At 44.0% G+C, this 57,488-nt stretch carries 54 protein-coding genes (1 of these 54 only partly in view); 20 read left to right on the top strand and 34 right to left on the bottom strand.

The features are described from left to right. From ACYFDN_RS07885 to prfB, 6 genes are all read right to left on the bottom strand, one after another. A protein-coding gene (locus ACYFDN_RS07885; RefSeq protein WP_483510670.1) for an alpha-amylase family glycosyl hydrolase crosses the window boundary here: on the bottom strand, positions 1 to 2,423 show its 5' portion. The gene continues 232 nt to the left of window position 1, outside the view; 2,423 of the gene's 2,655 nt are visible here — the first part of the coding sequence; it begins with the start codon at positions 2,421 to 2,423; the stop codon falls past the left edge of the window. 150 nt (positions 2,424 to 2,573) lie between these two features. Next, complete coding sequence (locus ACYFDN_RS07880) at positions 2,574 to 3,998, bottom strand: helix-turn-helix domain-containing protein (protein ID WP_483510669.1); 1,425 nt, start codon at positions 3,996 to 3,998, stop codon at positions 2,574 to 2,576. A 78-nt stretch (positions 3,999 to 4,076) separates the two neighbouring features. Further along, positions 4,077 to 5,066, bottom strand: a complete 990-nt coding sequence (locus ACYFDN_RS07875; RefSeq protein ID WP_215426334.1) for a substrate-binding domain-containing protein — start codon at positions 5,064 to 5,066, stop codon at positions 4,077 to 4,079. 105 nt (positions 5,067 to 5,171) lie between these two features. After that, positions 5,172 to 5,618, bottom strand: a complete 447-nt coding sequence (locus ACYFDN_RS07870) for a DUF1499 domain-containing protein (protein WP_051147561.1) — start codon at positions 5,616 to 5,618, stop codon at positions 5,172 to 5,174. A 160-nt stretch (positions 5,619 to 5,778) separates the two neighbouring features. Further along, the gene (lysS, locus tag ACYFDN_RS07865) at positions 5,779 to 7,302 is read right to left on the bottom strand and encodes a lysine--tRNA ligase (RefSeq protein ID WP_483510668.1); all 1,524 of its coding nucleotides are present in this window, start codon (positions 7,300 to 7,302) and stop codon (positions 5,779 to 5,781) included. Between the two features lie 16 nt (positions 7,303 to 7,318). Beyond that, a protein-coding gene (gene prfB / locus ACYFDN_RS07860; RefSeq protein ID WP_215426335.1) for a peptide chain release factor 2 occupies positions 7,319 to 8,417 on the bottom strand; the annotation gives its coding sequence in 2 pieces (ribosomal slippage) (positions 7,319 to 8,341 and positions 8,343 to 8,417; 1,098 coding nt in all). Between the two features lie 349 nt (positions 8,418 to 8,766). Here prfB and ACYFDN_RS07855 point away from each other — a divergent pair. After that, positions 8,767 to 9,195, top strand: coding sequence for a hypothetical protein (locus ACYFDN_RS07855; RefSeq protein ID WP_215426336.1), 429 nt, complete (start codon positions 8,767 to 8,769; stop codon positions 9,193 to 9,195). Between the two features lie 66 nt (positions 9,196 to 9,261). Here ACYFDN_RS07855 and tyrA read toward each other — a convergent pair whose 3' ends face one another. Together tyrA and ACYFDN_RS07845 are read right to left on the bottom strand one after the other, a co-directional pair. Beyond that, on the bottom strand, positions 9,262 to 10,386 hold the full coding sequence (gene tyrA, locus ACYFDN_RS07850) for a bifunctional chorismate mutase/prephenate dehydrogenase (protein WP_221076250.1): 1,125 nt from the start codon (positions 10,384 to 10,386) through the stop codon (positions 9,262 to 9,264). Between the two features lie 13 nt (positions 10,387 to 10,399). After that, complete coding sequence (locus ACYFDN_RS07845; RefSeq protein ID WP_040306856.1) at positions 10,400 to 11,473, bottom strand: 3-deoxy-7-phosphoheptulonate synthase; 1,074 nt, start codon at positions 11,471 to 11,473, stop codon at positions 10,400 to 10,402. A 250-nt stretch (positions 11,474 to 11,723) separates the two neighbouring features. On the opposite strand from ACYFDN_RS07845, the gene ACYFDN_RS07840 reads away from it, so the two are divergent. From ACYFDN_RS07840 to ACYFDN_RS07830, 3 genes are all read left to right on the top strand, one after another. After that, complete coding sequence (locus tag ACYFDN_RS07840) at positions 11,724 to 13,424, top strand: LytS/YhcK type 5TM receptor domain-containing protein (protein WP_338622059.1); 1,701 nt, start codon at positions 11,724 to 11,726, stop codon at positions 13,422 to 13,424. Continuing rightward, entirely contained in the window at positions 13,421 to 14,164 is a 744-nt protein-coding gene (gene btsR / locus ACYFDN_RS07835; protein ID WP_483510667.1) for a two-component system response regulator BtsR, read from the top strand. Before ACYFDN_RS07840 ends, btsR begins: the two co-directional genes overlap by 4 nt. A 142-nt stretch (positions 14,165 to 14,306) precedes the next feature. Continuing rightward, positions 14,307 to 15,800 (top strand): carbon starvation CstA family protein, encoded by a 1,494-nt coding sequence (locus tag ACYFDN_RS07830; protein WP_016400348.1) that lies wholly within the window; start codon positions 14,307 to 14,309, stop codon positions 15,798 to 15,800. A gap of 335 nt (positions 15,801 to 16,135) precedes the next feature. Here the strand turns inward: ACYFDN_RS07830 and ACYFDN_RS07825 are convergent, their stop codons facing one another. From ACYFDN_RS07825 to ACYFDN_RS07815, 3 genes are all read right to left on the bottom strand, one after another. Further along, on the bottom strand, positions 16,136 to 16,822 hold the full coding sequence (locus ACYFDN_RS07825) for a TIGR01621 family pseudouridine synthase (protein ID WP_152780067.1): 687 nt from the start codon (positions 16,820 to 16,822) through the stop codon (positions 16,136 to 16,138). 65 nt (positions 16,823 to 16,887) lie between these two features. Beyond that, positions 16,888 to 20,745: a DUF748 domain-containing protein gene (locus ACYFDN_RS07820; protein ID WP_483510666.1), complete on the bottom strand. Its 3,858-nt coding sequence runs from the start codon at positions 20,743 to 20,745 to the stop codon at positions 16,888 to 16,890. 28 nt (positions 20,746 to 20,773) lie between these two features. Beyond that, positions 20,774 to 21,400, bottom strand: a complete 627-nt coding sequence (locus tag ACYFDN_RS07815) for a LysE family transporter (RefSeq protein WP_016400353.1) — start codon at positions 21,398 to 21,400, stop codon at positions 20,774 to 20,776. A gap of 248 nt (positions 21,401 to 21,648) precedes the next feature. Between ACYFDN_RS07815 and ACYFDN_RS07810 the strand changes: the two genes are divergently transcribed. Then, positions 21,649 to 22,893: a diguanylate cyclase gene (locus ACYFDN_RS07810; RefSeq protein ID WP_016400354.1), complete on the top strand. Its 1,245-nt coding sequence runs from the start codon at positions 21,649 to 21,651 to the stop codon at positions 22,891 to 22,893. A gap of 120 nt (positions 22,894 to 23,013) precedes the next feature. On the opposite strand, the gene ACYFDN_RS07805 is transcribed toward ACYFDN_RS07810, so the two are convergent. Next, positions 23,014 to 25,935 (bottom strand): HD domain-containing phosphohydrolase, encoded by a 2,922-nt coding sequence (locus tag ACYFDN_RS07805; protein WP_483510665.1) that lies wholly within the window; start codon positions 25,933 to 25,935, stop codon positions 23,014 to 23,016. Between the two features lie 278 nt (positions 25,936 to 26,213). Here ACYFDN_RS07805 and ACYFDN_RS07800 point away from each other — a divergent pair, with 278 nt between their 5' ends. Both ACYFDN_RS07800 and ACYFDN_RS07795 read left to right on the top strand, forming a co-directional pair. Beyond that, on the top strand, positions 26,214 to 27,557 hold the full coding sequence (locus ACYFDN_RS07800; protein WP_483510664.1) for a DEAD/DEAH box helicase: 1,344 nt from the start codon (positions 26,214 to 26,216) through the stop codon (positions 27,555 to 27,557). A gap of 125 nt (positions 27,558 to 27,682) precedes the next feature. Next, a complete protein-coding gene (locus ACYFDN_RS07795; protein WP_483510663.1) occupies positions 27,683 to 29,476 on the top strand; it encodes an ABC transporter ATP-binding protein in 1,794 nt (597 codons plus the stop codon). A gap of 143 nt (positions 29,477 to 29,619) precedes the next feature. Here ACYFDN_RS07795 and ACYFDN_RS07790 read toward each other — a convergent pair whose 3' ends face one another. From ACYFDN_RS07790 to ACYFDN_RS07780, 3 genes are all read right to left on the bottom strand, one after another. After that, positions 29,620 to 30,102 (bottom strand): DUF2390 domain-containing protein, encoded by a 483-nt coding sequence (locus ACYFDN_RS07790; RefSeq protein ID WP_483510662.1) that lies wholly within the window; start codon positions 30,100 to 30,102, stop codon positions 29,620 to 29,622. Positions 30,103 to 30,370: 268 nt separating this feature from the next. Beyond that, positions 30,371 to 30,583 (bottom strand): cold-shock protein, encoded by a 213-nt coding sequence (locus ACYFDN_RS07785; RefSeq protein ID WP_016400359.1) that lies wholly within the window; start codon positions 30,581 to 30,583, stop codon positions 30,371 to 30,373. Between the two features lie 275 nt (positions 30,584 to 30,858). Then, positions 30,859 to 31,116, bottom strand: a complete 258-nt coding sequence (locus ACYFDN_RS07780) for a DUF3820 family protein (RefSeq protein ID WP_016400361.1) — start codon at positions 31,114 to 31,116, stop codon at positions 30,859 to 30,861. 87 nt (positions 31,117 to 31,203) lie between these two features. Between ACYFDN_RS07780 and ppnP the strand changes: the two genes are divergently transcribed. Then, positions 31,204 to 31,485 carry a pyrimidine/purine nucleoside phosphorylase gene (gene ppnP / locus ACYFDN_RS07775; RefSeq protein ID WP_016400362.1) on the top strand — a complete coding sequence of 94 codons (282 nt, stop codon included), beginning with the start codon at positions 31,204 to 31,206 and terminating at the stop codon, positions 31,483 to 31,485. Positions 31,486 to 31,491: 6 nt separating this feature from the next. Next, positions 31,492 to 31,770 (top strand): hypothetical protein, encoded by a 279-nt coding sequence (locus tag ACYFDN_RS07770; RefSeq protein WP_016400363.1) that lies wholly within the window; start codon positions 31,492 to 31,494, stop codon positions 31,768 to 31,770. A 27-nt stretch (positions 31,771 to 31,797) separates the two neighbouring features. Here ACYFDN_RS07770 and ACYFDN_RS07765 read toward each other — a convergent pair whose 3' ends face one another. Both ACYFDN_RS07765 and ACYFDN_RS07760 read right to left on the bottom strand, forming a co-directional pair. Continuing rightward, positions 31,798 to 32,574, bottom strand: a complete 777-nt coding sequence (locus ACYFDN_RS07765; RefSeq protein ID WP_483510661.1) for a hypothetical protein — start codon at positions 32,572 to 32,574, stop codon at positions 31,798 to 31,800. A gap of 131 nt (positions 32,575 to 32,705) precedes the next feature. Then, positions 32,706 to 33,767: a linear amide C-N hydrolase gene (locus tag ACYFDN_RS07760; protein ID WP_483510660.1), complete on the bottom strand. Its 1,062-nt coding sequence runs from the start codon at positions 33,765 to 33,767 to the stop codon at positions 32,706 to 32,708. Between the two features lie 118 nt (positions 33,768 to 33,885). Here ACYFDN_RS07760 and ACYFDN_RS07755 point away from each other — a divergent pair, with 118 nt between their 5' ends. Then, positions 33,886 to 34,776: a LysR family transcriptional regulator gene (locus ACYFDN_RS07755; protein WP_483510659.1), complete on the top strand. Its 891-nt coding sequence runs from the start codon at positions 33,886 to 33,888 to the stop codon at positions 34,774 to 34,776. A 93-nt stretch (positions 34,777 to 34,869) separates the two neighbouring features. On the opposite strand, the gene ACYFDN_RS07750 is transcribed toward ACYFDN_RS07755, so the two are convergent. The 4 genes from ACYFDN_RS07750 to ACYFDN_RS07735 all read right to left on the bottom strand — a co-directional run bounded on the left by ACYFDN_RS07750 (position 34,870) and on the right by ACYFDN_RS07735 (position 39,564). Then, a complete protein-coding gene (locus ACYFDN_RS07750) occupies positions 34,870 to 35,259 on the bottom strand; it encodes a MerR family DNA-binding protein (protein ID WP_152780081.1) in 390 nt (129 codons plus the stop codon). Then, positions 35,259 to 37,652 (bottom strand): heavy metal translocating P-type ATPase, encoded by a 2,394-nt coding sequence (locus ACYFDN_RS07745; protein ID WP_483510658.1) that lies wholly within the window; start codon positions 37,650 to 37,652, stop codon positions 35,259 to 35,261. Before ACYFDN_RS07745 ends, ACYFDN_RS07750 begins: the two co-directional genes overlap by 1 nt. A gap of 60 nt (positions 37,653 to 37,712) precedes the next feature. Continuing rightward, positions 37,713 to 39,158, bottom strand: coding sequence for a deoxyribodipyrimidine photo-lyase (gene phrB, locus ACYFDN_RS07740; RefSeq protein WP_483510657.1), 1,446 nt, complete (start codon positions 39,156 to 39,158; stop codon positions 37,713 to 37,715). Positions 39,159 to 39,228: 70 nt separating this feature from the next. Beyond that, a complete protein-coding gene (locus ACYFDN_RS07735) occupies positions 39,229 to 39,564 on the bottom strand; it encodes a winged helix-turn-helix transcriptional regulator (protein WP_152780087.1) in 336 nt (111 codons plus the stop codon). Positions 39,565 to 39,671: 107 nt separating this feature from the next. Here ACYFDN_RS07735 and ACYFDN_RS07730 point away from each other — a divergent pair, with 107 nt between their 5' ends. Beyond that, entirely contained in the window at positions 39,672 to 40,436 is a 765-nt protein-coding gene (locus ACYFDN_RS07730; RefSeq protein ID WP_483510656.1) for an SDR family NAD(P)-dependent oxidoreductase, read from the top strand. A gap of 54 nt (positions 40,437 to 40,490) precedes the next feature. Here ACYFDN_RS07730 and gloA2 read toward each other — a convergent pair whose 3' ends face one another. The 5 genes from gloA2 to ACYFDN_RS07705 form a co-directional block, all read right to left on the bottom strand. Further along, positions 40,491 to 40,874: an SMU1112c/YaeR family gloxylase I-like metalloprotein gene (gene gloA2, locus ACYFDN_RS07725; protein ID WP_483510655.1), complete on the bottom strand. Its 384-nt coding sequence runs from the start codon at positions 40,872 to 40,874 to the stop codon at positions 40,491 to 40,493. A gap of 2 nt (positions 40,875 to 40,876) precedes the next feature. Continuing rightward, entirely contained in the window at positions 40,877 to 41,224 is a 348-nt protein-coding gene (locus ACYFDN_RS07720) for a hypothetical protein (protein WP_483510654.1), read from the bottom strand. A 15-nt stretch (positions 41,225 to 41,239) separates the two neighbouring features. After that, positions 41,240 to 41,602 (bottom strand): hypothetical protein, encoded by a 363-nt coding sequence (locus tag ACYFDN_RS07715; protein ID WP_338622077.1) that lies wholly within the window; start codon positions 41,600 to 41,602, stop codon positions 41,240 to 41,242. A gap of 132 nt (positions 41,603 to 41,734) precedes the next feature. Then, positions 41,735 to 41,962 (bottom strand): putative hemolysin, encoded by a 228-nt coding sequence (locus ACYFDN_RS07710; protein WP_016400375.1) that lies wholly within the window; start codon positions 41,960 to 41,962, stop codon positions 41,735 to 41,737. Positions 41,963 to 42,157: 195 nt separating this feature from the next. Next, entirely contained in the window at positions 42,158 to 42,454 is a 297-nt protein-coding gene (locus tag ACYFDN_RS07705; RefSeq protein ID WP_483510653.1) for a Dabb family protein, read from the bottom strand. A gap of 303 nt (positions 42,455 to 42,757) precedes the next feature. Here ACYFDN_RS07705 and ACYFDN_RS07700 point away from each other — a divergent pair, with 303 nt between their 5' ends. Continuing rightward, a complete protein-coding gene (locus ACYFDN_RS07700; RefSeq protein WP_483510652.1) occupies positions 42,758 to 44,011 on the top strand; it encodes an OmpP1/FadL family transporter in 1,254 nt (417 codons plus the stop codon). Between the two features lie 143 nt (positions 44,012 to 44,154). Next, a complete protein-coding gene (locus ACYFDN_RS07695; RefSeq protein WP_483510651.1) occupies positions 44,155 to 44,862 on the top strand; it encodes an SDR family NAD(P)-dependent oxidoreductase in 708 nt (235 codons plus the stop codon). Between the two features lie 24 nt (positions 44,863 to 44,886). On the opposite strand, the gene ACYFDN_RS07690 is transcribed toward ACYFDN_RS07695, so the two are convergent. Beyond that, positions 44,887 to 45,459, bottom strand: a complete 573-nt coding sequence (locus ACYFDN_RS07690) for a TetR/AcrR family transcriptional regulator (RefSeq protein ID WP_472590242.1) — start codon at positions 45,457 to 45,459, stop codon at positions 44,887 to 44,889. Positions 45,460 to 45,617: 158 nt separating this feature from the next. Between ACYFDN_RS07690 and ACYFDN_RS07685 the strand changes: the two genes are divergently transcribed. Continuing rightward, positions 45,618 to 46,268: a peroxiredoxin-like family protein gene (locus tag ACYFDN_RS07685; RefSeq protein ID WP_483510650.1), complete on the top strand. Its 651-nt coding sequence runs from the start codon at positions 45,618 to 45,620 to the stop codon at positions 46,266 to 46,268. A gap of 30 nt (positions 46,269 to 46,298) precedes the next feature. On the opposite strand, the gene ACYFDN_RS07680 is transcribed toward ACYFDN_RS07685, so the two are convergent. Then, positions 46,299 to 47,117: a helix-turn-helix domain-containing protein gene (locus tag ACYFDN_RS07680; RefSeq protein WP_472590241.1), complete on the bottom strand. Its 819-nt coding sequence runs from the start codon at positions 47,115 to 47,117 to the stop codon at positions 46,299 to 46,301. Between the two features lie 18 nt (positions 47,118 to 47,135). Beyond that, positions 47,136 to 47,732, bottom strand: coding sequence for a LysE family translocator (locus ACYFDN_RS07675; protein WP_483510649.1), 597 nt, complete (start codon positions 47,730 to 47,732; stop codon positions 47,136 to 47,138). A 206-nt stretch (positions 47,733 to 47,938) separates the two neighbouring features. On the opposite strand from ACYFDN_RS07675, the gene ACYFDN_RS07670 reads away from it, so the two are divergent. From ACYFDN_RS07670 to ACYFDN_RS07660, 3 genes are all read left to right on the top strand, one after another. Beyond that, complete coding sequence (locus tag ACYFDN_RS07670; RefSeq protein ID WP_016400383.1) at positions 47,939 to 48,193, top strand: TIGR02647 family protein; 255 nt, start codon at positions 47,939 to 47,941, stop codon at positions 48,191 to 48,193. A gap of 136 nt (positions 48,194 to 48,329) precedes the next feature. Continuing rightward, on the top strand, positions 48,330 to 49,220 hold the full coding sequence (locus ACYFDN_RS07665; protein WP_483510648.1) for a hypothetical protein: 891 nt from the start codon (positions 48,330 to 48,332) through the stop codon (positions 49,218 to 49,220). Between the two features lie 11 nt (positions 49,221 to 49,231). Continuing rightward, positions 49,232 to 49,771: a hypothetical protein gene (locus tag ACYFDN_RS07660; protein WP_483510647.1), complete on the top strand. Its 540-nt coding sequence runs from the start codon at positions 49,232 to 49,234 to the stop codon at positions 49,769 to 49,771. A 131-nt stretch (positions 49,772 to 49,902) separates the two neighbouring features. On the opposite strand, the gene ACYFDN_RS07655 is transcribed toward ACYFDN_RS07660, so the two are convergent. Further along, positions 49,903 to 50,703 carry a MarC family protein gene (locus ACYFDN_RS07655; RefSeq protein ID WP_483510646.1) on the bottom strand — a complete coding sequence of 267 codons (801 nt, stop codon included), beginning with the start codon at positions 50,701 to 50,703 and terminating at the stop codon, positions 49,903 to 49,905. Positions 50,704 to 50,875: 172 nt separating this feature from the next. Between ACYFDN_RS07655 and ACYFDN_RS07650 the strand changes: the two genes are divergently transcribed. Continuing rightward, positions 50,876 to 51,469 (top strand): LemA family protein, encoded by a 594-nt coding sequence (locus ACYFDN_RS07650; protein ID WP_016400385.1) that lies wholly within the window; start codon positions 50,876 to 50,878, stop codon positions 51,467 to 51,469. 15 nt (positions 51,470 to 51,484) lie between these two features. After that, positions 51,485 to 53,452: a M48 family metallopeptidase gene (locus tag ACYFDN_RS07645; protein ID WP_483510645.1), complete on the top strand. Its 1,968-nt coding sequence runs from the start codon at positions 51,485 to 51,487 to the stop codon at positions 53,450 to 53,452. A 39-nt stretch (positions 53,453 to 53,491) separates the two neighbouring features. On the opposite strand, the gene add is transcribed toward ACYFDN_RS07645, so the two are convergent. Further along, positions 53,492 to 54,490 carry an adenosine deaminase gene (add, locus tag ACYFDN_RS07640; protein ID WP_483510644.1) on the bottom strand — a complete coding sequence of 333 codons (999 nt, stop codon included), beginning with the start codon at positions 54,488 to 54,490 and terminating at the stop codon, positions 53,492 to 53,494. 273 nt (positions 54,491 to 54,763) lie between these two features. On the opposite strand from add, the gene ACYFDN_RS07635 reads away from it, so the two are divergent. Beyond that, positions 54,764 to 55,702, top strand: coding sequence for an aldo/keto reductase (locus tag ACYFDN_RS07635; protein WP_483510643.1), 939 nt, complete (start codon positions 54,764 to 54,766; stop codon positions 55,700 to 55,702). Here ACYFDN_RS07635 and ACYFDN_RS07630 read toward each other — a convergent pair. The 3 genes from ACYFDN_RS07630 to ACYFDN_RS07620 form a co-directional block, all read right to left on the bottom strand. After that, the gene (locus tag ACYFDN_RS07630) at positions 55,699 to 56,100 is read right to left on the bottom strand and encodes a MerR family transcriptional regulator (protein WP_483510642.1); all 402 of its coding nucleotides are present in this window, start codon (positions 56,098 to 56,100) and stop codon (positions 55,699 to 55,701) included. The two genes, ACYFDN_RS07635 and ACYFDN_RS07630, sit on opposite strands and share 4 nt — an antisense overlap. A gap of 49 nt (positions 56,101 to 56,149) precedes the next feature. Then, positions 56,150 to 56,713, bottom strand: coding sequence for a DUF4136 domain-containing protein (locus ACYFDN_RS07625; protein WP_483510641.1), 564 nt, complete (start codon positions 56,711 to 56,713; stop codon positions 56,150 to 56,152). An 82-nt stretch (positions 56,714 to 56,795) separates the two neighbouring features. Next, on the bottom strand, positions 56,796 to 57,413 hold the full coding sequence (locus tag ACYFDN_RS07620) for a hypothetical protein (protein ID WP_483510640.1): 618 nt from the start codon (positions 57,411 to 57,413) through the stop codon (positions 56,796 to 56,798). Positions 57,414 to 57,488: the final 75 nt, after the last annotated feature.

The raw sequence follows: 57,488 nt of genomic DNA, 5'->3' as shown, positions 1-57,488 counted from the left end.
ACTTTTGGTGCAGGTGTTACTGCTTCCCCCCAATTATCCGCATCGGCACCTTGAGCATTATAAATAGAACTTTGCCAGCCAAATATCACCGCATTTCGGCTCCAAGTACCACTAGGCATGTTGGCATTAATTTTTGGTAGAACGGTTGCGCTAGGCCCTTGGTCTTCGGGTAAATCAATAAACACGGTAAAACCTACGTGGTCGAAGCCATTTGGTGGCAACCAAGTATCGGTGAGTTTATCCATGGTTAGTTTAAGTCGAATATTGCTTCCTACGGAGTACACTTCAGCTTGGTTAATTGCTAACTGGCTGTTTACCTTGTCAAAGCTAGGGTCACCTGGCAACGAGTAACTACCATTAGGACCACCCGTTCCTTCTTGCACATCGTTGCTATCATCAATGCTTAAATCAGGTGTATCAGACCAAGCTAAATCTGAAGTGAAATGCACGTCGGCTAAACCGGCTTTTTCTTCGGCTGAATAAATAGCAAAACGATGCTGCTGCTCACCGATCGCGAAATGTCGAGTTGATAACATGGCCGACCATTGCCCTTGCGAATCAACTTGTATGTCTGTTGCTGTGGCTAAGTTTCCATTCACCACCAATTGCAATTGAGTATTTGCTTGAGCGCGGCCAGTTATCTGGGTATCTGCGCTAATCACTCGGTTTGTCCAATCTTCATCTAGGCTGATGCCCAAATTAGCAGTATCTACTTCCGCAATAGTATTCGTTTTAAAATACAACACCGCGGCTTTTGCTGGCAGTTCAACACTTACTTCACCGTTTGCATCCACTACTAAACCCGCTGGTGCTTGTATCCAATTGGCTTGAATTTGCTGTTCAAATACCGTGCCTTCTGCTTGGTCTAGAGCCAACCTGTTTAACAGCATGGGTTGATTAGCGGTATTCATTATTACCAGCACTTCTTGCTCCGCTAACTGACGAGTAAATGCAAATACACCGGCACCCGACTTGTCGCTAGCCAACACCTCAATATCTCCACGCGTCATCACAGGATTATTATTACGTAGCGTCGCTAATTGTTGTATAAACAAATACATCTCGCTGCCGCTGTCGAAGGAGTCGAGCGACTCACCATCTTCGCGATAGCCTCCCTCAAACATCGCGTCTCGACTCGCACTCATTGCTTGCTCTGTGCCTTGATAAATCACCGGAATGCCCGGAATGCTTAAAATGGTCATTAGCGCTTGTTTTAAATCTGCTTGGCTAGCTTGTGACAAAAAGCGCGGCATATCGTGGTTGTCGATAAAGTTGGGCAAAATGTATGGGTTAGGAAACAGCTCCATCATTTTTTCTATACGAAACCGTAGATAATTGGTAGGTTGCCCGGCAGCAAATACTCGCGTCATGGTGGTTTGCAAGGGGAAGTTAAGTAAGGATGCCAGTTGTTTGTTATCTGCATCCCCTAGGTAACTCAGCATTTTTTGCTCGCCTTCGGTGTTATAAGCACTTGAGCTCTCGAATACTTCACCAAAGGTAAGAAAATTGCTCCGCCCTGTTTGTTCTGCTTGTGCCATTACTCCATCGTTGGCATGTAAAAAGTCGGTCCAAAACTCGTGTTCTACAAACTTGACGGTATCGATACGAAAAGCATCCACCCCCACCTCACGTATCCATTTTCTATAACTTTCTTTCAAATAGGCACGCACTTCCGGGTGAGCGGTATTTAAATCATCTAAATCAGACAGCTGCCAGTTTTTCTCCTGAATAGAATCGTTATGGTCGCTAATGCTTGGCGTCCAGTGGTAGATCCCAGAACCATCTTCATTACAGTTATTTTGGTTTAAGGGATAAGGTAGTTCTTGCCCTTCAACTAAGGGGCTATCTATTAAGCGGAACCCTTGGCATGGCAAGCTTGAGTCGTATTCCCAAGGTTGATCATAAGTGAAATAGTTTCCTACATGGTTAGTCACAATATCTTGAATGAGGTACATATTGCGGCCGTGGATTTCTCGCGCTAAATCTTGGTAGCTGGTCAAATCACCAAAGTGCTCATCAACTTTCTGAAAATCTCTCGCCCAGTAGCCATGGTAACCACCATAGTTTTGCTCATTATCCCACCACTGATTAGCAACCGGTGGCGTTAGCCAAACCGATGTGACACCAAGCTGTTGAATGTAATCTAGCTTGTCGGCTATGCCCACTAAGTCACCACCACTAAATTTTTTGTCTGAACTTGGGTCAAACTCGCCCTGCCCTTGATCGCTCAAACTAGGATCGCCATTGTTAAAACGATCAATCATTAAAAAGTAGATAATTTGATCTTGCCATTCCGGTGATGCCACATGACTTCCGGTAGTTTCACTCTGCTGTTCATCGGAATTACAGCCACTTAGCGCCACCGCAACTGATAATGCCACCATATTCAATGGTTTTAGTATGTTATTTCTTCCCCGCAACATATTTCATTCCTTTATGATTTATCTTGCGGAGAACAATAATCCAGACACTCATGGCGCGTAGTGTCATTTGGTGCCAAATAATATGCAGCAGCATGCCAGCTAAAGCATTCTGTGAACTTAGTAGCTATTTCTGGAGAGTAAGCTTATGGCTTATAACAATGGAGGAACAAATTGATAGCGCTGCGGGTAGTGCTGCTCAGCTAATTCATTATCGTGTTGGTCAAATACTCTAAAACGGCAATGCTCGGCGAGGGCCGGAAAAGGGCTGGATAAGGTCCAAATACTGTATTGTTTATTACTGCTCACTTGCTGCAGCGCCAGCGGCTGAGAATGCTCTCCCAGATAACAAAGTATTTTGCTGACTTGCTCTAATTGGCAAGCAAGCTCAATAAACAACTGGTAAGCAAAACCGGTTTTAATAATGCTAAGAGTGGGCACAATATAGGCCGGAGTGCCCAGTAGCAAACGTTCACTGACTAAGTAATCTCGCTGTTGGTTATCATCCACATAGCTTTCTCCATCTACTTCATAACGCAGACGAAAACATAAGGGGTGAGCAACCGGCAGGTTGGCGGTAGACCAAAGCTCGGTGCCATCACTTAAAAAATCGGCAAAAAATGCCGGGTAATGGCGCCATATGCCATCCCTGTCTTTACACTCAACGGTCACTACTTTTTCGAAGGCAATGTTATCCACTTCTAACCAAACTTGACCTTCTTGAGTATGTAATTCCTCGGCCTCGCCTATGGGTCCACGCGCATAATGTAAACGTACTGGCTGCGACCTTAATTGACTGCGATTTTGCACACAGCGCTGGCGATAAAAACTAGGGGTAAACTTAAACCAGCGACGAAATGAGCGGTGAAAATTAGAGGGGTCGTCATAACCTAAACGCAAGCCAATACTAGAAATAGGCAACTGGGTATCGGCTAACAAATTTAGCGCCAAAGTCTTCTTCTCATCTTCAACCAGTTGAGAGAAATTAAGCTGCTTCTCGGCTAAACGCCGCTGCAAAGTACGCGTCGACAAACCAATTTTTTTAGCCACAAGCTCTAGGTTTAGTGGCTTATCAAGCGAGCGTTGAATAGAGCGTTTTAGTTGTAACTGTAAGTCTGGCGATTCAATCGATTGATGCAATAGTAGTGAATACACTTTTTTAGCAAAACTGTGGCTCGCCGATTTAGCCTGTAAGCTAAGCGGAAGGGCTTTGGCAGCCACCTGCAAACTTGTACCACCAAAATGGCAGGTAATCAGTGGGTTGTTGAATTGCTGCAGCTGCTGATACAGGTTATCTAGCAGTAGTTCACTCCAAGCAGGTAACACTTGTGAATCGCGGGTTTGTAAGCTTAGGGTTAAATCTTGCTTATCGTCGCTCACCTCAACATAAACACTTCTATCAAACAGAGAGAGGCTTTTACTCCACCACACCAAGCCCTCTTTTAGTGAAGGAGCATGCAGCAACAACATCGATTGCAAACACAATACATCGGCCAAGTGCCAATATTCACCCGCTACTTGTAAGTGGGAATGACCAAGTTTTTTGGCTAAGGCAGAAATGACTGGCGCTTGATTCAAGTAATTGATCTAATGTAGAAATTTTCGCCAGTGTCTAACAAGCTGGTTAGCTTATCAATATAAAGATTGTAAGCATGTTTACTGGCACATAGGTATTTGACCAAATACACAACGTTCCAGCTTGGTGTGTATTAACGGTTCTACCGCTTTACCTTGGTGAATGCTATACAGCGTATAAATTGATTGGTAGCCCATATCGTAAGGCGACTGACCAACATTGCCATGAGCCAAGCCTTGGGCTAATAGCCGCTTTTGTACTTCGAGGGTATCACCAAAAATAAGCAATAAACGCTTTGATGCTAAACTATCACTATGCGGCGACACAACATCTGAGTATTTAAACTCCAAAGTTTGTGGCCACGCACCAACAGTAATAATTACATCAAGCAACTTCGGCTCATATTGATGTAAACGTAGCATTCTATCGAGATTATTTAATGAGCGCTGAGCCTCGTCATCGGAATAGATTGGGCAGCGACTAAGCTCTTCCCATAAATCACTTTTACCGCTGTTATTGTTAAAGCCTAAGCCGGCATACACCCCGCTTATACGTTCCACCAAATTGGCTGCGCCCTTGTGTCCGGTAATAATGCAAAACGAGCCTCCTTGCGGTTTTAAAGCTTGGGTTAAACGCCCCAGCTGAAAGCCAAACTGAAAGTTATCGGTTCCAATGTAGCTATGTCGTAGTTTGGGATCGGCTGCCAAGGCTTTTTCAGAAAAATCAGAATCAAATGTAACCACGGGGATTTGATTTTGCTTGGCCAATTGCATACTGCGGTGAGTAAGCACCCGAGAATTTATTACCGATACCGAAATACCGTCTAGCCCTTGCTCAATTTGCTGAGAAATAATTTGGTCTTGGTACCGTGCATCGGCCTCTTCAGGGCCAATATACACACATTCAACATCTAGCTCTGCAGCTGCTTGCAAACACCCTTTCTCAACATCATCAAAAAAGGGATTAGTAACGGTTTTGGGAACCACCAAAAAACGGGGTTTTGAGGAAACTTCGTTTGCAAGAGATTGACAGCTTACAAGAATCAACAGACTAAACAGACATGCTTTCACGGCATCACCAACTACCAATGAGAATACCCTTAAGCTAAGCCAATAAAGTCCATTAGGTAAAGCCAAGCTGCGCTAACTGCAACTTGGCTCACGCTTTTATGGCTATTATTCAGCTTCTAGGTATAACTTAGCAAACTCTTGATATCGCTGATTATTTATACCCATATCGGAGTAGCCAACTCGCGATTGAGAACGAAAATGGACTAACTGCTCGGCTTGGTCGAAGTGTAACTCTACATCATCGCGATAGCCTACTGTTGGACTATAAAAAACCGCGTGTACATATTGCTCATCTCGGCTAATGACTTGATTATTTGGCATATGAGCAAAAGCGCGTAAGGCGGCTAGTTGGGTGCTTTTCAAATCGGCTTTAAATGGCAAGGCAGCTACTTTTTTATCACCTTCGGCATAACTAGACACCCCATTTGGAGAACTGGCTAATGGCGCCAATCGACCCGATTGCAAACCTAGGTCACTTGGAGTGCTAAGGTTTTTGTAAACCATAAACCCAACTATAACCAGTACAATCACTACTATTCCTGACAACAGCATTTTCACTACCCTTCCCCCTTAATTACGCTAATTGCTTTTAACTAAACCAAGCTTACTCTCAATGAGCTTAGTCTTCGTTATCGCTACTATAACGAAAAAGCACAAAAAAAAAGCCACACACTGTAAAAAGTGTATGGCCTTTAATAGCTTATTTGTGAACTTAAGCTTGAGGGCGCATCGCTGGGAACAAAATCACGTCTCGAATGGTATGAGTGTTGGTGAAGAGCATCGCTAGACGGTCAATACCAATACCTTGACCAGCCGTTGGTGGTAGGCCGTGCTCTAGGGCGGTGATGTAATCGGCGTCGTAGAACATAGCTTCATCATCGCCAGCATCTTTAGCCTCAACCTGCGCCTTAAAGCGCGCATCTTGGTCTTCTGCATCATTAAGCTCAGAGAAGCCATTAGCCACTTCACGGCCACCGATGAAGAACTCAAAACGGTCAGTGATGAAGGCGTTGTCGTCGTTACGACGCGCTAACGGGCTGATTTCTGCTGGGTATTCAGTAATAAAGGTTGGCTGAATTAGCTTAGGCTCAGCAGTCTCACCAAAGATTTCTTCAAGTAGCTGGCCACAAGTCCAGAACTTCTCTACTTCAACGCCAACTGATTTAGCAATGCTAACCATGTGCTCGCGGTCTTGCACTTTGTCGTAATCTAAAGCTTGAATATCGGCGTGCTCTTGGTTGTACTGCTTAATCGCTTGCAACATGCTCAAGCGTGGGTAGCTACCAGCAAACTCCACCGTCTCGTCGCCGTAAGGCATAGAAGAAGAACCTAGAACCTCAACCGCAACAGTGCGCAGCATTTCTTCGGTTAGATCCATTAGATCGTTGTAGTCGGCGTAGGCCATGTAGAATTCCATCATGGTGAATTCTGGGTTATGGCGCGGCGACAGACCTTCGTTACGGAAGTTACGGTTAATTTCGAATACGCGCTCAAAGCCACCTACCACTAGACGCTTCAAGTAAAGCTCTGGTGCAATACGCAGGAACATCTGTTGATCTAGCGCGTTGTGATGCGTGATAAATGGACGGGCAGTGGCGCCGCCTGGGATCACTTGCATCATTGGCGTTTCCACTTCCATGAAGTTCTTAGACTCCATAAAGCGGCGAATACCGGCTACCAACTTAGAGCGCACCATAAAGGCTTGGCGTGAATCGTCGTTCACGATCAAATCAACATAACGCTGACGGTAACGCTGTTCTTGGTCGGTTAAACCGTGGAATTTCTCTGGCAATGGACGCAAGGCTTTAGTTAGCAAAGCATACTCGTCCATGTTCACGTAAAGGTCACCTTTACCTGATTTGTGCAGCACACCTTTAACACCAATGATGTCGCCAATGTCTAAGCCACCAATTTCTTTTAGCTCTTTTTGCACCGGCTTAGGCGCGTAAGCTTGAATGCGACCCGATACATCTTGAATCACTAAAAATGGCCCACGCTTAGCCATAATACGACCAGCAATAGCGGCTACGTTACCGGCTACTTCTAAATCTTCTTTAGATTGTTCGCCAAACTGCTGCTGTAAATCGTCAGCTAGGTGCTCACGTTTAAAGTCATTTGGGTGGCCGTTAGCCGAGCAAGTTTCGCGAATTTTGTCTAACTTAGCGCGACGCTCTGCGATCAGTTTATTTTCTTCTTGTGCTGCTTGTTCCAGACTTTGTTCTGTTTGTTCCGACATGTGAAAACCTTGCTCGTTACAGCCCTGACTTAAGGCTAGCTTCTATAAATTTATCTAAATCACCATCTAACACGGCTTGAGTATTACGGTTCTCAATACCGGTTCGAAGATCTTTAATTCTTGAATCATCTAATACATAAGATCGAATTTGACTGCCCCAGCCAATATCCGACTTATTGTCTTCCGCCGCTTTTTTCTCGGCATTCTGTTTTTGCAACTCTAGCTCAAACAACTTAGCTTTAAGCTGTTTCATCGCTTCGTCTTTGTTCTTGTGCTGCGAACGACCGCTTTGGCACTGCACCACTGTATTGGTAGGCAAGTGGGTAATTCGCACCGCCGATTCGGTTTTGTTTACGTGCTGACCACCCGCGCCTGAGGCTCGGTATACGTCAATGCGCAAATCACCTGGGTCAATGTCTACTTCAATACTGTCATCAATTTCTGGGTAAATAAAAGCTGATGCAAACGAGGTATGACGACGCCCGCTAGAATCAAAGGGAGATTTACGAACCAAACGGTGCACGCCGGTTTCTGTTCTCAGCCAGCCGTAAGCATATTCGCCACTTACTTTAATCGTTGCGCCTTTAATGCCAGCAACATCACCATCAGAGACTTCAACTAACTCAGCTTTAAACTGGTGGGCTTCACACCAACGCAAATACATACGTAGCATCATATTGGCCCAATCTTGAGCCTCGGTGCCACCAGAGCCAGATTGAATATCGATGTAGCAATCGCTCTCATCCATCTCGCCGGCAAACATACGGCGAAATTCAAGCTTCTCTAATTGTTTAACTAAGTCTTCAGCTTCGGCTTGAGCTTCTTCGAAGGTTTCTTCATCTTCTGCTTCTACCGCCAGCTCAACCAAACCAGCAACATCTTCGATGCCTTGAGTAAGGTTGTCGATAGTTTTTACCACCAACTCTAGCGCTGAGCGTTCTTTGCCTAAGGCTTGCGCGCGCGCCGGGTCATTCCAAATTTCTGGTTGTTCTAATTCGCGACTGACTTCTTCTAACTGCTCTGCTTTTGCATCGTAGTCAAAGATACCCCCGGAGCACTTCTGTGCGCTCTTTAATATCTGCTAGTGAGTTGTTCACCGAATTAATTTCAAACATCCTGCAATGACCTACGTCGAAGTACCAAAAACGCGCAATTTTAACCAATATAGCGGGGAATAAACATAGTTAGGCGCAATGAATAGGCTAAATAAACCAGTTTTTTTGTTATCTCGGTGAAACGCAGCTTTAGCTAACCCACAATTTGCCAGCATTTCCATAAACTAAGGAGCTTTATAGCTAATGCCCAAGCGGCTTTTGGTTAACAGCTTCAGCTTTTTTTCAATTTTGTTGGGATTATAAATTAGTCGAATTCGTTAACTGAAACTTGCTGAACTGGAGATCTAGCATTAACTTAAACTAACAAGCCAATACAATTTCGTCGGTTTAGTGTTTGTGGGAGACGGCATTGCGAGAAGCACATGGTTCTATTGAGTTTTCACTTAATGGACAGATAATGGAGATTGAGGGCACAGGCCCTTGGAATCTTGAACAAATGGAGGAAAGCGGCGGTGCTGCCGCTCCTATATTAGACCAATTATTAGATTCGCCATGGGGAGTTTTAGCCACATTTCATGGAGAAACCTTTTATACCGAAGATGCAGCAAACCAATTAATTGAGTGGTTAAAAGTTGAAAAACAGCGTGGTCGAGTTGCCACCGCCTTAATCCTTACCCACGCCAGCGTACCAGAGCTCGCTAAATGGCATTTAAGCCAAATATATATTCAAGCAGGGGAAACGGTACAAATATTTACTGATAAGGGTGAGGCGCTGAGCTGGTTAAAACAAAAAATTGCTGAATATGAACAGCAAGCGGCTTTCGAAGACCATCTATAAAAAATAAGCTAATAAAGCGCATAAAAAAGCCAACCCTAAGGGCTGGCTAATCACTAACTACAAAACCTAAGAGCGTCGGCTGTCGTTAGCTTGCTGTAATAAGCTGCGGCTTTCTTTTAAGAACTCTTGCGAGTAATCACCAAACCAGTCACTCACCCGCTCAAAAGACGCAATAAAGCCTTCGCGATCTTTATTCTCTACCAGCTCAACCAATTCACCAAAGTGTTGGTGGTAACGCTTAATCATCGCAGCGCTCTGCTCTGATGCCATAATAATATCGGCGTACAAATCAGGAGACTGGGCAAATAAACGTCCAACCATGGCCAGCTCTAAGCGATAAATCGGAGAGCTTAAGTCTAGTAACAGTTTTAAGTCTGCATCTTCCTGCGCCAAATGCATGCCATAAGCAAAAGACGTAAAGTGACGCAAAGACTGAATCAAAGTCATCGCTTTATCATGGCTTTCTGCTTCTACGGCATGTAAACGTGCGCCCCAAATGCCCATTTGCTGCAATAGCCACTGGTACTGCTCACCGCCACGTCCATCGGCGTAAACGATAACCTGCTTAGCAAGACTAGGTACATCTGGGCCAAACATGGGATGCAAGCCCACTACTGGACCTTTGTGCACAGCCAACATTTTGTTTAGCGGCGCAGACTTAATACTAGTGATGTCGGCCAAGATACAGTTTTCAGGCAGATTACCTAATTGGGCAATCACCGTCTCTGTAAGGTTGATTGGCACAGAAACCAACACTAAACCGGCGGTAGCAAATAGTTCGGGGGCTTTATCCCAATCTTCTTTGCCAATGACATCAACTTGGTAGCCAGACAAAGTAAACATTTGTACAAACAAACGGCCTAGTTGCCCACGACCACCAATCACAACAATATTGCCAAGCTCAGGATTTATCGTTTTAAAACCACTGTCTTTTTCACTGGTATACGACTCACGCATCACTCGACGCAATACGTCTTCGATTAACGCTGGCGGTACACCTTTGTTTTCAGCCTCGGCGCGACGCTTAGCCAACATAGCTGCTTCGCGATCCGGTGCATAAATAGGTAAACCATGCTGGGTTTTAACTTCACCTACTTTATGAACCAGCTGAATACGTTGCTGTAGCAAATCTAGAAGCTGTTGATCCACTTCATCGATTTGGTCACGTAAAAGATTTAGAGCTTGAACCATGTTGTTTCCGTTATTATTTTTCTAGGCGTTTAGCTAGGCTGTCGCCAAGTTCGTTGAACATTTTGTCGATCAACGTTGCAGTTGCATCCCAATCAATACACGCATCGGTTACCGATACACCGTATTTAAGTGCTGACTTAGGAGCTTCACTTGGCTGGTTACCCGCTTCCAAGTTACTTTCTAACATTAAGCCAATAATTGATTTATTGCCTTCTTCAATTTGATTAATCACGTTAGCCGCAACCAAAGGCTGAAGTTCATGGTTCTTGCTAGAGTTAGCGTGGCTACAATCCACTACAAGAGTAGGCGCTAAACCAGCTTTTTCCATCGCTTGCTCAGCCAGTGCCACGTTTACTGAATCATAGTTAGGCTGTTTACCACCACGTAAAATTACGTGGCCATCTGGGTTGCCTTGAGTTTGCAACAAAGACACTTGACCTTGTTGGTTAATACCCATGAAACGGTGCGAGTGAGCAGCCGATTGCATTGCATTAATTGCTGTACCTAAGTTGCCATCGGTACCATTTTTAAAGCCAACAGGCATAGACAAACCACTGGCCATTTCACGGTGAGTTTGTGACTCGGTAGTACGTGCACCAATAGCAGCCCAAGAGAACAATTCTGATAGGTACTGCGGGCTAATTGGATCTAGCGCTTCGGTGGCCACAGGTAAACCTAACTCGGCGGTCCAAGTTAGCAGTTCACGGGCGTTGTGAAGACCGGTTTCCACATCAAAAGAGTTATCCATGTGAGGATCGTTGATGAAACCTTTCCAACCTACGGTAGTACGAGGTTTTTCAAAATACACCCGCATAACGATAAATAGGCGATCGCTATATTGATCGTGAAGTTTCTTCAGGCGCGAAGCATATTCTTTCGCCTGTTCTAAATCGTGAATAGAACAAGGGCCAGTAATAACCAATAAACGTGAATCACGTTTGTGGCAAATATCGGCGATAGTTTTGCGCGACTGCAGTACAAATTGTAATGCTTCATCAGAAGCTGGAAGCTTCTCGCGTAACTGTTCTGGTGTGATAAGGACTTGTTCTGACGAGATATGAATATCGTTAATTGGATCTTTTTGCATTTGCTCTTTTACTCCGGTGGCGGATTTAGCCACACATTTCCTTTCCCATTTTGGGATTAATTATTATAGAAACCCATCACAATACCAGTGCTTGCACCATTTGCAAGCGGTCAAGCGTTACCAGCTTGTTAAGAGCTTTACCAGCGATTTTGGTAAGTCCTATTAGTTGCTGTAAACAGTATGCTAATATGCTGCTATCTACTGTGAATGCCAGATATCCTTTCGCCAACTAGCGAGGCTTTAATAGCTGATGATATTGAGTGATTTTTCCCTGCTATTGTCTTTAGCCCAGCAAATGAGCGTTTTTCTGGTCATTGCCTACCTGCTGAGTAAAACGCCAGCCTTTCTTCCGCTTACTAATCTATCGCCACGTTTACCGAATACGCTCACCATTTATTGCTTGTTTTCGGGCTTCTGTATTCTAGGCTCCTATTTTGGTTTGGCGATTGACGACGCCATTGCTAATACTCGCGCAGTTGGCGCCGTGCTTGGTGGTTTATTTGGCGGTCCAGTGCTGGGTTTGCTGGTAGGTTTTACCGGAGGCATGCATCGCTACTTTATGGGCGGATTTACCGACGTGGCCTGCGCGGTTTCAACCACGCTTGAAGGTTTAGTTGGCGGCTTATTTCATTTATGGATCCGCAGGCGCAGCTTGCACAACGAACATTTGTTTTCGCCCACGATTGCCTTTGTTGCAACCTTAATCGCCGAAACCCTGCAAATGTTACTAATTTTGCTTATTGCTAAACCCTTTGAGCAGGCACTAGCCTTAGTAGAAGTTATCGCCCTTCCTATGGTTTTAGCCAACTCTGTTGGCGCCGCTTTATTCATGATGATGATTCGCGACCGCCGCCGCCTTTATGACAAATTTAGTAGTCATTCTTCAGCTAAAGCGCTTAACCTTGCGCAACGCATGGTAGGTGTCTTTCATCAAGGTTTCAAACAACAAGATGCGGTGCGTATCGCCAATATCATTCATGAAGAAACCGGGGTTTCTGCGGTCGCTATTACCGATACCCAACAGGTTTTAGCTTTTAAAGGCTTAGGAAGTGATCACCACCACGCGGGTCGCCCTATTGCATCCAAACAAACTCACCAAGCAATTAACGAAAACCGAGTAGTATTTGCCGACGGTGTTGAAGAGCCTTATCAATGCAGCTCCAGCGATAAGTGCCCACTAGGCTCATCATTAGTGGTGCCGATTCGCGGCAGCGAGAACGATGTGATTGGCACAGTGAAACTCTATGAGTCGAAACGCCGCTTGTTTTTACACATTAACCGCGCCTTAGGCGAAGGTATTGCCAAGGTTATTGCGGAACAATTACGTGATAGCCATGTTCAGCAACAGCAACAACTACTCACCGAAGCTGAGCTAAAACTGGCGCGCGCCCAAATTAACCCACACTTTTTGTTTAACGCCTTAAATACCATTAGCGCGGTGGTAAAACGCGATGCCAGCTCTGCCCGTCAACTTATTGCTGATTTAGCCTTGTTCTTGCGGATTAACTTAAAACGCAATCAGCAAACCAGTTTGGTGAGTGCCGAGCTCGAACATGTAAATGCTTATCTGCATATTGAGCAAGTGCGCTTTGCTGATCGTTTGGTGATAAAACAAGACATCGACGAAGCATTTATGCAGCTTGAGCTACCCACTTTTACCCTGCAACCTTTAGTAGAAAACGCCATTAAACACGGCACAGCCCATTTACTAGAAACCGGTAAAATTACCATTTATAGCCGGCTAAATAATGGAGTTAAACAATTGGTAGTTGAAGACAACGCCGGCCTCTATCAAAAACCAGAGCAAGCCACCAGCGAAGGATTAGGCATGCATATTGTGGATACTCGCTTACGTAATGCCTTTGGTGCATCTTTCGCGTTACAAGTTGAATGCCAGCTAAACCAATATACCCGCGTGATTATCTCGCTGCCCAAGGAGCCTAACCAATGAGAGCGATCATTGTCGACGATGAACCCTTAGCCAGAGAAGAGCTCCAGGAGATGCTGCAAAGCTACCCTGAAATTGAAGTCGTCGCGCAATTTGGCAACGCCATAGAGTGTTTAAAGCACCTTAAGCAACTGCAAGCCGAGGTATTGTTTTTAGATATAGAAATGCCACAAATTAGCGGTTTAGAACTGGCGAATATGATTGACAGCGACAATGCGCCAGCGATTGTGTTTGTGACCGCTTACGATCAATTCGCACTAGATGCCTTCGAACAAAATGCCGTGGATTACTTACTAAAACCGATTGACTCGGAACGTTTGTGTAAGTCGATTAAACGCCTAAAAGAGCGCTTGCCTTCCATCAAGCAAACCGAAGCTGATTCAGCAGTTAATCACTCCTACCAAACCATGCTAAAAGAGCAACAACTTAGATTAATACCCTGTTATTACCAACAACGAGTAAAACTGATCCGCTTAGAAGATATCGAGCATGCTTCAAGCGATATAAGCGGTGTGCATGTTGCCACCGAAAATGGCACCTACCATACCCAGCTAACGCTAAAAGTACTTGAGGACAAATCCGCTTTGTTACGTTGCCATCGCCAACACTTGGTTAACGTGGAAGCCATTTCCGAAATCTCTTTAGAAGATAATGGCGGAGCGGTATTGTTCACTAAAAGTGGCACACAGTTGCCGGTAAGCCGACGCTACTTCAAAGCAATCAAAGAGCATTTTGGCTTATAACATTGTTAAATTAATCAACACCACTTAAGTGCTATTTCGACCACTTACCAAGAAATAGCACCACTCACCAAAGCGACTACTGAATAGCAACTTGCGAATTAATAGACTGGCCTTGATTACAACTAAGTACTGAGAGGATGACATGCTTTGGTTTCTATTTTGCGTCGCAGCGTTGCTCGGCGGCTACTTTATTTACGGCGCCTTTGTAGAGAAGGTTTTTGGCATTAAAGAACAGCGACAAACACCCGCTTACGCGAAGCAAGATGGTGTGGACTTTGTGCCAATGTCGAAGAAAAAAGTTTATTTAATCCAGCTGCTTAACATTGCCGGCGTGGGCCCTATTTTTGGTCCTATCATGGGCGCTTTATACGGCCCAGCGGCGATGTTATGGATTGTGGTAGGCTGTATTTTTGCTGGCGCAACTCACGACTACTTCTCAGGCATGTTGTCGGTTCGCAATGGCGGTGCATCGGTACCGGCATTATCTGGGCGTTACCTAGGGAAAAGCGCTCGCCACTTCATGAATATTTTTGCCATTGTGCTGTTGTTACTGGTAGGCGTAGTATTTGTATCCGCTCCAGCAGGCATGTTAACTAACCTTATTAACGACCAAGCTGGTATCAGCCTTGGTTTAGGCACTATGGTTAGTATCATTTTTGTTTACTACATCATTGCCACCATCGTTCCCATCGACAAAATTATTGGCCGCTTCTACCCACTGTTTGGTGCATTACTTATCTTTATGTCGGTAGGCCTAATTACCGCAGTAGCTTTCTCCAGTGAACACCAAGTTATGGGCAGCTTTGAAGTAAGCCAAATGTTCACCAACATGAATCCAAATGACTTACCGCTATGGCCAGCCTTATTCATTACCATTGCTTGTGGTGCAATTTCAGGCTTTCATGCCACGCAATCACCGTTAATGGCTCGTTGTGTAGAGAATGAAAAAAATGGCCGTTTTGTATTTTACGGTGCAATGATTGGCGAAGGTGTCATTGCCTTAATCTGGTGTGCTATTGCACTGTCTTTCTTCAATTCGATGGAAGGTTTACAAGCAGCTGTTGCCAGCGGTGGGCCTGGCAAAGTTGTTTACGATGCATCGTTTGGTTTACTGGGTGTATTTGGCGGTATTTTAGCTTTCTTAGGTGTGGTTATTTTACCTATTACTTCTGGCGATACGGCGTTTCGTTCAAGCAGATTAATTTTGGCAGAGTACTTTAACCTGTCTCAAAAACCGGTTAAAAACCGCTTAATGATTGCCCTGCCAATTTTCATTATTGGTGGCATTCTTACTCAAGTAGATTTTGGAGTAATTTGGCGCTACTTCGGCTTTGCTAACCAAACAACCGCTGTAATGATGTTATGGACGGCAACCGCTTACCTATTGCGTAATGACAAATTCCACTGGATAACCACTGTTCCCGCCATGTTTATGACAACAGTAGTGGTGACCTTCATCCTAAACTCAAGCACTTTGGGCTTTGGGCTACCAATGACTATTTCGACGGTGGCAGGGGTAGTGACTACCTTAGTGATTACCGGATTGCTAATAGCCAAACTAAAAGGCATTGGTGAAGACGACTTGGATGAAGAGTTAGACGAAATAACGAAACTAAATTCGGCCAAAGAAGCCTAATATCATCCTTAGGGTCTGTTGATCTTTGGTGTTGAAATTTTGTTCGAGATAAGCGGGCTTTAATCGCGGCGAGCACTTAAAAGCCTAGTGGGCTAAGCAAGAAGTGCTTAACAAAGAGTAAAGTTCGCTTATCCGAACCCTTCGGGCAGCATTTCTTAGCCATTTATTCAGCGTTAGCGAGTGATGATTAAGCTCACTTAACTGCACACTCACTGTCTTGCCTAAATGGCTAATAAATTGCTGCAAAAACCATCAGTAAAGATCAGCAGACCCTAAGCTTTGAGCCGCTTTATGCGGCTCTTTTTTTAGGCTTAAGAAGCGACAGAGTTGTTAGCTTAACTGCGCTTAAGTTGCGGAAAAGCCACTTCCCAAGGCTTAGCTAAACTGGCAATTTTTTCAGCGATTTCAAAACGCTCAAAATCCCCATCAAGATTATCTAAAGCTGCATAATGAAGAGACTGTTCACCCCAATTAAACTGCAGGCCAAAAGCATGCAAATAACCTCGCTCTGCCGCTTCGCCACCATAACGCGTATCACCCAGTATTGGCGCGCCTAAACTTTTAAGGGCAACCCGCAATTGATGGGTACGCCCAGTATGAGGTTTTAATAAAAACAAACGACGTTTGGGTAACAGCGCAAAGCTAAAAAACTGGGTAATCGCCGGGTTATCGTTAGTATGCCCAAGCTTCCAACTTCCGTTGCGCGCTTTAAGCATATCGCCCTTAATCAGGCCTTGTTTCTTTTTAGGTTTGTTAGAGGCTAAGGCTAAGTAGAATTTATTGACTAAGCCTTGGCTAAACAGCTCTTGAAAACGCGCAGCTGCCGATTTATTTTTGGCTAGCAGTAACAAGCCAGAGGTTAGCTTATCTAGGCGATGCACTGGCCATAACTCTATGGCAAATTGTTGGCGCGCCAACTCGACCAGGCCCAACTCACCAGACTCGGTATGAAAGTTAATACCACTGGGTTTATTAACCACTATAAAATCGCTGTGTTCGGCCACGAGTAGGAGCTTTTGCATACTGCTTTTCCTTACAAAATCAGTGACATTATCGCCCGAACAGGGTTTAAAACAAGCTTTCGCGATTAATCAGCAATAATGCTTAAGGTTACCAGCATCTTGCCGCTTTGCTTGTCGAGCGCTTGGCGCTGTACAAAAGCGCGATCAATGGCTAATTCGTTTTGTTCGGTGAGAACATCTTTCACCGCAATCGCTCGTTGCTCTGCAAAGCTTTCTAAATCGCCATCATTAAGGGTTTGTTGGTCAACTAATCGTTGATACCACAAGCTGTGTAACTCTTGATTTAAACGCTCGGGACTAAGCTGCTCTTGCTCTTGCAAGCTTTGGGTTAGCTGCTGTCGGTCTGCATTACGGCTTGCTTCTTCTATGTTGACTTGTGCCAAGTTAACAAGAGCAGTTCGTAAACTGCGATTCTCGAGTACTGCACTTAAGCTGATATCTTGCGGCGCTATATCCAAATTAGCCTGTTGATTAAGCTGTTCAGCGAGAGCTTGTCTTTTGAGGGCTGGAATATCTTGAGCTGGATCGATGGAGCCAACTAAAGCAATTTTTAGCTGCGGACGTTTTTTTAAGCCTTCGGCCAATTGGCCTAGTTGAGTAAGCTGTTGCTGCTCAATCTGGCTACTGCCAGCAACAAAACTCACTTCATTTAAGGTTTCGTCACTACCAATTAGCGAACCAATCAAAGCAAAGGGTGAGGTAACGATTTTTTTCAGCGCGCCACCTAAAGCCTTAAACACTAGTCCACCGACATTAAAGTCTGGATCATTTACATCGCCGCTAACTTCTAAACCTAGGTCTATCACACCTTGGTCATCTTCTAGTAGCGCAATCGCAAGCTCCACCGGTAGCGAGGTAGCCTTTTCGCTATTAGTGCGTTTACCTAATTGCAGTTGCTCTATGTAAACTTGATTGCTTCCCTGTAGCTGGCTTTGCTTAAGTTTATAAGCTAGGGCTAAAGACATTTGTCCACGCTCAATCACGTAGCCTGCATAGGTGCCCGAATAGGCGTTTAAGCGAGTAAGTTCCAAGTGTTTAAAATCTAGTGCAGCATCAAAAGCAGGGTCTGCAGCAAGAGGGGCAATTTCACCAGCAAAACTTACCGGAGCATAACCGTCCACTTCACCGCTTAGGCTCACTTCGGCAGGCTGGCTAGCGTCTTGAGTTAAGCTGCCAATTTTACCCTCTACCTTTTCAATCTTGGCGGCAAAGTTGGGGTCTAACGAGTAATCAGCAAAGTCGACCAAGCCTTGGCTAAACTGCGTTTGCGCAATGCTAATTTGCCAGCTTGCTGAATCATTTGTAGCTACTGGCTCACTGGCTTGTTCTTCAAGCTCTTCGCTTTGCTGCTCAACTGAGCTTTCACCCTCTTCGGGTGACTTTACAATCCCCGCCAAATTAGTGGAAAAGTCTTCTGATACCTCAATTAAGAAGTAAGGTTGAATAAAGTTAAGCTCACCCAAAGCAAGGCGGCGTTGACGAGTATCTAGATCCAATTGGCTAAGGTTGAATTCAGACCATTTGAGTAAATCGGACTGCGCCCTTGCGTCTTTTAAATGCAGTTCATCAATGCTGAGCGGGCCTTTTAAAGCCAATCCAAATTGCTCTTGCCAATCTAATTGCACTTGCATGTCGGTATCAAACTTGGCCGACTCTAGTTTTAACTCAGTGTATTGCGCTAGGTAGGCTTGATAAAAAGCCAAACCAAACTGTGTAGCTTTAAGCGTTAAATCAGCTTGTTTATTGGCAAGTGCAATTTCCCCATCAATAGTGAGCTCCCCACCCTGCTCGGCTTGTAGCTTGGCGGCTATCGTCATCGAAGTGCTCAAATCGGAGCTTATATTTGAAAGCTCAACTAAAGGGGCGTTTAGTTGGTGTTTAAGCTCTTGCCCAGAATACATCTCGCTCAAACTAAAACGTGAATCAGCCGCGCTTAACTGGGCAATGTTGACAAGCCAACCAGCTTGCTCTTCACGTGCAGTAGCGTCAGTTTCTTCTGCTGCCACTGCATTTTGTGCAAGTTCTGGCTTAGTTTGCGCTTCTAAAGAGACGTCACTGGCTTCATCGAGATTAGTTGCCTCAGGCTCTAAGGCTTGATCGCTTTGCGGCTCAGGCTCGATGTCGGTTGGGCTGTTTTCGCTGTTTTCGCTGTTTTCACTTGCTGCAAAACCTAGGTATTCAATAATGTCCAAGTTGCCTTGCTCATCGAGGCTGGCTATAAACTCTAAGGCTTCACTGCTAAGGCTCGCAATATCAACGGTTTGCTTAGTTAAATTGACATTAATACCGTCGGCAACAACATCATTGGCCGCCAGCCAATACGAATTCTCTGGATGTTGTGGCACCGCCAGATTAACTTGCGATAAGGCCAAACGCCCGTTAGAGCTAGTAAGAGCAAAACTGTCTGCCAGCTGCATATCTAACTCGCTACTTAAGGCCAGTTGCCCACTGTTTATATCTAAGTGAACAAAGGGGGAGTACCATTTTTCAAGTTGCGTTAACACCAATTGGCTAAGGCTTACTTGACCAGTTAAACGCTGCTCTGGGCCACTAAAGGCTAACTTTGCATTGAGTGGACTCTGCTGGTACAAACTAGCATCAAGCGTTAATTCCGTGGTTTGCTGCATATCACTAGAGAAAGCGCTAAGGCTAAACGCTTGTAACAATAATTGATGCTGTTTAGTGCTGCCTAACCAAGCTTCACCTAGCCTTAGTTCAAAGTCATTCACCTTAATGCTGTTGTTACTTAGCACCCAAGAAGACTCACTAGTAGCGGGCTCTTCCTGCTCAACTGTCGGTATAGCATCACTTTGCTCACCAGCTTCAGGAGTTTGAGTTTCAGCCACCAGCTTTTCAAAATGAAACCACGAGAGCCAATCTAGTTGAGAGTGCTGGTCAAAGCTAGCAGTGAGTAAACCTTGATTTAGGCCTATATCCCCTAAACTTAGGTGTTGCTGGTTCAAATCAAAAGTAATGTTATTGAGCGAGAGCTGTTCGAACTTAGCGCGAGTTTCCTCAAAAGCACTCAACTCAAATTGTTCAATGCTCAGCTGGCCTTGTTTGGTAATAAACTGAAACTGTTGTTGGTAATCAATTAAATAATCAGTGCTAAGCGTTACCGCGCCTTGGTTGATTCGCAAATCGGTATAAGGGCGTAAAAAAGCGAAAACCCGCGGCAGCTGAAACTCTTCTAAAGAGAATTGACCCGATACCTGCGAAGCTGGCAAATCCACTTCACCACTCCAGGCCAAACGGCCCTGCTCGCCTACCTGCGCTTCAATAAGATAGGCATTAGCTGCATCGCCAGTTCTTTGGGTATAAAAATCGTTAAGCAATAAATCAAAATCAGAGATAGAGAAATCTACGGCTTGCTCTGGCAGGTAGTCACTCAGCTTTAATTGAGCGTTGCGCAACATAAATTGTTTAACCCGCAAACGGGGAACGCTAGCTTGTTCACTATTTTCAGGTTCAGCCTCTTGTGGTTCGCCAGTATTAGGAAACAAACTGTCTACATTTAGTGCACCATTTTTTAGTCGGCTAAGGTGGAAAAACAAACCGTCTAACTCTAAAGCTTCAAAGTTCCAACTCCAGTAGAACAAAGAGCTTAAGGTGAAATCTACATAGAGGCGCTCGAAGCTCGCCAAAGGTTGAGCTTGCTGCTCATCAAGCTCTTTAATGGCAAAGTGGCGCAGCGTTAAGGAAAGCTTAAGCGGATGAAAATCTGCTTGTTGCAGAGTCACTGTGTGACCGGTGAGAACGGTTAATTGCTTTTCTACTTGCTGCTTGATCACCCAAGGTAACAAGCTTAGTGACAGCACAACATAAAGCATAAAGACTATTACAAAATACACCCCAGCTTTTTGCCAAGCCGTAGCCTGCTGCCAGAGCATTTTTATTTGCCCTATCCTTGTGGCTGCCTTCATAAATCTCCCGCGTCTTTGATGATGCTTATTAGTTTCGACTACTAAAAAGCAAACGAATTCCCAAACTCACTAAAACAAAACCCATACTGCGATCAAACCAGTGTCCTACCTGCAAAAACTTACGGCGAACTCGGGCAGTACTAAACAACCAGGAGATCATGGCAAACCATAAGGCTGTAGCAAAAACCATATATAAACCATAGCCTAACTGCACCAGCATTGGCGTGGTTGGGCTAATAACTACAGTAAATAAAGACAAGAAAAACAAGGTCGCTTTAGGATTTAAGCCATTAGTCATAAAACCACTTAAAAAGGCACTTTTATCGCTAAGCCTAAGGCCCGTATCGGCTTCAATATCTGCGGCATCACGACGCTTTGCTCGCAAGCCTTGAATACCTATCCAAATCAAATAAGCGGCGCCTAACCATTTAATCACGTTAAACAACCAAATCGACTGAGAGATGATTAAGCCGATTCCCAGCACCGAATAAATCACATGAACCATAATCCCACAACCTACGCCAAGGGAGGTAAAAATAGCGGCTCTACGACCAAGGGAAATACTATTTTTTAGCACTACTGCTAGGTCTGGCCCCGGCGAAGCCACGGCTAACAAATGCACCACAACCACGGTTAAAAATTCAGCCCAGTACACGCTATCTCCTTAAAGAAACGATCAGTGACAATATTCACGTCTGATTGATTAAACAAAACCAGCAGCCATAAATCCATCTACAATTGTATTTAGTAGGTATAAAACAATAAAGCTTAGTAAGTTTTTGTTATTACTTATTTAAAAAACTGCGCTGCATCAAACAGTTATTTTGTTATATTAGTTTTTCAAAATTCAGTTTTATTTGACCCAAAGCACAATAATCAAGTGAGTTTTTAGGAAAGCAAGCTATGCAGAAAATTCTTATAGTAGAAGACAGCCCAACAGTACTAAAAATTCTCCGCCATTTGTCTTCACGTTTAAACCATCTTGAGCCGATCTTTGCCTCTAGCTTAGAACAAGCGAAGCAGATTTACAGCGCCGACCCAAGTAGCTTTTTTGCTGCTCTGGCAGATTTTAATTTACCCGATGCGCCAAACGGTGAACTGGTTGATTATCTACTGGAAAACAAAATTCCGACAGTGGTGCTTTCAGGCTCCTTTGATGAGCAAACCCAATCCCTGCTAATTATAAAAGGTGTGGTTGACTATGTGCTAAAAGAAGGACGTTACTCCTACGAGCTGGCCTTCGATACCTTAAATCAACTCTACCTAAACCAAAATACCAAAGTGTTGGTTGCCGAAGACTCGGAACTAGCTAGGAAACATATCTGTGGTTTACTAAAACGTCATCTATTTCAAGTAATTGAAGCGAACGACGGACAGGAAGCTTTTAAGCACTTACAAGATGACCCGGATATTAAGTTGCTAATTAGTGACTATCAAATGCCAAATATGGATGGCTTCCAACTGGTTCAAAAAGTGCGCCACGAAATGGGGCAACGACGGATCAGCATTCTGGGTTTATCCTCTGCCGATAATGCGACTGTATCGAGTAAGTTCATTAAAAATGGGGCTAACGACTACTTACACAAACCCTTCTCTATTGAAGAGTTTCAATGTCGAGTCAATCACAGCCTGCATACTTTAGCCTTGGTAGAAAAGCTGGAAAAAGCCGCTTACCAAGACTATCTAACTGCGATTCCTAATCGCCGATTCTTTATTAAACACGGCCGTAAACTGCACCAAAAAGCCGAGGACAAAAACTCTCAACTTGCGGTAGCAGTACTCGATATTGACCATTTCAAAAAGTTTAACGACCAATACGGCCATGAAGCAGGTGACGCAGTACTCATTCATTTCTCTAGCTTAATGAAATCAGGCCTGTCCAACTTCTTGTTTGCCCGTACCGGTGGCGAAGAATTTAGTGTGGCGATGGCGGGACTAAACAATGAACAAGCTTACCAACTGTTAGATGCATTTCGTGAGCAAGTAGCAACCACAGAGTTTATTTACAACGATACTCCACTGTCGATAAGCGTTAGCATCGGTGTGACCAATAACCTTGAAGAACATTTAGATGCGCAGCTCAATCGAGCAGATGAGCTGCTTTATAACGCCAAAGATGCCGGGCGCAATATTGTCGTTGGAGATTAGACCCAGTATTAACTAGCTGCTAAATGTTGTAACTGTTAGTGCATATGAAGAACAAAAAAGGGTGCAGGCTAAATAAGCTAAACACCCTTTTTACTAACTCACCTCAGATGGTGGGTAAACCTAAGCTTGGTCTGGCAAATAGTCGTTTATGTCTATCTCGTCTATCTGTTCCGGTTTTAGGAACGCTTTAGCGTACTCTAAGTAAATCCCCGAGTGTAAAAATAGCCTGAATATGTCGGCATCAATATGTTTGTCATCACACATAAAGCGCATAATTTTCAGCGACTGGCTCAAGCTCTTACCTTTTTTATAAGGCCTATCCACTGCCGTTAAGGCTTCAAAAATATCTGCCACGGCCATCATTCGAGCAGTGGTAGGCATTTGCTCTTTGGTAAGCTGTTTCGGGTAGCCAGTACCATCCATTTTCTCATGATGTCCTCCGGCAATTTCCGGCACTCTTCTTAAGTGATGAGGGAACGGCAGTTTATCCAACATAATAATGGTTTGTACAATATGGTCGTTAATTTTGTAGCGTTCTTCTTCGCTAAGCGTGCCACGCGCAATACTTAAATTGTATAACTCTCCGCGGTTATACTTATGCTCGGGTACCTTAAGTTTGAAGCCCCAAGGGTTGTCGGCATCAATCTTCTCATCTTCGCGACGATAAATAATATGCTCTGGTTTATCATCCAATAGTTTTTCAGTAGCCGGTAAATGAGTACTTTGCGAAGCGCGACGATCGAGCTCCATATGGGATAAACCAAGGCTATCATCGATAGTGCGTTGCCAAGTTCGTAGGCCAATTTGATGCAAACGCTCAATATCTTCAGCGCCCATAAATTCACCACCAATATTAGATTTTGCCACAAAGGCAAACTCTTCATCCAAGGTGGCTAACTGCTGTTCTAATTGGGCTTGCAAAGATTCTTGCTCTTGCTCCGGCAGCCCACCCGCTACCTGCTGCCAGTAGCTTAGCTGAGCATCTCGCTTAAGCACTTCAAAGCGCATACGAACTTCATGAATTCGATCGTAAATGGTTTCTAACTTGGTGGCTTTATCCACTACGTATTCAGGGGTGGTGACTTTACCGCAGTCATGTAACCAACTGGCGATGTACAGTTCTTCCCATTGCGCTTCATTCATCGAGAAGTCGGCAAATACACCGTGCTGCTGCTCTACCGCTGCATTGGCTAGCATTTTGGTGAGCTCTGGAACGCGTTGACAATGGCCACCAGTATAGGGCGATTTGGCATCAATCGCTCCAGCGGTAAGCTTGATGAAGGATTCCAATAAGTTCTTTTGTGATTCGATTAAGTGACGATTTTCAATGGCAATAGTCACCACGCTACTTAAGGCATCAATGAACGACAGCACTCGTGGCGAGACATTAGCTTGATGATGGCTAAATGTTGCAATCATGCCCACTAGTTTGTTTTCTCGATTGATCAACGGAGATACCACTAAATTGAGCGGCTTACCTTGGTAATCTAGGCTGGTAAACTTGGTGGTTGAACTGGTGGTGGTGTCGAGTAAATACTTAACCAAAGGCTGAGTTAAAGTATCGGCATAAGTAAAGGTTTGTGGCAGCTGCATGCCCTCAAGAGCTTTGGTTTGCAGTTCGAACAATTGATCGTTCTTCAGCCAAATAGCGCCTTGCTCCATATCTAATATGGTTTGCATTTCTTGCACACTTTTATCTAGCAAGCGACCAAAGTTATCTTCTTCACCGAGCATGGTGGATACATCTGAAAACTGTTTAATGGTTTTCTTCAGCTGTTCAGTAATTCGGCTTAGTTGATGAACCTCTAAAACCACCGAGTTAACTTGCTTAGTGGCATCAAAATCAAAGGCCATAATGGCTTCATTCTGATTCATTAACTCACGTAAAGGTTTGGCCACTAAGCGCGACACATACCAAGCAATAGGTATTGAAACCAGCACAATGAATATACTAAAAACAACCGATTGATCGCGGGCCGCTCGAGCATCCATCAATATTTCGTCTTCAGGTGAAGCCAGCCCTAAAAACAGCTTATCTATTTTTACGTTTTCACGGTCTGCATTAACCTCTAAGGTAAGCTCAATAATTTGACCAATCCAATCTTCATGCTCACCGTTAATAATAAAACTGCCGCCATCAACAGCACCAGAATGATCAGAGAACTGAGAAAGAACCCCTAAATTTTGTTTATCTAAACGCGGTAAAATAACTTCTTCTTCGGTGACTTGTAGGTTATCTGCTATCCACGAGGCTTGTTGGTGTGCCAGTACTGAATAGTCACTGTTAAACATCACCAGTAACGAGGATTCGCTAAGCTTATTCTTACCTAAGCTTTTAGAAACACTGGCTAAGGTAAGATCTGCACCCACTACCATGTTGCGTTGCTTATTGGCATGAGCAAAGGTCACCCCCACTTCTTTGGTGGTGTAAAAAACATAGGGATCGGTGGCAACAATTGAGGGGCTATTAATGGCCAACTTGTACCAAGGGCGCTCACGTGGATCTAACTGATAATTGCGATCTATTTGGTCACGAAGCGGCCTCAATTCATTATCGTAAAATACGTTACTAGAATATCCGTTAACGATTTTTGTAACTAATACAACCGAGCCGATTGGAGCACTAACTTGCTGACGTTTTTCTAAGGTATCTAAGGGGCGAACTAGGTAGAAATCGCCGTTGGCATAACCCATATAAACAGCTGATAATCCGCGCTGTTGGCTTAAACTTGAATACAGCATTGGTAACCAGCTACGTTGGCTGTTGTTAAGCTGAGTCATTGTAAGATTCATAGCAGCCAAGCTATGTACAAAATTTTGTGCTGGAAACATTACGCCTTCGAGCTCAGAGACAGTGGCGCGACCTACTTGCTCTAAGGCCCTAGCCTGATTCTCGGCAACAATATCACTGGTATGAAAATAGTTAAGAGTGCCAATCACCAAGCCACTGGTAATCAGCATTAAAATCATCACACTGACGAGATGAATATGAAACGAAAATCGCCGCTTCGTACTTGCCGCTTTTTCGGAAATACCAGCCATTATCAATCCTTTGCTAAAGCTAATCCTTGCAGCTTTCAACTATGGCAAGGCAACCCCGCTTAAGCAAGTAAAAGTGCCTGTTTTTTAAACTGTTATGCTACAAATCAATAACTAAGGATAAAATAGTTAATGAAGTAAACATTTTCATCACTGCTTATATTTTTTTACAAAAAACCTGAATTGTTGGTTAAGTAATTCAATAAAGGTCGAATCCTTAATGTGAGCCAGAGCATTTACGGTTATAATCTCAATCACATACATTTGAAGAGAGTTACAACTTGCAGTTTACTGAACTGGGCTTAGATCCCCGCCTAAATAAAACCATTGAGCACCTTGGCTTTAGTGAAACCACCGAGATCCAAGCTCGGGCAATTCCCGCGGCAATGGTAGGCAAAGATCTACTAGCATCATCTAAAACAGGTTCAGGTAAAACCCTAGCGTACTTGCTGCCAGCCATGCAGCGTATGCTAAAAACGCGAGCTCTCTCTAAGCGCGATGCACGCACGCTAATTTTAACCCCCACACGTGAACTGGCTAAGCAAGTATTTGCTCAGCTGCGCTTGCTTATTGCCAATACGCAAACACGTGCCTGCCTTATCACCGGCGGAGAAAACTTTAACGATCAAAGTAAGTTGCTACGTAAAGATCCACAGGTTGTAGTAGCAACGCCAGGTCGCTTAGCCGACCACCTTAGTAAGCGCCATTTATTTTTAGAGGGGCTAGAGTTACTAATCCTCGACGAAGCCGACCGAATGTTAGATTTGGGTTTTGCCGAGCAACTTAACTATGTGAACAAAGCAGCGAACCACCGTAAGCGTCAAACCTTAATGTTTTCGGCCACGTTAGATGATGCAGCCATTAACTCGTTCGCCCTTGAGTTGCTCAATGAGCCAGAGCGCATAGCGGTGGGTTTCAGCTTTACCCAGCATCAAGACATTAATCAGCAGTTTTTGTTAAGTGATCACCTCGACCATAAACAAGCACAACTGGCCGAGATACTTAAACAAGACACTGTAAATCAAGCCATTGTGTTTACTGCGACACGAGCCGACACTCAGCGCCTCGCCGACGCTTTCACCGAGCAAGGTATCAGCTGTTCAGCCTTAAATGCCGATTTAAGCCAAGGCGCACGCAACAAGATCATGGATGAGTTTAGCCGCGGTCACCAAAAGGTATTGTTTACTACCGACCTTGCTTCACGCGGCCTTGATATTGTGCAAGTCTCTCATGTGATTAACTTCGATATGCCTAAACATGTAGAAGAATATGTGCACCGCATTGGCCGAACTGGCCGAGCAGGCAATCTTGGACAAGCCTATTCCTTGGTTGGACCAAAAGACTGGTATAGCTTCAAAACCCTAGAGGCACTATTGGAGCAAAAAGTTGAGTTTATAAGCCTAGAGGGGCTAGCCGCTAAATTTAAAGGTTTACGCCCTAAATATGCCAAACCTAGCTTTAGTAAAAATACCCAAAAAGCGAAGACCCAGAAAAAAGCGAAGACCAGCAAACCTAAGGTGAAAACCAACAAAACCTTTGCTGCCGGCACCGAAATGGGCGACGCACCTATTATTCGCCAGAAAAAGGCGCAAAAAGCCAGCGATATTGATACTAGCGAAGAATAAGGCTTAGCGTCTTACTGCAACTCGCCAAATTAGCTGCAAGCCAGAATGCTTGCAGCCTCTAGCTTTTTTATCTCAGTCTCCGTAGACTTGCCAAATTACAGATGAAAAAGATTCTTATTTAGATTATGCATTCAAACGTCTCCTCGGCTGCCTTTACTTGGGCAACCATTCGCCAACAAATTTTCCACTATAAAAAGCCCTTGGTTTACGCTCACCTTATTGCCATTTTGGCTACCTTAGTGAGTGTACCCATCCCACTTATGATGCCTTTGTTGGTTGACGAGGTATTGTTAGAAAAACCAGGCAAAGCCATATCTGTACTTCAACAAGTACTTCCCGAAGGCTGGCATACCGCCACTGGTTATATTCTTACTATTTTATTGGTGGTGGTTTGTTTACGTTTATCATCTCTAGTGATTGGTGTTTTGCAGGCTAGGCAATTCACCTTTATTGGTAAGCAAATTAGCTTTTTGATCCGTCAGCGCCTAGTCGAACACTTGCCCAAGGTTGAACTACGTGAATATGAAACTCAAGGCTCAGGCGGCATAAGCGCCCGTTGCATTACCGATGTAGAAACCCTAGATAAATTTATTAGCGAAAGCCTATCCAAGTTTTTAGTAGCCTTGCTCACCATTGTTGGTACGGCAGTTATTTTGCTGTGGATTGACTGGCAGCTAGGCTTAATTATTTTGCTGCTCAACCCTGCTGTTATCTATTTCTCGCGCTCTTTCGGCAGCCATGTAAAAGAGCTAAAGAAAAAAGAGAATGCCGCCTTTGAAGCCTTTCAACTTGCCTTAATTGAAACCTTAGACAGCATTCAACAGCTGCGAGCAACTCAGCGAGAAGGCCATTACTTTTCGCGAGTAATTAGCGCCGCTGGCGAGCTAAAAGATCACGCCATTGCCTCGCATTGGAAGACCGATGCAGTAAACCGCCTTAGCTTCACTATCTTCCTTGTTGGCTTTGAGGTGTTTCGCGCAATAGCCATGTTAATGGTGGTTTTTTCTGATTTGACTGTAGGGCAAATCTTCGCAGTATTTGGCTACTTGTGGTTTATGATGGGGCCGGTGCAAGAAATATTAAGCATTCAATACAGCTACTTTAGCGCTAACGCAGCATTAGCGCGCTTGAATCAACTATTTGAGCTAAAACAAGAGCCTCACTACCCTTGCGAAGTTGACCCCTTTGCTAAACAACAGAACTTTGATATCGAGTTCAAGAACGTCAACTTTAGTTACTCAGCAGAATCCCCAGTACTAAAAGACATTAGCCTAACCTTGCCAGCAGGTAAAAAAGTCGCTGTGGTGTCGGTAAGTGGCGGCGGTAAATCTACCTTGGTGAACCTGCTGCTAGGGCTTTACCAAAAAGACAGTGGCCAAATCTTGTTAGATAAAGCCCCGATTGAAAAAGTCGGTTATTCCACCATCCGTAGTAATATCTCCACAGTATTACAACAGCCGATACTGTTTAATACTACGGTTAGAGAAAACCTCAACATGGGTCGCCAACACAGTGATGATGAGCTGTGGCAAGCCTTGGCTATTGCCGAGCTACAAACAACTGTTGAAAAGCTGCCCGACACCCTAGACACAATAGTGGGCAGAAGTGGCGTAAGACTTTCGGGAGGGCAAAAACAGCGTCTAGCGATAGCCCGAATGATCTTGGCTAAACCGCAGGTAGTGGTATTAGATGAAGCCACCTCGGCCTTAGATACAGATACCGAAGCCAAACTGCATCGTAACCTGCAAGGCTTTTTAGACCAGCGAACCACCCTAATTATTGCTCACCGTTTAAGTGCAATTAAACAAGCCGATCTGATTTATGTATTAGATGATGGCGCCATTAGCCAAGTAGGTGAACATGAGCAGCTAATTGAACAAACTGGCTTATACAAAACCTTGTACCAACATCAGAGCTAAGTACTGGGCTGAAGCCTAAATCTATGTCCACTAGTGAATATTAGCTATGCAGCTTGCCATCCAGAATGGCTAAGTTCGTTTGCGACTAAATATATAGCAGCTAAGTACTGGGCTGAAGCTTCAATCTAGTTACGCTAGTTAGTTTAACTATGCAGCTTGCCGTCCAGTATGGCTAAGTTCATCGTTGCTAAGTACTGGGCGGAAGCCTCAGCCTGATTAAGATAGTTAGTCAGGGCTACGTCAGCAGTTTGTCGCCCGGGGTGGCGCTGCTGGCTGAGTACTAATAATTGCTGCTGGCGACGTTCAAGCTTTAGTTCATGTTTGAGTAATAGATGGTATTGAGTTTCACTAAGGTAGGGCTTCATTCTTTTCCGGTAACGGCGGAACTCAGTAATTTTCTGTTCGCTATTATTAATTTGGCTGAGCAATAGCTCTAAATTAACTGTCCAGCGTTGCTGTTGGCAAAAGCTCAACCAAAGCAGCAGGTTTACATTACGGGTGTGTTGCTCTTGTAACCATAAACACAGTTTCTTCACTTCAGGTCTTGAATAAACCTGCTCCGAATAATGCCAAAAACTATCGGCAATAGTTTGCATCTCTGGCACCAAACAAGATTTTGAAATCACGGTCTAACCTATCCTTTTAAAATGAATAAGGTCGAAATTGATCGCCCTACACAGACCTGAACAGCTATAAAATCTTTCAATTTGTTACGAGGGTCTGTTGATCTTTCGCGATTAACTTTGTTCGAAAGGTCAACAGACCCTGGATCAGATTAACAAAGCAGCTAACTAGCTGACAATACAATAAGTATTCAACCTTAGTCGTATCTGTAAACAAAAAAAAACGCTATCTAAGTGATAGCGTTTTAACTGAAACAGACAACTGCGTTGTTTATAGGGCAGTTACGTTTTCAGCTTGCGGGCCTTTTTGGCCTTGAACAACATCAAACGTTACCGCTTGACCTTCAGTTAAGGTACGGCGACCGTTACCGTTGATAGCGCGAAAGTGAACAAAAACGTCCGGACCTTTCTCTTGTGCAATAAAACCAAAACCTTTTTCATCGTTGAACCATTTAACGGTTCCTGATAATCCCTGACCTGACATTATCGTCCTCTCATATTCCAAGTGCAATTTAACGTATTTGCTAGGCAAGCCAGCGACAAAAATTTAACCACACCTAAAAAATTTAGAACCAGGAAAAACTTTGGACTATCAACAAGCATTGCTAAAGCGTTTTACATTCTCTACTAAATACTCAATAAGATCAGCCCTAAACCGTCAATAAACTGTTAAATTTTGATTAAAGTTCTGAACAAAAGCATTTAGAAATAACACGCTAGCAAAGAGATGAACGAAAAACAACCAGTTAACAAGGAAAGTTATTGATGTTTTGTATCGATAAGTGGCCAGATGATCTTTTCTAAGCCAGCTATTTGAATTTCAAGGGCTAATGCCATTAATTGACCTAATTCTCCATTAGGAAAACCATCGTTGTTGGCAAACCAAAGTAGGTACTCTTCGGGAAGGCGAATAATTTCTCGACCAGCGTATTTTCCAAAGGGCATTTTGTGGCGGGCAACCTTCAGCAATAAGGTTTTATCAAAGGGCTCATTTGCCGATAGAAACTGTTCATTCATTATGCAAATAACTCATTAGTCGATCCAAATAGCCTAACATTATGCTAGCCTGCGTTTTTGCACAATCGATTCAAACAAGGAAATGTGATGTTAAAGAGCAACGAGTACTTTGACGGCCAAGTAAAATCAATCGGGTTTTCAGGCAAGGATAAGCCATCATCGGTAGGTGTTATGGCTGTAGGTGAATACGAATTTGGTACAGCTGAGCCTGAGTTAATGGTTGTTGTTGCTGGCGAATTGATTGTTAAACTTCCTGGTGAAACTGAATGGGTAAGCTTTAAAGACGGCCAACAATTCAACGTACCCGGCAATGCTAAGTTTCAGCTAAAAGTACCAACCGAAACAGCTTACCTTTGTGTTTACGGCTAGTTAACAATGCTTAAAAAAGATCCAGAAACCTTACTCAAAAAGCGCCCAGCGCTAATCCATTCTGAAGATGTGAAAGTTGCCTCCCACGTGCAACGCGAAGAAGGCGACTGGATCTTACATACATTAATGATTGCAGGTTACGACGTACCCTTTGTTTACAAACGTAAGCAACGCTACCAAGACTTAAAAGGTGCACGGGTTAATCTTAGCTACTACCCCAGCCACCAACTGCGCGCCGGCTTTGAGTTTGAGATAATGAAGGTGGTTAGACTGCGACGCAGTTAAACCTTTAGCCTGTATCATTTGGCTAAACTAGAAAAAATATCTAATCCCCATATATACATCAGAATTGCGCTGCTTTACTAAGCTATCTTCGCCAAGTTTCAACTGTGAATTGTCTAATTCAATACGGGTATTTATCCACCATTTCCGATCATCGGTTAAAGGTGAGTTAAGGATCAGTTTTGTTGATACATTCTCAGTTTTAATGCTATTCCCGCTCATCTTTCTGTATTCAGGCCAAATCATCATAAATGCTCCATTACCACCAATTGGAATCGATGCCGCGATAGATAAGTTAACGCCATCCACATCTTCTTTAATGCCGTTAATTTCCATGTTCCCAAACACATAACCTGCCATCGGGAATAACATAAACCCAGGTGTGAACTGCTGATTTATTGCTGCAACCCCACCCAATGCGAGTAAATCAGACTTGATACTGGAAGAGCGCACATTGATATAGTCTGCAGAGAGACCTGCTCTTGGCATAAAGCTTGAGCCGGTATCAGCAACCTGAAAATACTGAAAACGAGAAGATCCGTACTCTAAGCCAAACTCATTGTCAGCATTCTCTCCGCTCTTGCCAAACTTTGCTTCGGCAAGCAGGGCGAATTGATGACCATTATTGTATCCACCGGAAATCATGCCGACAGGCATAACATTACTATTACCACTCACCATGAGTGCGGCTTGAGTGTAAACCCTTGTGAGGTCTGAAGGATCAATCTCTTTATCGATGGTTTCAGAGAAAGAATTTAAAGAAAAAAGTGAGAGTGATACAAACAGTACCAAGTATTTTGACGTCATTTTACTATCCAAGGAAGGAGGCGAAAACGCCTCCTGTATAGGTTTGCGAACTTCTAGAGAATTGCTGTCATAGAAACCCCGAAACAAGTCGTTAAACTTTTTCGCAGTATCTAATCAAATAGAGGACTGGATTAGTGAGTAGCGTAGTGCGCCATAACACCGTTACTTTGGGTAAACTGTCCCGTCACATCGCCAAATAAATCTGGGCTATCTGCGGCAAGGTGGTAATTTTTACCGTCATTCAGTTTGTCAAAATCAACAAAGAAATGGGTGTAAGCGTCACCAAATTGATAGCGAATTTGCATCACTTTTTGATCAAGGTTGTAGCCCACAGAGTAAATAGTTGCATACCCACGCATTACACCTGCAGCATCTGGGCGATTAGCGGCATCTAATGGGATTTTATAAGTAACGCTATCTAGCTTAGCCAAGCCGTTTGTGTAACTCGTAGGCTCTTTTAGCTGAGATTTCATATACTTGTTCCAAACAAAGCGCTGCGCAGAGTTAATATTGCCCGGTATTGGGTATTCGCCATTTACCACATCTTCAGAGGCTGGTTGTGCTTCACTCCAGTTGGTAAGATGCTGCTGGAATGTAGGGCTATTAGTCATTACGTCATACTGCTTGCCGTGATAAATTTTCCAGCCCTCATCAACAAATTCAAGAATTGCAGAATCGCCATTTTTGTCCTGAATAGAATAATGACCACGCATCGAATGACCATTGTGCGAAAACTGTTGAATCTCAATCTCATTGATGTTTTCTAATGCTTCTTCAACAGTCGCAAAGTTATCCAGTAAATAAGCCACAAACACCGCATTTGAAACCTGCGCTAATTCGCCCTCTAAGTCACCTGCCGATTCTTCGTCTAAGAACAAGCCATTAGCAGAGAAGCCTACTTCATTAAACCCATCAACAATTCCGATACCATATAGTGTCATGCCAATTGAAGCGTACTTAGACGTCCAAGTTTTACCTAGCTCACTGCTATGCCCCTTGTAAGTCTGCCCTGAATGACGAACTTCTATGGTCGGTTGATTCTCTTCCATCCAATCCATCGTACGGCTAACAAATACCCCGTGGTTTTCGGTCTCCCAAATAATTCGAGAACAAGCCTCGGCCGTAGTTGCTATTGCAGTAACTGCCGACGCAGCCAACAGGGCTACCATTAATTTTCTTTTGCTACTTATCATTTTGTCGCCTTTTAATCATTCCGATATTGAAAAGACTTTAACCACTCACCCACAACAAATAAAATCACCTACGTTGTATAATATGCAACATAAGTAAGATATCGATGAGGAACAAAGTGTGCCGAGAGCATCATTTGATCAACTAAGTGCATTTGTTGCGGTTGCTGAAGAAGGGTCATTTAGTAAAGCAGCAAGAAAACTAAATAAGGACCGCTCTACCTTGCATCGACAAGTAGCAGATCTTGAAATAGATTGGGGAATAGCTCTCTTTGAGAGAGAAGGAAAAGCCCCCAAGTTAACAGAACAAGGGGAAAGCTTAGTGCGCGCCTCAAGGCTAATCATTTATCAAATGAATGCCCTCGAATCTGCCACCGATAGCCTACATTTAGGCGATAAAACACAAATATCCATTTGTCATGACTCTTCCATTTCGAGCACGGCAATACAGCAAATGGACCTTGCAATTCGCTCTCAACACCCGATGACGGTAATCAATTGGCTGTCACGATCCCGAAAAATGGCATTAGCGCTATTGCTAGAAGGACAAGCTGATTTTTGCATCACGCTAAACCAAGGGGCTCTGCACCCAGATACAGGAGTAAGCTTCATCAACCTGGGTTATCCAGAGTTTAACTATTACGCTCATAAACGCTCTCCGCTTGCTAACAAGCAGCAGGTATCGTTACCAGAGCTACAGCTTCATCGACAATTTGTGTTAGAAGATCTTGAACAAAGCATGTTTGGCCAACAAACCCTAATTTCATCACAAACAAGTTCGGTGAGTGAAGCTATGACCCTAGTTAAACTTCTTGAGTTGGAGGGATTTGCCCTACTCCCTACCAATATGGTTGAAAAACATCACAGCGAACTAGTTCCGTTAGATCTTGATTTTGCATTGCAATCTGGAAGGCTTGGTTACGTTTTACTCTACCCCTCAAGTGCCCTCAAAAAACCGTGGCAACAAGACATTATCGACGTGGTTGGCAATTGGTTTAAAAACACATGTTAGATTAAACGCTAACAGCGGACTCAATAAAGCTACTAGCATTCCTCCCACTTAGCCTCAGCGAGTAGATTAAACAGCGCTATTGGAGCTAATTGCTTAGCTAGCCGCTAAACCATCGATTATCGGACAATCTGGACGAGCATCACCGCGACAGCAATTCACCATGCTGGTTAAGCTTTGTTGTAGTTGCTGCAGCTGCTCGATGCGTTGCTCAATCTCGGTGAGGTGTTCGGTAGCTATAGCCTTTACTTCGCTGGCGCAGCGCTGTTTATCGACATACAAAGACAACAGCTGCTGGCTTTGTAATAAGCTAAAACCGAGCTCTCGGCAATTACCTAAAAAGCGTAAATGAGTGACTTGCTCTTGGCGATAATAACGGTAACCATTGTCGGCTTTTATGGCTTTAACCAAACCAACATCGTGGTAGTAGCGAACCGTTTTTACCGACAGACCGCTTAGCTTGGCCACTTCTCCAATTTTAAACATTACTGCTGCTCCTGCTTAAGTGCTTTAATTGGGCTCTGCCAATAATTAAGTCGCACTGCATTACTTACCACACACACCGAACTTAAGGCCATGGCCGCCCCAGCAAAAGCTGGGTTAAGCAAGCCCATCGCTGCGATAGGAATACCAATTACGTTGTATATAAAAGCCCAAAACAAATTTTGCTGAAGGGTTCGCCAAGTTTGTTTGGCAAGCGCAACCGCTTGCGCAATCAATAAAGGATCATCCCGCATCAACACAACATCGGCGCTATTAAGGGCAATATCACTGCCTCCGCCCATGGCAATGCCTACCTCAGCTTGCGCTAAGGCCGGCGCGTCGTTAACCCCATCCCCCACCATCATAACGGTGGAATGTTGCGCCTGCAGTTTGCCTATCTGTTCTAGCTTTTGCGCTGGCAGTAACTCAGCTTGCCAGTGTTTAATGTTGACTTGTTTTGCAAAGGTTTTAGTAACCGGCTTAGCGTCACCACTTAGTAAATGCGTCCTTAGATTTAGTTTTTGCAGCGCACTCACCGCTTGTTTTGCGTTAGGGCGAATTACATCTTTAAACGCCAATAGACCAAGCAACTCGTTAGGAGTTGCGACATATACTACGGTAAACCCCTGTTGCAGCCATTGTTCAGCTTGCGTTTGTAGTTCTGCAGAGAACGGCTCTGTGAGCTTGTCGGCTAGCTGCTGAGTCACAAAGCGCTGATTTCCTAAAAATACTCGCTGCTCAGAGCTGCTATCGTCGCTTAACTGAGCTTCTATGCCTAACCCTGGGTAACTATTAAAATAGTGTAAAGGCTGTAAAGGCGTGCCTTCGACTGCTTTAAGCAAGGCACTCGCTAACGGGTGTTGGCTGCCTTGCTGAGCGCTCGCGGCTAGGGTTACCAGCTCTTGCTGGTTTAGTTTGCTGCTGCTAAAGCTTTTTACCAAGCTCGGTTGACCCTGAGTTAAAGTACCAGTTTTATCAAATACTACATCGCTTACTTTATGACTAAGCTCTAAGGCTTGAATATTACGATACAAAATCCCAAGCTTGGCACCTCTGCCAGTGCCAGCAACCAAAGCCGTTGGCGTAGCCAAACCCAAGGCACAAGGGCAGGCAATTACCAACACCGACACAGCAGCAATAAGACCCTGATTAACATCGCCATAGATTGTCCAAACTAGCAGACTCGCCAAAGCAACTAGCAGCACCACTGGCACAAAATAGTGGCTAATTTTATCGACTAAACCTTGAATTGGCGCTTTACCCGATTGCGCTTCGCTTACCAGTTGGATGATTTTGCTTAGTGTGCTGTTACGATTCTCGGCGCTTACAGTAACTTGCAGCAAACCCGAACCGTTTAAGCTGCCCGCAAGCACCGAGTCCCCCACTTCCTTTTGTAAGGGCAGGCTTTCTCCGGTAATCACTGCTTCCGATACTTCACTGCTACCCCAGCTTACTTGACCGTCGGCTGCTAATTGCTCGCCCGGTTTAACCAAAATAACATCGCCTACCAACAGCTCGCTTACATCAACTTCTTCACCAATGCCTTTAGCATCCAGCTTTAAAGCACGTTGCGGGCTTAGTTTCACTAAATCGGCAATGCTTTTAGCCGCTTGTTGTTTGGCGCGTGTTTCTAAATATTTGCCCAGCAAAATCAAACTGATAATGACCGCTGCTGCCTCAAAATATAAATGCCCGGTTTGGCCATTCATCCACAGGTAAATACTGTAGAAGTACGCGGTACTGGTGCCCATAACCACCAAGGTATCCATAGTACTAGAGCCTTGCTTTAAGGCCAGCCAAGCGCCCTTATAAAAGGCCAAACCTGCATAAAATTGCACTGGCGTGGCCAGCAGAAACTGCCACAATGCGGGAAGCGATAAACTGCTAAATATCATTGGCATGACTAATGGAATAGACAAGGCTATGCTGAATAACAAACGCCAAGGTATGACGTGTTTGGCACTAGGCTGGGAGCTTGCGGTGCTTTGTTTAATGCTAAAGCCATTGCTAGCCAGCGTTTTTTTAACTTGAGCTAAAGTTTGTGTATCTGGCAAGAGCTCAAAGCTGAGCTGATTTAAAGCTAAGTTAACACTTACTTTATCGATGCCTTGTTGCTTGGCTAAAGCGGATTCTAACTTACTCACACAGCTTGCACAGTTTAGCCCTTCTATTTGCCAACAGTGACGAACAAAAGGAATATCAAAACCTTGCTCACTTAGCCGTTTACGTAGTTGCGGCAATGCATCAGGGCTGGAGGTATCAAGTCGAACTTGATTTAAGGCCAAGTTAACCGATGCGTCGCTTACATCGGGATGTTCCGAAATGATTTTTTCAACCTTTCGAACACAGCCAGCACAACGTAAACCTTGTAAGGGAAAGACTAGCGAGTTAGTCATTTTCTACTCCAACAGCATTAGCACTTGGAGTATAGTGTCAACCCTCCCGTAAGTGGAAGGTCAAGCCTTGTTTTTAGCTTGTTCGAATAAATGCAAAGCTTGCTTGCGCTGCACCGCATGATCTACCACTGGTAAGGGATAGTTTAAAGACACCCCATGTTTATTGGCCCAAGTATGCGGTGTATGCACATGTTTGCCTGGAATATTAGCCAGTTCTGGCAACCAAGCACGAACGAACTCTCCATCCGGGTCAAATCGCTGAGCCTGGGTTGTCGGATTAAAGATACGGAAATAAGGCTGAGCATCAGTGCCAGTAGACGCTGCCCATTGCCAGCCACCATTGTTAGAAGCAAAATCACCATCGATTAAATGCTGCATAAACCAACGCTCACCGTCACGCCAGTTAAGCAATAAATCTTTCGTTAAAAAGCTGGCAACCACCATGCGCAGGCGATTGTGCATCCAGCCTGTTTGTTTAAGTTGCAACATGGCGGCATCAACAATTGGATACCCGGTTTTGCCTTGCTGCCAAGCCTTAAGTAAGTGCTCATCATCTTGCCAAGCGACCGATTCGGTCCATGTTAAGTAAGCGCTGCCTTTGCACAACTGAGGATTAACCGCCATTAAATGGCGATAAAACTCCCGCCAAATAATCTCACTTAACCAAGTAAACGCTCCGCCCTGCTGGCTGGCAATTGCCTCGGCATGGTCGAGATGGATTCTGGCTAAACATTGCCGTGCAGACAGCATGCCCAAGGCTAAATAAGCCGATAGTTTACTGGTTGCATTTAGCGCTGGCATGTCACGCAAATCGTGATAATCAATGGCTTTGCTGGCGCTAAAATCGCGCAGCTGCTGAATGATTTGTTGGTCTTGGCAACTCCACGCGCTGCTATCTACCCGTGGGTAATTACAGTTAATCGTTTGCGGATGATTAAGTAAGCTCAACAACTGCTCATCAAGTAAGGATTTGTCTATCGCTTTAGGGCTGCCTAAGGGGCTATAAGATTGCTCACTTAAACTTGCTAACCAGGCCTTACGGAAAGGAGTAAATACTTTAAAGTTCTCGCCGCTTTTTGTAAGCACCTGCCCAGGCCGAACTATGCATTCTCCGTGGTAACGATGAAAGCCAATAGCTTGCTGGCTTAAGGCCTGTTCAACAGCTTGATCACGACGCTGCTCGTTTAGCTCGTATTGATAGTGGCAATAAACCTCTGAGATTTGGTATTGCTGACATAGCGATAACAAGCATTCTGGCACCTGCTGGTAGCCCTCTAACTCAAGCACCAACAAAGGGATATTAAGTGCGGCTAAGTCTTCGCGTAATTGAGTTAAACGACGCAAAATGAGATCGGCTTGAATCGGTGCTAAATCATGCTGCTGCCATTGTTTACTGCATAATGTATACACCGCTAACACCGCTTTTCCGCTAGCCACAGCAGCGCTTAGTGCTTGGTTATCTTTGCTGCGTAAATCGTTTCTAAACCACAGTAATTGCGTGCTCATTGGCTACCTATAGTAATCTCGTCAACTTGCTTATAACGTAGCTAAAAGCTAAAGGGATCAATTAATTAAGCTACTGAGCCAATTCTTGCTGCAGCTCTTCAAGTTGCTCTAGTATGCGTAAGAACTTATCGCCAAATGCCGTCACTTGATACTCTACGCGCGGTGGCACTTCTGCATATTCAATTCGCTGTAAGATGCCAAACTCGAGATTCTTTCGCAGGCATTCATTAAGTACTTTTGTTGATAACCCCTCCACATTGCGCACCATTTCTCCGGGACGATTAATTCCGTTTGCCAATAATTGATACACCGTTAGCGACCATTTACAGCCATAAATCGTTTCAACCATACGAGCACTGCGTTCAGGTGCCGATTTTCGGGAAAATAATAATTCTTTATTTTTCATTAAGATGTACTCAAAAGTACCTAGGGTACTGGTTTGTGCCTACTTTTCTTGATAACTCAATGTTCCATAAGATGAGCCTGAACTCAAACACTTGTAAAGGATTTATCATGACACAACCTACTCAGTCTTATAGCTTAATTATTGGTGGTTCTAGTGGAATTGGGTACGCCACAGCCAAGCAGCTTTTAGCACAAGAAAAAGCAGTTATTCTTGTTGGGCGTTCGCTCCAAAAGCTGGCTAAAGCAAAGCAAGAGCTCTCATCATTAGGTGAGGTTATCACTTGGCAGTTTGATTTATACCAGCCAGAACAAGTCGCCGAGCTACAACAAAAAATTAGTAATTTTGGTACCATCAAGCAACTAGTGAATGCTGCTGGCTACTTTAAGCCCACTGCCTTTTTGCAACACAGCGAAAGCGACTACCAACAATACATGCAACTTAACCAAGCCTTGTTTTTCATCACTCAAGCCGTAGCGAAAAACATGATAAAGCATCAAGGCGGTAGTATTATAAACATCGGCTCTATGTGGGCCCAGCAAGCGATTAAAGCTACCCCATCTTCGGCTTATTCAATGGCCAAAGCAGGATTACATGCATTTACTCAACACCTAGCTATGGAACTAGCCGAACACAAGATTCGAGTTAACGCTGTTGCGCCAGCCGTAGTTAGAACCCCCATTTACCACGCTTTTATTGAGCCGGAAGCCTTAGATGAGAGCCTAGCCTCTTTTGATGGCTTTCATCCAATTGGTCGGATTGGCCAAGTAGACGATGTAGCTAACACCGTAAGCTTTTTACTCAGTGATAAAGCAGATTGGGTAACAGGAGCAATTTGGGATGTAGACGGCGGAGTAATGGCCGGGAGAAACTAAGCTGCTGCTGAGCATTCAACAATAGCTGTGGCTGAGGCTGTGACTAAGTTACAGCTATTGCTGATACAGCTCTAAAGGCAGGCCGTCTGGGTCACTAAAGAAGGTGAATTTTTTGCCGGTATAAGGGTCAATTCTTACCGGCTCCAGCTCTATCCCTTTTGCTATTAACAAAGCAGCCGTTTGCTCTACATCTTCCACAGCAAATGCTAAGTGGCGCAAACCTTGCGCCTCTGGGTAACTTGGCCTTGCAGGTGCATTAGCAAAAGAAAACAACTCTATTTGTTCGCCACTGGGCAAGGCTAAATCCAACTTATAAGAATCTCGCTGTTCTCGGTAGTGTTCGGCAATTACTTCAAGGCCCAATAACTCACAGTAAAAGTGTTTTGAACGGGTATAGTTGGAGCAGATTATCGCCACATGATGAAAAGCCTTAAACATGATTATTCCTCGGTAATAGGTGGCTCAGACTGTTGCCAAAAGAACGCACTAAGGCCCGAAAGACTCATCGTAAGCATTAAGCCCGCCATTAACCAATTACTAGGCGATAAATGAAAACTGCCGCCTACGGTAGCCGCTAACATTAACAAGGCTAAACCTAACAGCGCTAATGCGCCGCAAATTCTTGCTAATAATATCGCTATATAATCTAAGCCTTTAAAATACAAAGATAAGATGACAAAAGAAGCTAGCGCCAAAAACAACAACGGCCACCAGCTCAAACCAAAAATAACCAAACTGCTTAAACTGGTTACCGCAGTACAAATAGAAAAAATTAAACGCGCAAGCAAAACGACGATCCTTTATTACGAAGAGGGAGCATTACAACTGTCGGGCACAGCCTGTTGCCAATCAAGTATCTTATCCAAACGTAACACTGCGGGGTACTCTTGAGCATATCCATCGGTCGCGGCTGGAAGCAGCTTAGCTTCCGCTTGAACGTAAATGGCTTGGTAAGGTTCAGTGGTATTGAGTTGGTAGAATTCGATGAGATCGGCGACTAGGTCTTGATCGGCTTGCCACCATAATGCCGAGCGACCGCAAGGTATAAACTCCCTCACCTCATGACCAAAAATAAAACGCCCGCTATATACCTTGGGCTTTTCTCCGCAAGCAGTAAGGCTTAACACACTGCCAATAAGCATTGCCGTTGCACTTAGCTTTATCATTTCCAACCTACATAAAACAGGCTTGTTCAGCCACGCATCGATTGCTGTAAGATATCTGGTAACTGAGAAAAAATCGAAGTAAAAAACCTAAATTAACTGGTTAAACATCTAAAGTGCTAGACCAAGCTATTGTCATTCTAAACTGGCGCGATAAAAGTCCCATTGCTCAACAACCCGCCCGTCAGTAAAGTGGCAATAGCCCACCTCCCCTTCAGCAGTTTTCTTAATCTGTGGGTCTCCACCTTGTTCTACACAATATACTGATGCGGGATTAGCCATACTTACAGAGGCAGAATCTTCCTGCTCTGAACCGCAGGCTACCAACCAAGTGACTAGCAGACCAACAACTACAACTTTCATTTGCAAACTAAGCCTCATACAACAACGCATTTACTCGCATAAATTAGCAACACCAAAGGTGTTGATTAATAAACCAAGCATAATTGATTAAAAACACAGCAACAAGTTAATCTAAGCTGGTTTGACCTAAAACAATGGTTATTACACATTAGTCGCCAAGGTTTGCTCACAAATAACTACAGCCCTTAAAATGCTTTATAGAGTGAAATCAAAAACAATGATGTCTTCGAGCAAAGCTACAAAATGGTGTTTTAGACGCTCATGTTCTGGGTGGGGTAAATAGTGTTGCCGCGCCGTTTCATCAGCAAAGGTCATTATTACACTGTATTGATAGTTTTTGTTTAAGGCTTCAGGGCTATCGTTTCGCCCCCATTCAACCTCTAGTACTCCCTCAATTTTATTTGGAATATCTAAAAAATTTTGCCGAGCTTGCTGAATGTTTGCGTCACTCACTTCAGCCTTAAACTTAATCAAAAGAATATGTCTTATCATGGCTTGCTCCCGCGAATAAAGCTCTCATTTTTAAACATTAGTTTTACTCCTTCCCACCTCAAATAATCTAACAGTAATTTAAGTCTCACCATCAATTAACAAAATTATGCACTATAAACCAGGCGCTTAGCTTGCAACATTCAGGTCAGACCACCACTTTTAACAATTTCAACATTAGAATATTCGCTCTGGTCGGAGTTGTAGAGGACCGATCACTTGCCTAAGATGCGGAAAATATTACAAAAATAAAACAATTCAGTTACGCCATGCGAACTGAGACACTTATTCGAGAGATTAGAAGTTATGGATAAACGTAAATTAAGTCTAGTTGCAATTAGCGCCTCATTACTTACTGGCCAAAGTTTAGCGGCAGGTTTTCAATTAAATAGCCAATCGGCCACCGGTATTGGTCGTGCGTTTTCTGGTGACGCAGTTATTGCTGATAATGCATCGGTATTATCACGTAACCCAGCAGCCATGGCGATGTTCGACCGCAAAGCGCTGTCATTAGGTTTAACCTACGCAGACGTTGATGTAACTATTAAGGACGTAAGTGCTGTAGGTGGCACCATTCAATACGGTAGCGAACCAGACGCAGCGGACAACAAAATTATTCCTAACATCTACTATATCCACCCAATTAACGACTCCTTTGCCGTTGGTGTAGGTGCCTTTTCTAACTTTGGTACGGGCACTGATATTAGCTCGTTAAACAAAGGGGAAGCCCCTGTCACTCCTGTGGACTTATTTGGCGAAACAGAGATTATTACTTCCAACTTCAATGCCAGCGTGTCCTACCGCATTAACCAACAGTTTAGCATTGGTGCCGGTGTAGATTTGATTTACGGAGAAGGTAAACTGAAACGCAGCGGTCAAATCACTCCAGACCCATTAAGCCAAGCTACTTTGGTGGATGTCGAAGCCGCCGGCTGGGCCTTGGGTGGTATAGTGGGTGCTACCTACGAGATCAACGATAAAAACCGCTTAGGCATGAGCTACCGTATTAGCCCAACCTTTAAGGCTGATGGCAAAGTAGAGTACCAAACACAAAATTATGATGAAATTCATATTCCTCTACCCAACATTTTCCAATTTGCTGGTTATCACGAGTTAAGCCCAAGTTGGGCGGTGCACTACACGGCGCAACATACTAGCTGGGGTGATTTTGAACATATTACGGTTACCGGTTCAAACCCAGACGCGATTGTTAAAAGCTACCAATGGAAAAACTCTTGGTTGTTTAGTGTAGGTGGTACTTACACTATCAATCAGAACTGGACCGCCCGTGCCGGTTACATGCATGACAAAGGTGTAGTGGATGAGATTAGCTCACTGTCTATCCCAGACTCAGATCGTAACTGGTATACCGCTGGTGCCAGTTATCACATAAATAAAAACTCAAGCATCGACTTTGGCCTAGCCTTTGTTCGCGGTAAAGATGTTGAAGTATTAGAAGATAGTGCAGTAATAGGTCAAACCCCTTTCCCTAACACAGTGGTAGGCCATACCCGCTCAGACGCCATCTACTACTCTATGCAATACAGCCACCTTTTCTAAGCATGGCTAACAGTGGCAAGCGCCTGCTTGCCACTAAAATTCTCACCGTTTTTGCTCCGCTAGCCCTCTGTTAATACTCGCATTTGTAAACTAATTTACGCTTCGCCACGTAACCAACTAAAACCAACCACAAAGTTCTACCCATGAAAGTATTGGTAACTGGCGGCAGCGGCGGCATAGGCCTCGCTTTAGTAAAACAACTGCTCGAACAAGCAACGATTACAAGTGTCACTGCCACTTGGCATTCGAATAAACCTGCCTTGCAGCATCCTAAGCTTAATTGGCAGCAACTAGACCTTAGTGATGAAACAGAGATAGCGGCGCTAATGGCCAATATTTACCAACTGGATTGGCTAATAAATTGCGCCGGAGTATTACACTCGCCTCAGTTAAAGCCTGAAAAAAGCTTAAGCCAATGCCAAGCGGCTAGCTTTATGCTGAGCATGCAGCTAAATGCCTTGCCCAGTTTGCTACTGGCAAAACATGCCGCTAAGGCGCTAAAACATAGCCAATCCGGCGTATTTTTAAGTATCTCGGCCAAGCTGGCATCAATTAGCGACAATCGCATTGGTGGTTGGCATAGTTATCGCTGTGCTAAAGCCGCGCTCAATATGGCCTTAAAAAACATCGCCATAGAATGGCAACGCACTCACCCTAAAGTATGTGTAGCGGCTTGGCATCCCGGTACTACCGACACAGCCTTATCGAAACCATTTCAAGCCAATGTAGCTAAACACAAACTGTTAACCAGCGAACGCAGTGCAACATTGCTACTGAAGAGAATAAATCAACTAAGTCCAGAGCAAAGCGGCAGGTTTTGGTCTTGGGATGACCAAGAGCTAAGTTGGTAATAACTAACTGGCTAACAGCTAAGTTTAGTGGCTCAAGCCATGCCACGGCAACCAAGCAAGCCCGGTACGCAAGGCTTGGCGCATTGCTAACTCACTACCTTGGTGGTAGCTATAAACTCGAATGCCAAAGATGTGAAGCATAATACAACACGCTTTGGCTTTAGCGTCTTGTTCACCATACTTTGCTTGTAAATAGCCAGCATAAAGCTGCTCTATTTGCTGTAGCTGCTCACTCACAAAACTTTGTAAGTTTGGCTCATCACTAAGCTCAAGCTGACTTTTCACTAAAAAGCAGCTGCAGTAGTCCGTCGCAGCAGATTGGGACACCATGCCATCAAGTATTTCACAGATGCCCAATTCAACCGACTCTGCTGCGTCTAAACTTTTGGTAATTCCCGCTTTAGAGACTTCTGCGTAATGGCTTAAAGACTCTTTAAATAGTGCCTCTTTGTTACCAAAGGCTAAGTAAACACTACCCGGCTTTAAACCAGTATGTTTGAACACCTGTTGCATAGAAGTGGCGTTATAACCCACTCGCCAAAACAAGTTAGCCGACTGCTCCAATACCTGGTCACGCTGAAACTGCATCTTAGCCATTTATCTATCCACTCTACTTTGGTAACTCGGTGTAAGTATACCTTGAGGTAAACAATTAAACATCTTTTTGAACGTTTATTCAAAATTAACTTGAATGTTCATTCAAACACTGCTTGAATGAACATTCAAAAACAAGCTAACACTTCTAAGGATTGACCATGAGTTTACAAACAGAGATCGCCGATTACATTGCTTCTTTTGTAGCGAAAGCACCACTAGAGGTGCAGCAACTAATGAAACAAGCCACCAAAAACTTAGCCGAGAGTGGTATTGCAGCCAAGGCACCTCAACAAGGGCAACAACTACCAGCGTTTTCCTTACCTAATCAAAATGGTGACTCGGTTAGTTTGGCTGAATTACTTAAGCAAGGACCAGCCATTGTGACTTTTTACCGTGGCGGCTGGTGCCCCTACTGCAACCTAGAGCTACGCGCCTACCAGCAAATTTTGCCGCAAATTAAAGCCTTAGGAGCAAACCTAGTAGCGATCACCCCTGAGCTACCAGATGCATCGTTAAGCACCGCCGAGAAAAATGAGTTGGAGTTTCAGGTGTTAAGTGATGAAAATGCAGAATACGCCAAAAGCTTAGGTATCGTTTTTGCCCTACCCGAAGAGCTACGCCCTATTTACTCATCATTTGGTATTGAAGTAGAACAACATAACGGCGCAGAACAATTTAACTTACCGCTAGCGGTAACCTATGTCATTGCCCAAGATGGTTCTATCGCGAGTGCCTTTGTCGACCCAGACTACACCAAGCGCCAAGAGCCGAGTGATTTATTACCAGTGTTAGAATTATTAAAGAACTAACTCTGCAGTGCTCCCACAAGGGTAAGCATGCTACACAAAAAAGCCTTGGTACTGCTTAGGTGTAAGTGCCAAGCGCTTTTTAAAATTTCGTTGAAAGTGACTTTGATCAGCAAAGCCTAAATCTAAGGCAGTGTCGGCAATACTGCTTCCTTCGCGCAACAACGCTTTGGCGCGATTAATTCGCTGATTAAGTTGAAAGGCATGCGGAGACAATCCGTAAACCTGCTTGAAACTGCGCACTAAATGAAAACGACTAAGCTCGGCCACTTCCGCAAGTTCACCCAAGCTTAACTGACTATCTAGCTGGTCAGAAATACACTCTTTCACCCTTTTCAATTGCGGTTTAGCTAAACAACGTAAGTCTGCTCGCAATGGGTGTTTTGCCGCAAACTGTTGCTCAAAAAAAGCAATCAACAAGCTTTCTTGCTCTAGTGAATTTCGCTCTAATTTAATGCTATTAAATAAGTTTTCTAATAAGCGGTAATCTTGTTTATGACTTAAGCAATGCTTCTCGAATGCAAAATAGTCACTGGCAGAACGCGCAAACATCTCTTGTTGCAGTTGCGCTACCCAAGCCGTTTCCACAAACAGCATTCTATATGACCAAGCACCTTGTTTTGGATTACAAGAATGCACATCTCCGGGGTTAATGGTTACGCTATGTCCTTGGCTAATATGATGCTGGCGTTGCATGTTTTTATAAATGGCTTCGCCAGTATCAATAATGCCAAAGGAAAACTCATCGTGAGAATGGCTATGGTAACAAGCCTCAGAATGCTCAGCTTGGCGCAGCTCAACAAACGGCAGCTGGGCACTTCGCTTTAATAAATGCTTTGCAATAGTTGTCATAAAGCCTCACTCATAGAGCTACACAAAAAGCGACAATACCGAAACAGCCAATAGCAGCGCCATTAGCACATTAAATACTCGCATTCGCATTGGAGATTGCAAATAACGGGCAATAAGCGAACCTATCGCGGCCCATGTTCCCACTCCCACCAAACAAACAATAAGAGAGATGCTGCAAAAAACCAACAAATATAACCATGCTGGCTGCTGTGCCGATACAAATAAACTTACTCCAGACATTGCAACCAACCAAGCCTTTGGGTTTAAACCTTGTGCCAGCGCACCTTGTAATAAACTAGGAGGTTTAACCAGAGCCTGCTCCGCCTGAGTAGCAACTGGTGAACAAGCAATTTTCACCGCGATATACAATAAAAATGCGCCCCCTAAGTATTTTAAAGCTTCCGTTAAACTGGGAAGCCAATACAACAGCGCATTTAGCGCTAAGCCCGTTGTAAGCACCACCAAGCTATAACTAACACTTGCCCCAACTACATGTGGCAAGGCTTGCCGAAAACCAAAATTAGCGCCAGCACCTGTAGCAATAATATTAACTGGCCCCGGAGATACAGCACCAATAAATGCAAACACCAACATCGATAAAAATATACTCACCATGATCTCCGTATTTCTAACAAAACCAAACTATATGCATTCACCGATAAACTTTATTGAACAAAATTGCGCTAGGTCATTGAGAGATTTTTGCGGCATCACGTAAGCAAACAAAACAGTGCGTAAGGTATCAGTTCTTATCCTGACCGCTTGCGCAATAAGAGTGGGCTTTCTAATGTGGAGATAACAAAAACATAAAGGATGGCACGATGAAATTTACTCCCAATACTATCGCCGAACTCAACTTACTGCTGCAATTTGATATGAGCAGTTTGCAAACCGGGATTAAGGTTCACCATGATGCAGCTCCCGAAGTAATTGCTGCAGCACAAAGCCTGTTTGATAAAGGTTTAAGCACCCTACCCGACGGCGGTTACCTCACCGACTTAGGCATTGAAGTGGCCGAGCACGCACAACGTTTATTAGCTGTACTTTCTACCAAACCAGAACACATTCCCGCTTAAAAACATCTAATGAGAAAAACCAAGGCAAGGCCTTGGTTTTTTTAACACCAATTTTGGCGTTACAGTCAAACTTATTGTTTACTTTGTCATTATTGATATTTACTATCTTGCCCTGCAACTAAAGGAGATAATTGCAGTGGCTCAAAATCAATTTCAATGTTTGTCCCAACGAAACAAAGCCAAACGTGATGCTTGCTTAAGCAAACTTAAAGCTTCAGAAATGAAAGAAGTGGATCTTTATGTACTGCATGGGCCGCAGTTTTTCTCACTATGGTTAGCCAATCAGCAAAGCCAAGGACTTGAGCAAACAGCGATTAGTCAGAAATTGGAAGATTTAGGCCTATCGGAGCTCGCTCAAAAGTTAGTTCTAAATACCGCTAGCCTCACCAACCAATTTGCAGGCCAAGCCTTAGACGTAAAAGCTATGGGCGCGCTGGCACTAGACATGCAGCGTGGCGGGAATATTTTAGGTAAATACGAAATAACTCAAAATGGCGCTAAAAGCTACATTAGCTTTAAAGGAAATCACAAGTTAAGAACCGTCATTAAAGGGACTAGATACCTATCCACAAATGCTCAAATGCTTAAGCTCGGTATTGGTCAACAAGGTCTCAAAGCATCCGCCCGTGGTGGTGTATTAATCACAGTTGTATTTTCAGTATCACACCATACTCTGGAGTTAGTACTTAAAAAAGACTACTTGATGACCAATTGGGTGGTAGATGTTGCAACGGATGTGACTATAGCTTCTGTTGCAGCGGTTTTAGGCTACATAGTAGGAACTATCGCTGTATCAACATTCGGTGTCGTCGTCCTTCCTGTGGCTGCGGGAGTTATTGCTGCATTCATTGTTCAAGGTTTATTAACTGAGTCTGCGAACGCTTACGATTTAAAAGCTAAGCTGCTCAAAGCGCTCAATGAATCTGCCGAAAAGTCTTTGGATAATGATATAGATAAAATGAATCAAAAAATTAACCAAATGAAAGCAATAACTAATATGAACAATTCGCCTTACAATTTTTTCTAGGTCTGTCCAACATGAAAACCGAACAAACAACCAAGAAATCGCTCCTAGGCTTCTTAATCTTCAGCAGTCTTTTTTTTATTGCTTGTTGGTTACTTTTCATGACTGATATGGTTAGGGCAACTCAGGATCAATTAGCTAATAAGTTTCCTGTTATTTATTTAGATACTAAATATGCTGGTTACATTGGTGGAGCAATTACAACTCTAACAGGTGCTTTGTTCATGCTTTGGCAGTTTAGGAATACAGTAAAAGGTGCTCCTCCACTCAGTTTAAAAAATAACTCAACCAAAGCTTTTGCATTGGCGATACTAATCGGATTTCTTTTCATCTTTCCGGGCCAATCAATAGAAAAATCCCGTATTGAAAAAATTGCAGAGCAACATGGCTATCAAGCCTGCCCTCCTTTCACATTACTCATGAGTTCAGTTAGCATTGACGCTTGGGTGAATGATTTTAGCCTATGTAGTGATCCTGAGGTTGATAACTTAGCTAGATATGGCTATAGAAATGAACCCGCTAAAATAGCCAAACTGCTTGCTGACAGAGAGTAGAGATAAAATTATTAGTACAACATACTTGCTAAGAAGAGAGTATGTTGTACTGTTTTGTTTCCTTTGTGGGGATAATAACGACTAACCTCAAAGCACCTATGCAGCTAATAGTCCTGCCCAAAACCTTGTTTTTAACTCACGCCTTGAAACAACATATAGGCATCGTGCACGCCTTGAATTAGCATTTGCATGCCAATAACGGTAAGAATTAGCCCCATTAAACGGGTGGTAATATTTATCCCATCCTTGCCCACTTTATCTACCAGTTTTGGACCATATAAAAAGCAGATAAAAGTAATTAAACACAGTAAGGCAAATGCGATAACAGTAACGATGATGTTTATAATGCCTCCAGAAGCTGAGTAATTCATCGCTGTAGCGATGGTTCCTGGCCCGGCTAAAATAGGCAACGCTAATGGAGATACAGCAATGTCTTTTTCCTCATCATCACTCTCACTGCTGGGAGTGTGAGAATGCAGTTTAGAGCTCGCACCTTGCAACATATGGTAGCCCACCAGAAAAACCAATATACCGCCGGCTAAACGCAGCGCAGGCAAAGTAATACCAAATAACTCAAATATGCCTTTTCCCAGTAAACAAAAAGCTGCCACGATGCAAAAGGCCGTTGCGAGTGAGCGAAACGCAGTTCGCTTGCGCTCAGCAGTACCTTGGCCGCCAGTTAAGCCAACAAACACAGCAGTATTTGCGATAGGGTTCATCATCGCAAAAAAGCCCATAAATACCGTTATAGCGAGTGTCGCCAATTCATGCATGGTGATATCTACCCTATTATTTTCATCCTTGTGTTCACCTAGCATCGCAGCTTTAGTAGCTAAACTAAAATGCTTTTTTGCCAATGCTGTGGGTTTGCAGCTAGCTTTAACGGCTCCCTTTACGTGGCCAACTTCCCGGGCTAGCGAACGCTTAAACAACAAGCCCAGCTCCACAGCTTTCACCAAATCAGTATTGGCAGCATTTACTTACACCTTGGCAAAAATTAACTTAATCATTTAAGCGTAAACTGCTAGTTAAGCCATGGCATTGTTATACTAAATCCGTATCATGCAGATATTAAGTGTTTAATAAATAAAGGAACTTAGGCAAATGGATGTATCACTAATCGTAATTTTGGTAATTATTGCGGCACTAATTTTTTATGTTGTTGGTATCTACAACCGTTTAGTTAGCTTGCGTAATCGCTACCAAAACGCCTTTGCTCAAATAGAAGTTCAGCTAAAACGTCGTTATGACCTTATCCCTAATTTAGTTGAAACAGCCAAAGCTTATATGGCACATGAGAAAGACACCTTAGAGGCCGTGATTAGCGCCCGTAACGATGCTTCGGCATTATTGCGTGCTGCAGCAAGTGATCCCACTGGAGCAACGCTTAGCAAATTAGCCAGCGCTGAAGGGGTGTTACAAGGAGCCATGAGCAAAATGAACATTGTGATGGAGAACTACCCCGACCTAAAAGCCAGCGATAACATGATGCAAGTGAGTGAAGAGCTTACTACTACAGAAAACCGTGTCGCGTTTTCACGCCAAGCCTTTAATGACTCGGTAACCGAATACAACGAATACCGTCAATCTTTCCCACCGGTGTTTTTTGCTGCCCAATTTGGCCATAAAAAAGATGCAAACTTACTCGAGTTTGCCGACAGTGCTGAGATACAAAACGCCCCTAAAGTGTCTTTTTAAGCACCGGGGAGCACCATGAACTTTTTTGCCGAACAAGATCATGCTCGTCGTAACAGCAAGTGGTTGATCTTATTATTTGTTATCGCGGTGATCATTTTAATTGGCCTAAGTAATATTTTGATCGCCGCGTGTTTGTGGATGTTTGACTCTACCAGTGAGTTAAACTTGCCAGACAATCGCAGCTTCTTCTCAGCTGATATTCTGGTATTTGTTAGCTTGGTAATGACTAGCGTCATTATCTGCGCGATTGCTTTTAAGTGGTTTCAGTTAAAAGATGGCGGCAGAAGAATAGCTGAATCTTTAGGTGGTCAGCGTATTCCTCCAAATAGCCAACACCCAGAGCAGCAACAAATACTCAATGTTGTTGAAGAAATGGCACTAGCCTCTGGCATGCCGGTGCCTTCGGTATATTTGCTTAAAGATGAAATTGGCATTAATGCTTTTGCAGCAGGGCACACCCCAGCCGACGCAGTGATTGGCATTACTCAAGGCGCACTTGAACAGCTTAATAGAGAGCAGCTGCAAGGTGTAGTCGCCCACGAGTTTAGTCATATTCTTAATGGTGATATGCGCCTAAACGTGCGCTTAATTGCCTTGCTTAGCGGGATAGTTTTTATCGCTAACCTTGGTGAATTTATTTTGCATACTCAGCGTTATAGCCACCGTTCATCGAGCCGTTCTAACAATAATGACGCTCGGGTGGCTGCTGCAGGATTTGGCTTACTGGCTCTAGGCTGGATAGGTTTATTCTTTGCAAATATGATCAAAGCGGCCATCAGTCGCCAGCGCGAGTATTTGGCAGATGCATCGGCTGTGCAGTTTACTCGTAATCCTAATGGCATCGCCGATGCGCTAAAAATTATCGGCGGTTATGATGCTGGTTCGGGTTTACGTACCCCACTTAGCCAAGAAACCAGCCATATGTTTATAGGTGATGCTCGCCGTTTAGGCAGTTTTTTTGCTACTCATCCAGCCATTAAATCACGGATAAAACGGATTCTTCCTCGTTGGGATGGTGCACTGATCAAGCGCGATATTAAAAAAGCAGCCAAACCTATTTACAGTAAAACCAGCCAACAGCAAGCCAAACAACAACGCCAGGAGCAACTCAAAAAGACCGTGTTTGTAGCTGCCGCTGCAGAAGCGGCCATAGACGCTCTAGATAACAAATCTGAAAAAGCTGAGTTTAGCCTGTCAGAGAATACCGTAACGGTAAGTGGCGAATTAGCCCACTTACCCGATGGATTGCTCAGTTTGGCTCATGATCCTTGTGGCGTTATCAGCGTGGTTTATGCATTGCTGCTTAGCAACGATGAAGCACAACGTGCTAAACAGCTAGACGATATTAAAGACAACCTGAGTAAATCTTCAAGAATTGAAGAAACACTCCAAGCATGGAATTGGATAAATTCGGTGGACAAAAGCTACCGCTTACCCCTGCTCGAACTATCGTTTCCTGCGCTTAAGTGTATGTCGGCTAAGCAATATCAGCGTTTTATGGACAACCTACGCAGCCTAATTAAGGCAGACCAACAAGTGGATATGTATGAATGGTGTTTGTACCACTTGGTAAAACACTACTTATCTCATCAATTTGAAAAAGTCACACATAGCAAACCGGTCTATAGCAGTATTCCAGCGTTATCTGAGCCATTTTCAGTCGTATTATCGAGCCTTGCTTACTTTGGCCATGATAATGATACCGAGACTCAGCGCGCCTTTGGGATTGGTGCCAACAGCATTGGTTTATATACCATTACCTTGTTGCCTCTGGAGCAATGCCAGGTTGAGCATTTTGGCCCCGCAGTGAAAAAGCTCGCCAACGCCTACCCGCAAATTAAGCAGCGTATTTTACGCGCCTTGGTAGCGTGCGTTTGTTTAGATAAACAACTTACTGTGTTAGAAAACGAAATGATCCGCTGCATTGCAGCAGTAATGGATTGCCCAGGCCCACAGATAAGCTTGGGTGTACGGCGCCCATAAAAAAGCCCGTGCTAATGCACGGGCTTTTGCTTTGTTCTCTTAGCGTTTTGAGGCTTTTTCCCGCAAGGCCTGACGAGCACTTTCACTAATAAAGGCCATTTTCAAACCGTTGCTTTGCAGTTTGGCGACCTGTTCATCTCCAAAGCCCAACTGCTCGCGTGCAATGCGGTATTCGTCGGGTAAGTCAATCGCCGATACGCCAGGATCATCGGTATTTAAGCTAGCTCGAATACCATGTTCTAAAAAGCGTTTGAGTGGATGCTGGCTTAAGTCTGGCGTGGTATTGGTTTGGAAATTAGATGATAAGCAAGATTCAACACCAATCTTATGTTTTGCTACATAGTCCATTAGTTTTGGATCGTCGGCAATCTTAACCCCATGACCAATACGGGTTGCACCTAGTTCGCGAATCGCTTGCCACACACTCTCTGAACCAGCAGCCTCGCCAGCGTGCACCGTAATAGCAAAACCTGCATCTCTAGCTCGTGAAAACTCCTCCACAAATAAATTACCTGGATGACCTAACTCGTCACCCGCCAAATCTACCGCCACGATTTGATCGCGAAACGCCATACAAGCGGCTAATTCATCGCTACAACTTTGCTGACCAAAAGTGCGGCTCATAATGCCAATTAAGTTTACTTGTACATCATGCTTTTGCATGCCACGGCGCACGCCTTCGATAACCGCTTCAACCACCCCTTCTGGGTTCAGTTTATGGCTCATCGCCATATAGCCTGGGCTAAAACGTAATTCGGCATAATCGATCTGCGCTTTAACTAAATCTTCTACGTTCTCTTCAGCCACCCGCGCACAAGCATCGTAATCACCTAATACATTTACCCCCCAATCTAACTTAGAAAGGAAGGCCACCAAGTTAGGCTCTTGCTTGGTAATTTGCACATGGGGGATTAATTCCTGTAGCGAGTTAGCAGGCAAACTTACGTTAAACTTTCGACCCAATTCCAAAATGGTTTCTGCGCGAATGGTGCCATCTAAGTGGCGGTGTAAATCGGTAACTGGGTATTGTTTTAACATGAAGATTCCTGCATCGTTTTTATAACTTATTTATCGCCTCAGTGTAGTCAGCACAAGGTCGCAAGCCAAATTAGATTAACCGAAATAAGGCCTTCTTTTTCAATAAGTTTAGGGCTTAATTTAATCCTAGCCGAATGTGTTGAAATATCACTAGTCAAAGCGATATTTCACCGACTCAGTATTAGCACTTGACTTGGAGTTAACTCCAAGATTTACACTCACGTCTAAGTTATTTGTTTACATAGTAATCAACAAGGCTTTTGAGGAGTCAACATGGAATTGGCACGTTTGGGCAACAGCGATTTAGATATCTCTCGTATTGGTTTAGGCGCTTGGGCAATGGGTGGAAAATGGCAGTGGGGCTGGGGAGCTCAGCAAAATGAAGACTCCATTGCCACTATTCAACACGCCTTGTCATTAGGCATTAATTGGATAGATACAGCGCCCGTTTATGGGCTTGGACACAGCGAAGAAGTAGTAGGTAAAGCCATTAAAAGCTTGAGTGAAAAACCACTTATCTTTAGCAAATGTGGTTTTAACTGGGATGCACAAAATAATATTGAGCCGTGTCTTAAAGCAGCCAGCGTTAAACAGGAAGTAGAAAACAGCCTAAAACGTCTGCAAGTAGAAACCATCGATTTATACCAAATTCACTGGCCTAACCCCGCCGAGGACATTGAAGAAGCTTGGCAAGCCATGCTTGAGTTAAAACGGCAGGGGAAAATTCGTTATTTAGGCGTTTCTAATCACTCCATCGAACAGATGCAAAGCCTACAAAAAATAGCCCCTATTAACAGTATGCAGCCACCATATAGCCTAATAAACCGAGAATGTGAAACTGAGCTACTGCCCTACTGCCAGCAACACAATGCCGGGGTGATTTGTTACTCACCAATGGGATCTGGCTTACTTACTGGGAAAATGACCGCCGAACGGATCGCTGCAATGGGTGATGATGATTGGCGTAAAAAAGCCGATGACTTCAACGAACCAAAGCTAAGTCATAACTTAAAAATAGTTGCTGCCCTGCAGCAAGTTGCAGAAAAACATCAAGTATCGGCAGCAGAAGTTGCAATTGCATGGACCTTAAAGCACCCGGTAATTACCGGCGCCATTGTGGGAATGCGTAGCCCTGAGCAAGCTAATGGGGTAATAAAAGGCGCTAGCCTTAACCTCAATAAACAAGATATCGCCTTGATTGAATCGGTTTAAAGCGACTTAAGTTTAATGCTTAATTCGCTACCGGTTTGGTAGTGCTCTATTTTCCGCTGTACGTGTTCTAAATTTCGATTTAGGCAGGCTATTTGTTGCTCGGTTTGCTGTTTATGATCGAGCAACAGCTGCAAACGCTGTTGCTCGGTGCTAGGGCCTTCGTCCAGCATATCGCGATATTGCTTAATCGCATCAAGCGACATACCGGTAGACTTCAAACAAACAATAAAACGCAGCCATTCTACGTTTTGCGAACTAAAACGACGATGGCCGCTAGGTGAGCGATTAACCGTAAACAGCAGCCCCTTTTTCTCGTAAAACCGCAAAGTGTCGCTGCTTATGCCTGCTAATTCTGCTGCTTGCTTTACGCTAAAACTACTAGGTGTATTCTCGGTCATCGCTTTCTTCCTTAAGTCACTAACTTAGTCAACTAAATGCCAAAGCGACTCATCGCTGAGGTAGATATTGCAGCAAACGCTCAATGGCTGATTCGATACGCAGCTTTCGTTCGCTAAGAGGAATGTCGGTAGGTGCCATGCCTTGGCCTAATACCCGCCAAAATGGGCCAGTATCTTCTGCTTGAAATAGCGCCACCATAATTGAGCCTTTTTGGTAGAGCTCAGGATCTAATGAATCACTAGACATCCCCGCCATCATACCAGCGCGTTCTAATATTTGCTGGTCACTCATTTGAGATTCAAGCGCTGCGCCCACGCCAACTAAAAAGTCGGGTTGCTGCTGCAAAGAGACTTGCGTGTAGCCTTTCTTAGCCATCGCTTTGCTAATGCTTTTACGTAGTTCAGATATTAATAAGTCTTCGTTTTCAGCTCTATTGAGATGGGCTTGACCTAAACTTGGGTGCCAAGCATATCGGCCACTCGAGCTTTCCAAATACTCGGTGTTCCCTGTTACCACCGTGGTTGAACGTGTTTCAGGAGCACGAGTTTGCTCAGCAGATACACAAGCAAACAACAAAGGCAGAAATAAAAATGGCAGCAATTTCAAACGCATATTACAGATACCTAAAGGCAAATCAAAAAACTCACCCTAGCATAAAATTAACAGCATGTTGCGCTGTTCTGCTGCCGTAATGCTAGCTAAGTTTATATTGATATAGAGCAGCGTTATCCGCCGAAACTTTGAAGCCCATTTTAACTAAATACTGCTGATGACTCGCTACCGCCGTATAGCTAACTAGCTGCTTAACACCTAAGACCTCAAAAAACCCAGAGCTATGGTAAAGGTAATCGCCGGTTTTAAAGTCGCGATAAGCAGGGAAAACGTAGTCGAGCTTTATTTCAAACTCATGCAATTGCTGTTTGCCCACTAATATGCCTGCAGGTTCACTATTGCGCATGAGTATGTAACAGCCCTGCCCAAGCAAACTATCTGTCGAAAATTGCGGAAAATACTTCTCGATATCAGATTGATAATGCTCAATCCAAAAACCAAGTAATGGGCTGCTAGCTTCCACTGCCACTAGTTTAAATTGGTCCTTGCTACGGTAGATACCCTGCAAGTAATAGACGTTAGCAAATACAATAAATAGGTTTAACAAAGCCACCGGCATAGCACCAATAATAAACCCATAAGTAGAAAACAGCGCAGCCCCCACCATGTTTAACCAGCGCAGCTTTACAATCGAACTCATGGTTAACGAAATGGCCACCACCACCGACGCCAAGTAACCAAACCACTCAATCCAATCCATTATTATCTCCTTTTGCCTGAGCTTTTAGTGTCGCTCACTTTACGAGCAGCGATGATAATAATCTGGTTAGCTCAC

Source organism: Agarivorans sp. D1326 (assembly GCF_056958115.1).
Note: the sequence above shows the minus strand (reverse complement) of the source record. Positions and strands in the feature narration are given on the sequence as shown.

What these genes read in the sequence shown, in the direction of transcription:
- ACYFDN_RS07770 (WP_016400363.1), top strand. Translation starts at nt 31,492, where the DNA reads ATGCTTAAAAAAGATCCAGAAACCTTACTCAAAAAGCGCCCAGCGCTA.
- ACYFDN_RS07840 (WP_338622059.1), top strand. Translation starts at nt 11,724, where the DNA reads ATGATATTGAGTGATTTTTCCCTGCTATTGTCTTTAGCCCAGCAAATG.
- ACYFDN_RS07635 (WP_483510643.1), top strand. Translation starts at nt 54,764, where the DNA reads ATGGAATTGGCACGTTTGGGCAACAGCGATTTAGATATCTCTCGTATT.
- ACYFDN_RS07795 (WP_483510663.1), top strand. Translation starts at nt 27,683, where the DNA reads ATGCATTCAAACGTCTCCTCGGCTGCCTTTACTTGGGCAACCATTCGC.
- ACYFDN_RS07820 (WP_483510666.1), bottom strand. Translation starts at nt 20,745, where the DNA reads ATGAAGGCAGCCACAAGGATAGGGCAAATAAAAATGCTCTGGCAGCAG.
- ACYFDN_RS07785 (WP_016400359.1), bottom strand. Translation starts at nt 30,583, where the DNA reads ATGTCAGGTCAGGGATTATCAGGAACCGTTAAATGGTTCAACGATGAA.
- ACYFDN_RS07710 (WP_016400375.1), bottom strand. Translation starts at nt 41,962, where the DNA reads ATGAAAGTTGTAGTTGTTGGTCTGCTAGTCACTTGGTTGGTAGCCTGC.
- btsR (WP_483510667.1), top strand. Translation starts at nt 13,421, where the DNA reads ATGAGAGCGATCATTGTCGACGATGAACCCTTAGCCAGAGAAGAGCTC.
- ACYFDN_RS07685 (WP_483510650.1), top strand. Translation starts at nt 45,618, where the DNA reads ATGAGTTTACAAACAGAGATCGCCGATTACATTGCTTCTTTTGTAGCG.
- ACYFDN_RS07805 (WP_483510665.1), bottom strand. Translation starts at nt 25,935, where the DNA reads ATGGCTGGTATTTCCGAAAAAGCGGCAAGTACGAAGCGGCGATTTTCG.
- ACYFDN_RS07690 (WP_472590242.1), bottom strand. Translation starts at nt 45,459, where the DNA reads ATGGCTAAGATGCAGTTTCAGCGTGACCAGGTATTGGAGCAGTCGGCT.
- phrB (WP_483510657.1), bottom strand. Translation starts at nt 39,158, where the DNA reads ATGAGCACGCAATTACTGTGGTTTAGAAACGATTTACGCAGCAAAGAT.
- ACYFDN_RS07745 (WP_483510658.1), bottom strand. Translation starts at nt 37,652, where the DNA reads ATGACTAACTCGCTAGTCTTTCCCTTACAAGGTTTACGTTGTGCTGGC.
- ACYFDN_RS07845 (WP_040306856.1), bottom strand. Translation starts at nt 11,473, where the DNA reads ATGCAAAAAGATCCAATTAACGATATTCATATCTCGTCAGAACAAGTC.
- ACYFDN_RS07765 (WP_483510661.1), bottom strand. Translation starts at nt 32,574, where the DNA reads ATGACGTCAAAATACTTGGTACTGTTTGTATCACTCTCACTTTTTTCT.
- ACYFDN_RS07730 (WP_483510656.1), top strand. Translation starts at nt 39,672, where the DNA reads ATGACACAACCTACTCAGTCTTATAGCTTAATTATTGGTGGTTCTAGT.
- ACYFDN_RS07735 (WP_152780087.1), bottom strand. Translation starts at nt 39,564, where the DNA reads ATGAAAAATAAAGAATTATTATTTTCCCGAAAATCGGCACCTGAACGC.
- ACYFDN_RS07660 (WP_483510647.1), top strand. Translation starts at nt 49,232, where the DNA reads ATGAAAACCGAACAAACAACCAAGAAATCGCTCCTAGGCTTCTTAATC.
- ACYFDN_RS07645 (WP_483510645.1), top strand. Translation starts at nt 51,485, where the DNA reads ATGAACTTTTTTGCCGAACAAGATCATGCTCGTCGTAACAGCAAGTGG.
- ACYFDN_RS07825 (WP_152780067.1), bottom strand. Translation starts at nt 16,822, where the DNA reads ATGCAAAAGCTCCTACTCGTGGCCGAACACAGCGATTTTATAGTGGTT.
- ppnP (WP_016400362.1), top strand. Translation starts at nt 31,204, where the DNA reads ATGTTAAAGAGCAACGAGTACTTTGACGGCCAAGTAAAATCAATCGGG.
- ACYFDN_RS07625 (WP_483510641.1), bottom strand. Translation starts at nt 56,713, where the DNA reads ATGCGTTTGAAATTGCTGCCATTTTTATTTCTGCCTTTGTTGTTTGCT.
- ACYFDN_RS07705 (WP_483510653.1), bottom strand. Translation starts at nt 42,454, where the DNA reads ATGATAAGACATATTCTTTTGATTAAGTTTAAGGCTGAAGTGAGTGAC.
- ACYFDN_RS07695 (WP_483510651.1), top strand. Translation starts at nt 44,155, where the DNA reads ATGAAAGTATTGGTAACTGGCGGCAGCGGCGGCATAGGCCTCGCTTTA.
- ACYFDN_RS07700 (WP_483510652.1), top strand. Translation starts at nt 42,758, where the DNA reads ATGGATAAACGTAAATTAAGTCTAGTTGCAATTAGCGCCTCATTACTT.
- ACYFDN_RS07830 (WP_016400348.1), top strand. Translation starts at nt 14,307, where the DNA reads ATGCTTTGGTTTCTATTTTGCGTCGCAGCGTTGCTCGGCGGCTACTTT.
- ACYFDN_RS07680 (WP_472590241.1), bottom strand. Translation starts at nt 47,117, where the DNA reads ATGACAACTATTGCAAAGCATTTATTAAAGCGAAGTGCCCAGCTGCCG.
- tyrA (WP_221076250.1), bottom strand. Translation starts at nt 10,386, where the DNA reads ATGGTTCAAGCTCTAAATCTTTTACGTGACCAAATCGATGAAGTGGAT.
- ACYFDN_RS07760 (WP_483510660.1), bottom strand. Translation starts at nt 33,767, where the DNA reads ATGATAAGTAGCAAAAGAAAATTAATGGTAGCCCTGTTGGCTGCGTCG.
- add (WP_483510644.1), bottom strand. Translation starts at nt 54,490, where the DNA reads ATGTTAAAACAATACCCAGTTACCGATTTACACCGCCACTTAGATGGC.
- ACYFDN_RS07650 (WP_016400385.1), top strand. Translation starts at nt 50,876, where the DNA reads ATGGATGTATCACTAATCGTAATTTTGGTAATTATTGCGGCACTAATT.
- ACYFDN_RS07810 (WP_016400354.1), top strand. Translation starts at nt 21,649, where the DNA reads ATGCAGAAAATTCTTATAGTAGAAGACAGCCCAACAGTACTAAAAATT.
- ACYFDN_RS07670 (WP_016400383.1), top strand. Translation starts at nt 47,939, where the DNA reads ATGAAATTTACTCCCAATACTATCGCCGAACTCAACTTACTGCTGCAA.
- lysS (WP_483510668.1), bottom strand. Translation starts at nt 7,302, where the DNA reads ATGTCGGAACAAACAGAACAAAGTCTGGAACAAGCAGCACAAGAAGAA.
- ACYFDN_RS07630 (WP_483510642.1), bottom strand. Translation starts at nt 56,100, where the DNA reads ATGACCGAGAATACACCTAGTAGTTTTAGCGTAAAGCAAGCAGCAGAA.
- ACYFDN_RS07750 (WP_152780081.1), bottom strand. Translation starts at nt 35,259, where the DNA reads ATGTTTAAAATTGGAGAAGTGGCCAAGCTAAGCGGTCTGTCGGTAAAA.
- ACYFDN_RS07715 (WP_338622077.1), bottom strand. Translation starts at nt 41,602, where the DNA reads ATGATAAAGCTAAGTGCAACGGCAATGCTTATTGGCAGTGTGTTAAGC.
- ACYFDN_RS07675 (WP_483510649.1), bottom strand. Translation starts at nt 47,732, where the DNA reads ATGGTGAGTATATTTTTATCGATGTTGGTGTTTGCATTTATTGGTGCT.
- ACYFDN_RS07780 (WP_016400361.1), bottom strand. Translation starts at nt 31,116, where the DNA reads ATGAATGAACAGTTTCTATCGGCAAATGAGCCCTTTGATAAAACCTTA.
- ACYFDN_RS07870 (WP_051147561.1), bottom strand. Translation starts at nt 5,618, where the DNA reads ATGCTGTTGTCAGGAATAGTAGTGATTGTACTGGTTATAGTTGGGTTT.
- gloA2 (WP_483510655.1), bottom strand. Translation starts at nt 40,874, where the DNA reads ATGTTTAAGGCTTTTCATCATGTGGCGATAATCTGCTCCAACTATACC.
- ACYFDN_RS07620 (WP_483510640.1), bottom strand. Translation starts at nt 57,413, where the DNA reads ATGGATTGGATTGAGTGGTTTGGTTACTTGGCGTCGGTGGTGGTGGCC.